Below are 56,990 nucleotides of genomic sequence, written 5' to 3'. Positions count from 1 at the left end.
GCGAATGCCCATCAGGTTGCGCAGTTCCGGGTCGGCAATCACCGAGCCATAGACCGAGCCACCGCTCTGCACCCGGGCAGCTACGCGAGGGTCCAACAATGTCAGGTGTTCGACAATCATGCTGGAGTGGAACTTCTCCCGCACGATCTGGAACGTGCCGAGCAACGCCGCCCCCATCAGCCCGCCAAGGTTCTGGCAAATACCGAACAACACCGAGAAACTCACGAGGTTGCGCGGGTTGGTCAGCACATTGCGCATGCCCAGCACCATGGTCGGGCCGAGGAAGAAGGTACCGCCAAACCCCAGCAAAAACTGGCTCAGGTACATGTTGTGCGGGCGAGTCAGGTTGCTGGAGAAGCTGTCCATCACCGAACCTGTGGCCATCAGGGCCAGGGATATCACCAGCGGCATCAGCAGGTGTGCCGAGTTGATGGTCAACGCGCTGATCACCAGGCCACTGATCGCCCCCAGCAGCATCACCAGGTACAAGGTGCGCATCTGCTCGCTGCTCATGTTCAGCGCCTGCAAAAAGCCGACGGCGCCGGTGGACTGCTCGGACAGCACCATGCGGATCAGGATCACCGCCAGGGCCAGGCGAATCATCACCCCGCCGCCCAGCCAGCGGGTCATCAGCAACGGGTTGGCGCGGTTATGTTCGATGGCCAGGCCGGCCATGATCAGCACCAGTGAACAGGCAGAAGCGACGCCAATCCACGGTGCTTCCAGCCACCAGTCGATACGCCCCAGGGACAGTACCGCGCAGAGCAACGCCACCCCCGAGGCGAGCAAGGCGAAGGTCAGGAAGTCGAGCTTTTCAAAGGTCTTGAAGCGGTCGCCCGGTGGCAACTTGAGCAGGAATACACAGCCCAGGCAGGTCAGCGCCATGCCCAGTTCAAACAGGTAGAGGCCGCGCCACTCGGCAATTTGCAGCAAGTCCTCGGAAAACAGCCGTGCCATCGGCAGGGCCAGTTGCGCGGTGCCCAGGCCCAAGACCAGGGCCTTGAGCCGCCACTTTGCGGGAAACGCCTGGACCATGTAGTACAAACCCAGGGAACTGAGGGCCGCACCCACCATGCCGTGGGCCGCACGCACGGCAATCGCCGAGCTGAGATCATTGACGAACAGATGGCCAAAGGTGACCAGGGCGTAGAGCACCAGGAACACTTCGGTAAACGCGCGCAAGCCGAACTGCTGGCGGAACTTCACCAGCAGCAGGTTCATCGACACGTTGGTCATCACATAGGCCGCGGGCAGCCAGGCCATTTCGGCGGTGGTCGCGCCCAATGCCCCTTGCAGATACGGCAGGTTGGCGATCACCAGTGCATTGCCCAGGCCGCCGGTGATTGCTACCAGCACGCCAACCAGGGCAAAGGCCCAGCGTTTGAGCGTGGGGTGATGGGGCGTCGACGGCGACCCCGGCAAGCTCGGACGCTCGTGGGGTTGCCAGGTATGCGGGGTGTATTTATCCATTCGTGACCTTGATGACCGACGCACGAGGCCGGTAAAACCATGACTCAGAGCGTAGTAGACCTGAGCGGGGTTCATCTTGTCATCTTTGTGGGAGCTGGCTTGCCAGCTCCCACATTTGATTTGCGATGTGACGCAACTTATATGCCCAGCCCAGCCCCCCTGTGGGAGCGGGCTTGCCCGCGATAGCGGCGGTTCAGGCGATATTTCCAGTGGCTGACACACCGCCATCGCAGGCAAGCCAGCTCCCACATTCGATTTGCGATGTGACACAAACTATATGCCCAGCCCAGCCCTCCTGTGGGAGCGGGCTTGCCCGCGATAGCGGCAGTTCAGGCGCTATTTCCAGTGGCTGACACACCGCCATCGCAGGCAAGCCAGCTCCCACATTTGATTTGCGATGTGGCACAAACTATATGCCCAGCCCAGCCCCCCCCGTGGGAGCGGGCTTGCCCGCGATAGCGGCGGTTCAGGCGCTATTTCCAGTGGCTGACACACCGCCATCGCAGGCAAGCCAGCTCCCACATTTGATTTGCGATGTGGCACAAACTATATGCCCAGCCCAGCCCCCCCGTGGGAGCGGGCTTGCCCGCGATAGCGGCGGTTCAGGCGCTATTTCCAGTGGCTGACACACCGCCATCGCAGGCAAGCCAGCTCCCACATTTGATTTGCGATGTGGCACAAACTATATGCCCAACCCAGCCCCCCCTTTGGGAGCGGGCTCACACTGGGGCTTTTAGATCCAGCCCAGCCAGCTCCAATAGGTGGCGGCAAACACCAGCATCAACAGGTAGCCAATCAAGGTCACCAACAAGCCCACCTTGGCAAACTGCCTCGCGGTAAAGGTGCCGGTGCCCAGGCACACCATGTTCTGCGGGGCGTTGATCGGCAGGATAAAGCCATAGCTGACCACAAACCCGAGCAACATGGTCATGCCCAGCCGGCTGAAGTCCCCCGGCAGGGTTTGCAGCACCGCGATCAGGATCGGCAGCAAGGCCGAGGTCAACGCAGTGGCGCTGGCAAAGCCCAGGTGGATCACAATCAGGAATGCCCCAAGGATCGCAAACACCCCCAGTGGACCCAGTTGATCCAGGCCGGTATGCCCCACCACCTGCGCGCCCAGCCATTGCCCGGCCTGGGTGGTCAACAGCGCCGTACCGAGGCTGATGCCCACGCCAAACACAATCACCGTGCCCCAGGGGATGCGCGACTGCACGTCTTTCCAGGTCATCACCCCAATCCCCGGCAGCAGCAGGAACACCAGGCCGGCGTAGGTGGTGGAGGTGGTATCGAAGCTGTGCAGGCGCCCTTCCGTGGCCCAGGCCAGCAGCAGCAATAGCGAGACCGTCAGCAGGCGCTTCTGCGGCCCGGTCATCGGGCCGATATCGGCCAGAGATTGCGCCACGGCCTCCTTGCCACCGGGGATGCTGTTGGTTTCCGGAGGCAGCAACTTGAGCACCAGCAACAGCAATACCGCCGACATGATCAACGCCCACGGGGCCCCGGCGATCAGCCAGTCGATCCACGACACGCGCTGGCCGAGCATCTTGTCCATAAAGCCCACGGTCAACAGGTTCTGCGCCGCCGCGGTCTGGATCCCGACGTTCCAGATGCTGGTGCCCTGGGCGACGACGATCATGATCCCGGCGGCGATATTGGAGCGTTTGTCCACGCCAAACGCGGCGATCACCCCCATCATGATCGGCACTACGCAAGCACTGCGCGCCGTGGCGCTGGGCACTACCAGGCTGAGCAGGATGGTCACCGCAATCGCCCCCACCAGAATCCCGCGGGTGCTGGTGCCAACCCGGGTCAGGGTGACCAGGGCGATACGCCGGTCGAGGCCTGTGTGGGTCATGGCGGCGGCGATAAACAACGCACCGGCCACCAGGGCCAGGGCCGGGTTGGCAAACCCGGTAAGCGCCATGCTGATGGCGGGGCTGGAACCGATCAGGTGCGTCGGGTCCTGCAGGGACGGCGCGGTGCCCAGCAGAAAGGCCATCAACGAGGTGATCATGATCGCACTGGCTTCATAGGACACCGCCTCGGTGATCCACACCACCACGGCAAAGGCCAGGATCGCCAACATCCGGTGGCCGGCTACCGGCAAGTCGGCGGGCAACGGCAACAACAGCACGCCGATCATCACCAGCACGGCGATCACCAGGCCCATGGGCAGCTTGAAAGAAACAGCAGGTGTTGCGGGGGCACTCATGGAAATCTCCGTCGGCCATGACAATCAAGGCCTGCAGCATGAGGCAAAGCGTCGCGGCGGGTTTTGACAGGTATCAAGGCACACGCGATTTAAGCCTGTGGGAGCAGCTTGCCTGCTCCCACATTCAGGCCGTCGTGTCAGGCGCGGCACCCAGTAGCTGGCTCAACACCGCCCGCAGCTTGCCCGGCTTCACCGGTTTATTGAGCAACGGCGCCTCCAGGCGCTGCAACGAACGCCGGCACTGGTCCGTGCGGTCGGCCGTGATGATCACCGCAGGGATCCTGCGGTCGAAATGCTCGCGCAACTGCTTGACCACCTCGCAGCCGACCACACCATGATCGAGGTGGTAATCGGCCAGGATCAGCTCCGGCGCCCTACCCTGCAACGCCACCAACGCGCCCGCCTGATCAGTGGCGGTCACCACTTCGCAGCCCCACTGCCCAAGCAACGCGCGCATGCTCTCCAGGATGCTGGTTTCGTTATCCAGCACCAGCAGGCGCCGCCCCGGCAATGGGTTGCCGGCGCCGGCCTGGGGTGGCGCGAGGCTGATGGGCAGCGGTATTTCCTCGGACAGCGGCACCTCGATACTGAACATCGAGCCGCGCCCCGGCCATGAGCGCACCCTCACCTGGCAGCCGAGGATCTTCGCGATACGCTCGACAATCGCCAGGCCCAGGCCTACGCCCTTGCGATCCGCCGCCCGGCCGACGTCCAGTTGGTTGAACTCGAGGAAAATCGACTCCAGGCTGTCGGCGGCAATCCCACGGCCGGTGTCCCACACCTCCAGGCGCAGGCGATCACCGCGCCGCCGCGCCCCCAGCAGGATGCAACCCTGCTCGGTATAGCGGCAGGCATTGCTGAGGAAATTGCGCAGGATGCGTGTCAACAGGCGCAAGTCGGTGCGCAGCGCATAGCGGCCCATGTGCACACGCAGGTTCAACCCGGCCGCCGCCGCCACCGACTGGAACTCCGAAACCAGCGGCGCCAGCAGTTCGTCGAGGCGATACAGGGCAATGTCCGGCTTGACCGCCGCCTGGTCGAGGCGGGAAATATCCAGCAAGTCCGCCAGCAGGTCTTCCGCCCCTTCCAGCGCCTGGTGCGTACGCTCCACCAGGACTTTTTCCACGCTGGGCAGCTCTCGCTCGCGCAAGGTGGAGATCAACAAGCGCGCGGCATTGAGCGGCTGCAACAGGTCGTGGCTGGCGGCGGCGAGGTATTTGTCCTTGCTGCGGTTGGCGGCCTGGGCAGCGTCGCGGGCGTCGCGCAGGTCCTGTTCGATGCGCTCGCGCCGGGCGATCTGCTGTTGCAGGTTGTGGTTGGCGTCGAGCAGTTCATCGGTGCGTGCCGCGACCCTTTGCTCCAGCTCATCGTTAAGGCGGATATAGCGTTTGCGCTCGGCCTCCAGCTCATCCAACCGCGCCGTCAGCTCGGGGTAGTGGCTCTTGCGTGCCGAATGATCACCCAGCCCCAGCAGCCCGGCCAGGGCCCGCTGTTGATCGTCAGAGAGCTTCGCCATAGACGACCTCGACGTCACGCTGGCTCGACTCGCGCGGGTTGGTCAGGATGCACGGGTCGTGCATGGCGTGTTGCGACAAGAACGGAATATCCGCCACCCGCACCCCGTGCAGGCCCAGGGTTTCATGGAAGCCAATGGCATGCTTGAGCGCAATCAGGTGCTCCACCAACCGCCCGCAGATCTGCCGGTGGTTGAGCCCCCGGCAGTCGATGCCAAAAGTCTCGGCAATCACCTTGAAACGCTCCGGCGCCGAGTTGTAGTTGAACGCCACCACATGCTCGACCAGCACCGCGTTGCACAGGCCATGGGGCAAATCGAGAAAACCGCCCAGGCTGTGGGACATGGCATGCACCGCACCCAGGATCGCATTGGAAAACGCCAGGCCCGCCTGCATGCTGCCGAGCATGATTTTCTCGCGCAGGGCGATATCGCTGGGGTTGGCGATCATCTGCACCAGGTTGCCATTGATCAGGCGCATAGCCTCCAGCGCATGGGGGTCGGTCAGCGGGCCGTGGCCGGTGGACACAAAGGCCTCGATGGCATGCACCAGCGCGTCGATCCCGGTACAGGCCGAGAGAAACGGGTCCATGCTGGCGGTGGTTTCCGGATCGATCAGCGACACATCCGGCACCACCGCCTTGCTGACGATGGAAAATTTCATGCGTTCCTGCTGATTGGAAATGATCACGAACTGCGACACGTCGGCGGAGGTGCCGGCGGTGGTCGGGATCAGGATCAGCGGCGGGCTGGGCACGCGGATGGTGTCCACCCCTTCGAACTCAAGGATGCTGCGCCCATGGGCAACCACAATGCCAATGGCCTTGCCGCAATCCATCGGGCTGCCGCCGCCGACGGCGACGATCACATCGCAATGGTGCTCGCGGTAGACCTCGGCGCCCTGCATCACTTCTTCGACACGCGGGTTGGGTGACACGGCGGTGTACAGGCAGTACTCAATACCCAGGGCCTGCAGGCTGGCCTCCACATCTGCGACCCAACCGGCAGCCACTACGCCGGGGTCGCTGACCACCAGGACCTTGCGCGCACCAAAGGTCTTGGCGTAATTGCCGACATTGTGCCGGGAACCGGCGCCGAAGATGATTTCTGGGGAAACGAATTTACGCAGTTGGCTGAGACTCTGGCTCATTGGTAAGCCTGTTTTTATTGTTTTTGGAAGATACGGGCCACACTAACGCATCCGCTGGCGAATGCAATCAGACCAATGGGTGGCCCACATCCCCGTTGAAATTTCAGCGATTGGCGAAATACATCGTCACTTCAAAGCCGATACGCAGGTCGGTGTAGGCGGGTTTGGTCCACATGGGGCGTTCCTCTTGTTATGCCGGGAAAGTCCGGTACAGGCATTAATGCATGGGTGGGCTGGCGGGCGAATGCTACTTTCGAACGAGCCGGTCGCAGACGTTAGTCTCGGATGGACATCGATCAAACTGGGGAGTTGGCTTGCCTGCGATGGCCATGGGTAACTACATATCTCTTTCGTGGCTCTTAGGTTTGTGTACATATCCGTTGCTGCGGTCACGGCCACTTAGGGTTCCGCCCTTACGGCGGGTCACTTTTGGAAAAGAGCCCCAAAAGTAACCAAAAGGGCTCCTGCCCCACCACTCGGTGCCTCGCCTAGGCTCGGCATGCCCGCAGTCAGGCATTGCTCCGTGGGCCCGCCGCGATCGGCCATCCATGGCCGTGTCGCGGCTACCCCGGCATCCATGCCGGGGTGCCCACTGCGCAATACCTGCCTGCGGCCAGCGTGGTTTAACGGGGCGCCTGAGATCAAGATCAAAAGCCAGATCAAAAGCAGAGCAACAGCAAAGCCAGAGCGCGAAGCTGCATTCCCCTGTAGGAGCTGGCTTGCCTGCGATGGCGGTGTATCAGCCAATACATTTATCGACTGATACACCGCTATCGCAGCGATCCGACAAGCCAGCTCCCACACTTGATTGCATTTCAAGCAGGGAGGCTGATGTCTGCCCATCAAAGGGTGGAAGCTGGCAGTTCAATCAGGCGATCAGAAGAACCCCAACGGGTTGATGTCATAGCTCACCAGCAGGTTCTTGGTCTGCTGGTAATGGTCGAGCATCATCTTGTGGTTCTCACGCCCCACCCCGGACTTCTTGTAGCCGCCAAACGCGGCGTGCGCCGGGTACAGGTGGTAGCAGTTGGTCCACACGCGCCCGGCCTTGATCGCCCGGCCCATGCGGTAGGCGCGGTTGATGTCGCGGGTCCACAGCCCGGCACCGAGGCCAAATTCGCTGTCGTTGGCAATCGCCAGGGCTTCGGCTTCGTCCTTGAAGGTGGTCACGCCCACCACCGGGCCGAAGATTTCTTCCTGGAACACGCGCATTTTATTGTGGCCCTTGAGCAGGGTCGGCTGGATGTAATAGCCGCTGGACAGGTCGCCCTCCAGGTGTTCGGCGGCGCCACCGGCCAGTAGTTCGGCGCCCTCTTCCTGGGCAATGGTCAGGTACGAGAGGATCTTGTCGTACTGCTGCTCGGACGCCTGGGCGCCGACCATGGTTTCGGTGTCCAGCGGGTTGCCGCGCTTGATCTTGACGATCTTCTTCATGACCTCGGCCATGAACGGCTCGTAGATCGACTCCTGCACCAGCGCCCGCGACGGGCAGGTGCAGACCTCGCCCTGGTTGAAGAACGCCAGCACCAGGCCCTCGGCGGCTTTCTCGATAAAGGCCGGTTCCGCCTGCATGATGTCTTCAAAGAAGATATTGGGCGACTTGCCGCCCAGCTCGACGGTAGACGGAATAATGTTCTCGGCCGCCGCATGCATGATGTGCGCGCCCACCGGGGTGGAGCCGGTAAAGGCGATCTTGGCGATGCGCTTGCTGGTGGCCAGGGCCTCGCCGGCTTCGCGGCCAAAACCCTGGACGATGTTCAGCACGCCGGCCGGCAACAGGTCGGCGATCAGCTCGGCAAACACCATGATCGACAGCGGCGTCTGCTCGGCCGGCTTGAGCACGATGCAGTTGCCGGCGGCCAGGGCCGGGGCGAGTTTCCAGGCGGCCATCAACAACGGGAAGTTCCACGGGATGATCTGCCCGACCACACCCAGGGGTTCGTGGAAGTGATAAGCGGTGGTCAGTTCGTTGATCTCGGCAGCGCCGCCCTCCTGGGCGCGGATGCAGCCAGCGAAATAACGGAAGTGGTCGGCGGCCAATGGCACGTCGGCATTCAGGGTCTCGCGCACGGCCTTGCCGTTGTCCCAGGTCTCGGTCACGGCCAACACTTCCAGGTGCTGCTCGATACGGTCGGCAATTTTCAGCAGCACCAGGGAACGATCCTGGGCCGAAGTCTTGCCCCAGGCATCGGCGGCGGCATGCGCGGCGTCCAGCGCCTTGTCGATATCGGCGGCGCTGGAGCGCGGGAACTGGGCAATCACTTCACCGGTGACCGGCGAGGTGTTGGTGAAGTATTCACCGTTGACCGGGGCCACAAACTCGCCACCGATAAAGTTGCCGTAGCGCGGCTTGAAGGTGACGATGGCGCCGGGGGTGCCAGGTTGTGCGTAGATCATGATGAGGCCTCTTTCGGGGGGATGTTGTTATTGATCTATCCGTTGCATCTGGGCGCGTTCATAGCGCGGATACAGGTGGCTGACACTGCGGATCAGTTCGTAGCGGCTCAGGCTGATGGCCGCAAAACGTTCGGGGATGGGGCTGCGGATCATCTCGCCCATGGCACTGCCGTTGGCGGCACCGGTAGCCATGAGCTGGTCGAGCCAGCCCAGGTAGTCACGCATTTGTGCAAAGGGCTGGGCGTCGCTGGCCACGGGGCCGTGGCCGGGCACGATGAGCTTGCAGGGCAGGCCTTGCAGGGTGGCGATATCCGCCAGCCATACTGCAAGGCCGGGGGTATTGGGGGTGGTCAGGGCGCGCTGGTAAAACACCAGGTCGCCGGCAAACAGCACGCCGCTGGTCTCGTCGAAAATCGCCAGGTCGGCGCCTGTATGGCCGCTCAGGCTCAGCAGGCGCAAGGAGTGCCCGCCAAAGGTCTGCACGCCGGGGCTCAGCGTCTGGCTGGGCAGCAGCACTTCAGTGCCACGCATCCAGTCGCCGACCATGCGGTACATATTTTCCGCCATGCCATCGCCCTGCTCGCGCAGCAGCGTGGTGGTGCCTGCCAGCGCGCCGATGGGCACATCCTTGAACGCCTGGTTGCCCAGTACATGGTCGGGGTGGTGATGGGTCAGCAAGACCTGGATCACCGGTTTGTCGGTGACCGTGGCAATTGCCTGGCGCATCGCCTCGCCGTAGCGCCGGGACGGCCCGGTGTCGATAACCACTACCCCGGCCTGGGTCACGATAAAGGCGGTATTGACGATATTGCCGCCGTTGGCCCTGGCGAAATTGTCGGTGCTGCCTTCCAGCAGCCAGGTGTCGGCAGCGATCTGCCGGGGGTTGAGGGCGTAGTCGAGGTCGGCCAGCGCGGGCAGGCTCAGGCCGAACAACAGCAGCCATAGCCACTTCATGGGATGGCTCCGGAAAATTCGCTGCCGCTGGTGTCGCGCAACAGTAGGCGCACCGGCCCCGCTCCTTGCAGGTCAAACGCCAGGTCGGGGTTCTCGCTGACCGCCGCGAACAGCTCCAGGCGCGCCAACACCCGGTCCTGGGCGTCGCGCAGCTCGGCGTGGTTGATGTAGAACTCAGGGATGCCGCTGACCATGCCATTGTCCATCGGGTGCGCCACTTGCAGGCGCAGCCGGCTGAAATCCGCGCGGGGGTAGCGACCGCCCAACACTTCTCCCAGGTGCTCTTCCCAACCCGGCTGGCTGCGCACCACGCTGGGCGCGGTGCAGCCACCGCCGGCGGCGTCGATCAGGGTCGAGCCCACATGCCACAGGCCATCTTTGGTCAACACGGCCGCGCGCAACGGCGTGGCCTGTTCGATGCGGATACGAATCGCCAGCCAGGGCAGCACGCCCTCGCCCGGCTGGAAGTCGACGATTTTCGGCAGTGGATTGAGTTCGGCCCAGGCGATGATCTTCACTACCTCGCCCTTGAAGGCGCGGGCATCGATTTCCAGCGGCACCTGCCGCGCATCTTCGGCAAAGGGCGGCGCCAGCAGTTGGACCCGCTCATCAAAGACAAACGACGCATTGCCGAGCAACTGCTGGTGGAAATAGCTCCACATCACCGATGGCACCGGGTCTTTGCCGGGGTCCATCCCGTAGGCGGCCACTGGCAACCAACAAGCCAACAGCCAACGTGCGCGCCAGCCCATGGCTTACTCCTCGACGTGCACGCTATCAAGATAAGTGCGTACCGCCCATAAGGCTTCCTGGCTCAGGTAGTCGGCCATTTTCGGCATGTACACCCGGCCATCGCGCACGGCACCGTGGCGCACCCGTTCGACGAACCACTCGTCCCCGGCATCGCCCTCGTCAAGCATGCGCAGGTCCGGCGCGATCCCGCCGGACTTGGCTTCCAGGCCATGGCACGCGGCGCAGTTCTGGTTATAGGCCGAGGCGCCGACTTCCACGGCCTTGTCATGTTCCGGCGACTGGCGATATGGGTTCACCGCCGCCCAGCCGTCCGCATCCAGCGTCACGCCGGCATCCTTGACCGGCGTCAGTCCCTTGGTTTCCACGGCAGTGGGTGTGACGTTGCCATGGGCCCAGGCGGAGCCTGCGCCGATCACCCCGGCCAACAGGCCGGCAACCAGCAAGGCGTTGCGTTTTGTTGTCATTATTGTCCCCTCAGGATTGCACGCAAAACCTCTCTACAGAGGCTATGGCAACCATCATAGGAACGCCTCGCCAGGGTCCGTATGCTGCTTTGGTGGCCGGGCTCTACTCCCTTCGTAGTAAGGCTTGCGGGCCCCTGCTAAATCAGATGCGGTTCGGGAAATTGTCCCGGCTACACCGGGATATTTTCCGTATCCCTGCGCCCCATCCAGCCAGCAACCTGTGCAGGCCAAAACCTCCACTGGGAACTGCAACCATGACAATAAGATCGCTACCCGCCCTCTCGCCGCTGAGCCTTGCCGTGCAGGCTTTCCTGCTGGTCGGCAGCCTGTCCTTGAGTGCGGCGAGCTTCGCCGCTGCCGAACCTGCCAAGCAGACGCGCAACGTCACCTGGGAAGACATTGCCAACGACCACCTGACCACCAAGGACGTGCTGCAATACGGCATGGGCACCAACGCCCAGCGCTGGAGCCCCCTGGCCCAGGTCAACGACAAGAACGTTTTCAAGCTCACACCGGCCTGGTCCTACTCGTTCGGTGACGAGAAGCAACGCGGCCAGGAATCCCAGGCCATCGTCAACGACGGCGTGGTGTATGTCACCGGCTCCTACTCCCGGGTATTCGCCCTCGACGCCAAGACCGGCAAGCGCCTGTGGACCTACAACCACCGCCTGCCCGACAACATTCGCCCGTGCTGTGACGTGGTCAACCGCGGGGCGGCGATCTTTGGCGACAAGATCTACTTCGGCACCCTCGATGCACGCCTGATCGCCCTCGATAAAAACACCGGCAAAGTGGTGTGGAACAAGAAATTCGGCGACCACGCCGCCGGCTACACCATGACCGGCGCCCCGGTGCTGATCAAAGACAAGGTCACTGGCAAGGTCCTGCTGATCCACGGCAGCTCCGGTGATGAATTCGGCGTGGTCGGCCAGCTGTTTGCCCGCGACCCGGACACCGGCGAAGAAGTGTGGATGCGCCCGTTTGTCGAAGGCCACATGGGCCGCCTCAATGGCAAGGACAGCACCACCACCGGCGATGTGAAAGCACCGTCCTGGCCGGATGATCCAACCACCGAAACCGGCAAGGTCGAGGCCTGGAGCCACGGCGGCGGCGCCCCTTGGCAGAGCGCCAGTTTCGATGCCGAAACCAACACCATCATCGTCGGCGCCGGCAACCCAGGGCCGTGGAACACCTGGGCGCGCACCTCCAAGGACGGCAACCCCCACGACTTCGACAGCCTCTACACCTCCGGCCAAGTGGGTGTCGACCCAAGCACCGGCGAAGTGAAGTGGTTCTACCAGCACACGCCAAACGATGCCTGGGACTTCTCCGGCAACAACGAGCTGGTGCTGTTCGACTACAAGGACAAGGACGGCAAAGTGGTCAAGGCCACCGGCCACGCCGACCGCAACGGCTTCTTCTACGTGGTCGACCGCAACAACGGCAAGCTGCAGAACGCCTTCCCGTTTGTCGACAACATCACCTGGGCCAGCCATATCGACCTGAAGACCGGCCGCCCCGTGGAAAACGAAGGCCAGCGTCCGGCCAAGCCGCTGCCGGGTGAAACCAAGGGCAAATCGGTGGAAGTCTCGCCGCCGTTCCTCGGTGGCAAGAACTGGAACCCCATGGCCTACAGCCAGGACACCGGCCTGTTCTACATTCCGGGCAACCAGTGGAAAGAGGAATACTGGACCGAAGAGGTCAACTACAAGAAGGGCTCGGCGTACCTGGGCATGGGGTTCCGCATCAAGCGCATGTATGACGACCACGTCGGCACCCTGCGCGCGATGAACCCGACCACCGGCAAGGTGGTATGGGAACACAAGGAAGCCCTGCCATTGTGGGCCGGCGTGCTGGCGACCAAGGGCAACCTGGTGTTCACCGGCACTGGCGATGGCTTCTTCAAGGCCTTCGACGCGAAAACCGGCAAGGAGCTGTGGAAGTTCCAGACCGGCAGCGGCATCGTCTCCCCGCCGATCACCTGGGAACAGGACGGCGAGCAGTACATCGGCGTGACGGTTGGCTACGGCGGCGCGGTGCCGTTGTGGGGCGGCGACATGGCCGAGCTGACCAAGCCGGTGGCGCAAGGCGGGTCATTCTGGGTGTTCAAGATCCCGAGCTGGGATAACAAGACCGCGCAAAAATAACCCCCGTTGATGATCGTTCCCACGCTCTGCGTGGGAACGCTTCCCAGGGTGCTCCGCGCCCCAACGGCCACCACGAGATCCCCGCCATGAACTACCTGCCCCTCTTACTTCTGCTGTCCCTCCCCCTGGCCTACGCCGACGATGGCGACGACCAACCCCTGGTCATCAACGGCTGCACCATCGCCCCCCACAGCCAATGCCCCGGCGCCAACCTCAAGGGCGCCAACCTGCGTAACGAGGATTTGAGCAAAATGAACCTGGCCGGTGCCGACCTGCGCGAGGCCGATCTGCGCCACGCCAACCTCGACCTGGCCAACCTGGAAAAAGCCCAACTGCAAGGTGCCAACCTGACCCGCGCCAGCCTGCAACAAGCCAACCTGCGCCTGGCGGATTTCAGCGGTGCCACCTTGATGGCCGTGCAAGGCTGGGGCATGTTCGCCCAGGGTGCACAGTTCGAAAACGCCAACCTCAGCGCCGCCTACCTGCAATTCGCGCGGCTGTCGGGGGCCAAGCTGCACAAGGCCAACCTGCGTGCCGCGGACCTGGAAATGACCTGGTTGAGCAAGGCCGACCTCAAAGGCGCCGACCTCAGCGATGCCAACCTGCAAGAAGCCAAGTTCGGTGAAAGCAACCTGGAACAGGCCACCCTCACCGGCACCCGCCAGCACTATGCAAACTTCCAGGATGCGAATATGGAGGGCTGCAAGGACTGCCCCACCACTTGGGACCGTTAACCTCTGTAGGCGCCGGCTCGTCGGTGCTTACCGAGGTGCGATTTATCCCGCCGCCCGCACCACGCCCATATCAATCCCCACATGCACCAACTCCGCATGGGAGCTGACCTGCAATTTGCTCTTGAGCAAGGTCAGGTGATTGGACACGGTCTTGCTGCTGATACTCAGTTGATCAGCAATGGCCCGGGTGGGCGTGCCCTTGGCGAGCATCAGGAAGATCTCCAACTCGCGGGCGGTCATGCCCTGCAGGCGGTGATCGACCGGGTGATAGGCCAGCTCGGTGGCCAGGGCCTGTTCAATGTAAGTGTGGCCGTCGAGAATGCGCTGCACCGCCTCGTTCATCACCGCAGGCGTCGCGCCCTTGGTGATATAACCCGCAGCGCCGACCTCCAGGGCCTGGCGTACCAGGGGCAGTTCCTGATGCTGGCTGAAAAACAGCACGCGCAATTGCGGCAGGCGCTGGCGCAGGCGGCGGGTGGTCTCCAGGCCACTGATGCCCGGCAGGCCAAAACCGGTGATCACCAGGTTCGGCACCGCCTCCTGCACCCGCGCCAGCGCCTCTTCGCCACTGCCCGCCTCGCGCACTTCCACGCTCGGTAGCAGCGCCCGCAGCAGGCTGCTGTAGCCCAGGCGCACCACGGCGTGTTTGTCGACCAACAGGATATTCATGAGGCATGTGCCGGCATCACCAGCAGCGGCGCCGGTCGCGGGCCGTGGAGCTTGTCCACGCCGATCAGGCTGACAATCAGCAAAAACGGCAAGAGCAGCGCCTTGAGGATTCGCATGATCGTACAACTCCCGGGGATGATCGTTGCCTTGCATGCTAGAGCCCCCGGGCACGCGGTGAATTACTACTTTGGTACTGGTTTTGCTGTCTATCGTCGCATTCCCAAGGCAGCGCGACTGGCATGTAATGGGCGCATAACTATAAGGATCGTACCTGCCATGCTGCCCGCCCGACTGACCCTGGTTGCCGTGCTGTCGCTGACCCCGCTGCTGGCGGCTGCCCAGCCGCCCACTGCGCTATTTTCCAGCGACGGCTACCGCATCAACCTCTATCGCAGCCCCACGCCTGCGCACCTGCCGGGCGCGACCATCGTCGACACCCCTGCCCTGCAAGCGCTGCTGGCGCAACAACCGCGCCCGGTGCTGATCGACGTCTACCGCCGACAATGGCTGCACGGCCAGTTCATCGAAGACCAGCCCCACGCCAACCTGGCCGGCAGCCATTGGCTGGCCAATACCGGCGATGGGGAGCTGACGCCAGAATGGCAAAGCTACTTTGCCCGCCACCTGTATACCTACAGCGGCGGTAACCTTGCACACCCGTTGGTGTTCTACTGCCGCTCAGATTGCTGGTTGAGTTGGAACGCGGTAAAACGGGCCAATGCCTTGGGCTATAGCGCTGTGTATTGGTATCGCGATGGCCTGGACGCGTGGGAGGCAGCCAAGCTGCCAGTCGCCGCGGCACACCCTGAGCCCTTTGAGCTTGCCCCCTGAACAACCACAATAAAAAGGTGAACGGCCATGTATAAAATTCTGATTGCCGACGATCACCCGCTGTTTCGCGAAGCGATCCATAACGTCATCAGCGACGGTTTTGCCGGTAGCGAAGTGATGGAAACCGCCGACCTGGACAGCGCCCTGGCCCTGACCCAGGAGCATGACGACCTCGACCTGATCCTGCTGGACCTGAACATGCCCGGCATGCACGGCCTCAATGGCCTGATCAACCTGCGCAACGAAGCGCCGACGATTCCGGTGGTGATCGTCTCGGCCGAGCAGGACAAGCAGATCGTGCTGCAGGCCATTACCTACGGGGCGGTCGGCTTTATCACCAAGTCCTCGCCACGGGCGCAGATGACCGAGGCGATCCAGCAGATCCTCAATGGCAACGTGTACCTGCCGCCAGACATCATCCGCACCCAGAAAAACCCCGGCCAGCGGCGCATGCACGACAACCCGGCCTTCGCCCCGGAACTGCTCCAGGCCCTCACGCGCAAACAGCTGCTGGTGCTGGAACGCATGACCAAGGGCGAGTCGAACAAGCAGATTGCCTACACCCTGGAAATTGCCGAGACCACGGTGAAGGCCCATGTGTCGGCGATTCTGCGCAAGTTGAATGTGCACAATCGGGTGCAGGCGATCTTGAGCGCCGGGGACATCGACTTCGGTTCCTATCTGCGACGCTGATTATCCTGACGACTGAGATCAAAATGTGGGAGCGGGCTTGCTCGCGAATGCGGTGGATCAGTAATGAATGTATTGACTGACCCACCGCATTCGCGAGCAAGCCCGCTCCCACAGGGGATCTGCGCTTAACTGACTGACATTAGGGCAAGCCCGCTCCCACATTTTTGATCGAGATTGTGTCAGGGGCGGCCCAAGAGGTGGCTCATGGCAGTCTTGAGTTTCATCGGCCGCACCGGCTTGTGCATCAAGGTGTGCCCCAGCTCGCGGATCTGCAGTTTCAGCTCGTTGCTGTAGTTGGCGGTGATCATCATCGCCGGAATCGCACTGGCCCGCCGCGCATTGATCCTGGCCACCGCGTCCACGCCGTTCTGTTCGTCATCCAGGTGATAGTCGGCAATCAGCAGATCCGCCTGGGCATGGTAGTTGTCCACCTGGCGTGCCAGGTCCTGCTCGGACAAGGCCGTCACCACCTGGCAGCCCCAACCCTCCAGCAAAGTGCGCATGCCGGCGCAGATCGCCGCGTCGTTATCCAGCACCCACACCCGCGCGCCCTGCAAGCGCTCGAGCATCGGCTCGCTCATCACCGGCATAGGCAAGACCCTGGGTGCGGTGCTGCTCAACGGCACCTCCACACTGAACATCGAACCCCGGCCCGGCCATGAGCGCACGCTGATCCGGTGCCCGAGAATCCTGGCGATCTTCTCCACAATCGCCAGGCCCAGGCCCAGCCCGCGATCCTGGTCGGGACGTTGCACATCGCCGCGCTTGAACTCCTGGAAAATCTCCTCCAGGCGCTCCTCGGCGATGCCCATACCAGTGTCCCAGACCTGGATCGACAAACGCTGATGCTCACGCCGGCAACCTAGCACCACGCGCCCGCCGTAGGTGTAGCGAATGGCATTGCTCAACAGGTTGCGCAAGATCCGCGCAAGCAACTGGATATCGCTGCGCACCAGGGCCGAGCAGCCAATAAAGTGCAGCTGCAAGCCTTCGCTGCGCGCCACTTGGGTGTATTCGGCGGCGAGGTTGTCCAGCAGTTCGCTCAAGGCAAATGGCGCGATATCGGCCTTGATCACCCCAGCATCGAGCTTGGAAATATCCACCAGGGTGCCCAGCAGGTTTTCCACATCTTCCAGGGAATTGCTGACGTTGCGCACCAACGTTTCGTTGGCCACCGGGTCACGGCGTTCCAGCAAGGCCCCGGTAAACAGGCGGGCGGCATTCAGCGGTTGCAGCAGGTCATGGCTGACCGCCGCCAGAAACTTGGTTTTCGACAGGTTGGCCTGCTCGGCCTCCAGCTTGGCTTCGCGCAGGCGCGACTCCACGCGGCGGCGCTCGTCGATTTCCTGCAACAGTTGGTCGTTGAGCGAGGTCAGCTCGGCCGTGCGCTCGCGCACTCGCAGCTCCAGGTTCTGATACGCCTGGTGCAGGGCCTCGGCGGTGCGCCGGCGTTCGGTGATGTCGCGGATCAGCACAAAGATCCCCACCACCTCGCCACTGGCCAGGCGATTGGGCACATAGGAGCGCAGCATGTAGCGCTCCTGGTGGTTGATGTTGGTTTCGGCGAACTCAAAGGTCACGCTCTCCCCCGCCAGCGCCTGCGCCACGTAGGCTTCCAGGCGCTGGTAATGCTGTTCGCTGTGGGCCTGGCGCAGGCTTTTGCCGAGCATCGCGCCCTGCGCCCAGCAATACCATTGCTCGTAGACCTTGTTGGTGAACTCGTAGACCAGGTCGGCATTGAGGTAGGCAATCAACGCCGGCACATGGTCGGTGATCAGGCGGATCCAGCGTTCGCTTTCCTGGGATTTCTGCGCGACGGCCTGTTCACGGCGCAGGGTTTCCGCCAGTTTGACGTCGGTGATATCGGTAAACAGAATCACCCGCCCGCCGTCCTGGGTCGGCCGTTCGCTGACTTGCAGCCAACGGCCGTTATCCAGGCGGTAAAACAGGGTTTCATCGGCATGCCCATGGGCTTCTTCGGTGAACAGGCCGTTGACCGTCATCAACCGCTTGACCTCGCGCAGGCCCATGCCCGCGACAATCTGCACCGGGCTATTGCTCCAAAATCCCTGGAAGCGGCTGTTGAACAACACGATGTGCTGGTGTTGGTCGAACAGCACAAAGGCATCGGAAATGCTCTCGATGGCATCGATCAAATGCTGGTGCGCGGTTTCCGCCCGCAGCCGCGCCTCGCGCAGCAGATGGTTGCTGGCCTTGAGTTCGGCCATCGCCTGGTTGAGCGCATCGGTACGTTCGCGCACCTGCTCGGCCAGCACCACCGAATGCTGGAACGCCGCATAGGGGTCGTTGCCACGGGTCGCGCCGGACTCGACGCGCTCGATCAGCGCGGCGTTGATCCGCGCCAGCTTGCGATTGTCCTGCTGCAGGGCGCGGATCTGCGCGTGCAGTTCAGCGCTGTCCAGGGGTTCGACCACGGGCAATGGCGACCCCGGTAAAGGTCTGGTTGATGTGCATGCCATTGAACTGTTCTCCGTAGGTGTTGAACCCCATCACCCGTTGCTCGCGCAAAAAGGCGCCGATCGGCTCCAGGGCGCCGTGCTCTTCGAGCTCCAGGCGCCGCAGGAAACAGTCGCAGCCAATGGTCAGCAGCAAGTCGCCAAGGCGCGCTTGCAGGCCGTCGAACAGGGTCTGCAGGTTGGGCAGGATCGGCCCCGGGGTCATGGCGGTGAGGACGATGCCGTTTTCCACCGCGCAGTAGAAACTCAAGCTCAAGTCGTCGTGGACCTGCTGGATCGCCCGCACGTAGTACTGATCATTGACGCGCACCGCCAACGGGTGGGCGGCGAAGATCCGGTGATCAAGTTGCGCCACGGCCACGCCGATATGCCGCGCGTATTCCTCGGCGGCAGGTTCGGCGTTCAATTCAAAGACCCGTCGCGAGGCGCTGTCCGCCCCTGTCACCACCAGCTTCTGTGCCAAGGGCAGGATGTGGTGGGTGGTGAACACCTCGAAATCCAGCCAGGTATTGACCAGTACCACCACCGCCGCGCCGCTGTGAAAGGCGCCGTCGAAATACACGTGGGTGTGGGTCAGGTGGTTGTCATCGCCGGCCGAACCGCCGAAATGGGGGATATCACCAAGCGCCGCGCTCAGGGCGGCGAGGACCATTTCTTCACGGCTGGACAGGCCATCGAGCAGGGTCAGGGCAAAGCTGTTGCCCTTGATCGGCGCCAGGGTGTTGCTGCGACAGCCGCCCACCAGGCGTTCGACCATTTGTTGCGCGTCGATCAGGCTGAAGTGCTCGACCTGGTCGATCAGCTCGGTGGCGATGGAAAAGTGCGCGTGGTCAAACCCCACCGCCGTCACGCAATTGCGCCCGTACCCCTGGGGTGTGATCTCGCCGGCACTGGTGCAACCCACCACACGAACACCACCGAAACTGTGTTGCAGGGCCTGGCCGAGGGCTTGCAGGTCGTAGGTGGCAGAGCAGAAAAACAGCACGAAACCCAGGTACGGGTGCAGCAACTGGCACGCTAGCTCATCGGCCACCTGCCGCGCCTCGCTGGCCTGGGACATGGCTGTGACTACGCCTTCGCTGTGCACCTGCTGCATGGTCATCTCCCCGTTGAAGCTCAAGTGTACGAACGCGCGGGGTGGCGACCTATGCTACTTGGGTACTGGGTCGGGGCTTCGATGGAATGAGAGCCACCGAGCAACAGATGAATCTCTGTGGGAACAGGCTTTGTGTGGGAGCTGGCTTGCCTGCGATTGCATCACCGCGGTGTAACTGATCCACCGAGTCGCAAGCATCGCAGGCAAGCCAGCTCCCACACGTTTGACCGTGTTCCAGGTCATTACCAGGTCAGCACCGCCCCCACCGCAAAGGTATCGGTATCTTCATTCTGCGCACTGGTGTCGTGGCCGGTGATTTCGAACTGGTTGTACTCGGCCACCAGCTTCAGGTTGTCGTTGATGTCATGGAACAGGGCAATGCCACGGGTTTGGTAGTCGGCACCGCTGCCGACCACGCCGTTGCCGTCGTCCTTGGTCTTGCCGTAGGACAGCGCCAGGCGGTTCTTGCCCAGTTTGTAGGAGCCCTGCAACAGGTAGCCGTTGCTGTCGACATTACGCAAGGTGGCTTCCCCGGCGTTGTTGGTAAAGAAGGGGTTGATGCCCTTGGCCTGGAAGCCGGAACCGGTGAGCGACAAGCCGCCCATCTTCGCCTGCACGCCATAGCCCAGGCCCTTGGAGGTCACCGACTCGACGCTGGAGTCGGTGTTGTCCGAGGTCTGGTAGCTGCCGTTGAGCCAGCTGTAGATCTTCGCCCCGCCCACGTCGAACTGGTAGGTGATCTCGCTCTCGGTGCGCGGGTTCTTCTGGTAGGCCTTGCCCAGCGCGCTGCTGTCGTTGGTGTCGACCGGGTCCATGATGCCCACGGCCACCCGCAGGCCTTCCATTACCGGGGTGCGGTAGGTGATCTGCGAGGTGGGGAACGGGTACGGGTAGCCGCTACCGATGTTGCCGAACGAGACCCCGCCGCCGTCCACCAGGCCCAGGCTGTCGCTGACTTGGCCGTAACCTGCGAGCAGTTCGTCGAGCAGGATATTGGAGCGGGCGAACAGACCGAAGTCCTTGCCGATCAGCACTTCGCCCCACTCGGGGTTGGCCACGGTGCCGTAGAACTGGCGCACGTCGATGGCGGTGTCGGTGCCATTGGTTTCACTGTCGTTGATGGTCACCCAGAACGAAGCACGGGCGCCGAGCTTGAGGTCATCGACCTGCTTGCCCATGTTGAAGCCCAGGTAGTTGGGCAAAAAGCCCATCTTCACCCGCGACTGGCGCCGGTCGTACTGCTCGCCGGCACGGTCCACGTCGCTGTTGACGTAGAAGGCGTTGATATAGCCGTCGGTGGAGAAGGTGGTCTCGTCCTTGTCGTACAGCACGATTTCGGCCTGGGCCAGCGAGCTCAAGCCGAGGCTGGCGATAAAGGCTGGCAACAAACGACGGGGGAAGTTCTTATTGTTATGCATGGCGCGCTCCGCGACGGGGGTCTGGGTGTCGGAGGCGATTATCGAAAGTCGGGCAGCGCGGTTAAACGCTGCCTTGGAGGGGGATGCGCGGTGCTTTGGAGGGCGCCGAGGGCCCGCCACTTAAGGCTTACACCAGTAGGCGCGGGGTTGGGGTCAAAGGGCGTTGAACAACATCCCGCCTGCCACCACGACACACAGGCTGGCAAAACCGATTTGCAGGGCCCGCGCCGGGACCCGCGAGCCCAGGCGCCGGCCAGCAAGCATGCCGACGATGCTGGCGCCAATAAATACCCAGCCGAGGGTGTCGATCACCACCCCGGCATGGAACGCACCGACCACGCCAATCAGCGAGATCAGGCTGATCACCATCAACGAGGTGGCGACAATCCCGCGCATCTGCACGTCGGTCAGTTGCTTGAACGCCGGCACGATCAGAAAACCGCCGCCAACCCCCAGCAGGCCCGATACTGCGCCGGTTACAGCGCCCAGGGCGGCCAGGGTCGCGGTGCATTTGGCGGTCCAGGAAAAACGCCCGGTCTGCTGATCGAGCATGCAGTTTTTTTGCCCCCAGGACGCGGCGCCATGGTCGCTGGGGCCGGCCTCGACTTTCTCGCGCCGCAGCATGCGCCATGCCACCAGCACCATCAGCGCGCTGAACAGGCCCATCAGGATCTTGTCCGGCAACTGATGGGCAAAAAACACCCCCAACGGCGAAAACAGCGCGCCGAGCAACGCGATCAACAGCGCCGCGCGGTAACGCACCAGGCCATGGCGCAAGCCATCAAGCGCTCCAACTGCCGCTGCCGCGCCGACCGCAAACAACGACACCGGCGCCGCTTCGGTCATGGTCAAGCCCAGCCCCAGGACCAACGCCGGCACACCGAGAATCCCGCCCCCGGCCCCGGTCAACCCCATGACCAGGCCCATCAACACACCCAAAAAACTTGCCAGCAGCATAGGGTTCTCTCACTCCACCTTGGCCAGACGGGTCAGCCATTCGCGGCCCTTGAGCATGCCGTTCCAGTAGAACCACGGCAGCAGCGTCGCCTTCAAGAACCACGCCGAACGCCGCGCCACGGTAGGGTCGAGGGCAAAGGTCGGCAGCAATCGGCCGCCATAACCGAACTCGGCCAGCACCACCTTGCCCTTCTCCACCGTCAGTGGGCAGGAGCCATAACCGTCGTACTTGAGCGGCAACGGCGCCTGTTTGCGCAGGGCCAGCAGGTTCTCGGCCACCACCACGATTTGCTTGCGCACCGCGGCGGCCGTCTTGGCATTGCTGGTGGAGCACACGTCGCCCAGGGCGAAGATGTGCGGGTAACGTACCTGTTGCAGGCTGTGGGGGTCGACCTCGCACCAGCCAACGGCGTCGGCCAGTGGGCTGTGGCGGATAAAATCCGGGGCCACTTGTGGCGGCACGACGTGCAGCATGTCGAAGGATTTCTCCTCGATGCTGATGTTGCCTGCGCCGTCCTTGACCTCGAACCAGGCCTTGCGCGCCGGGCCATCAACCTTGATCAGGTTGGAGTTGAAGGCCAACTGCGCGCCGTATTTCTCGACATAGTTCATCAACGGCGGCACAAAGGTCGCCACACCAAACAGCGCGGCACCGGCCAGGTTGAATTCGACGTCGATGTTGTTCAGGTCACCCTGCTTGAGCCAATGATCGCAAGACAGGTACATGGCCTTTTGCGGCGCGCCGGCGCATTTGATCGGCATGGCCGGCTGGGTAAAGATCGCCTTGCCACCCTTGAGCTGCTGCACCAGTTGCCTGGTGTAGGGCGCGTGCTGGTAGCTGTAGTTGGAGGTAACGCCGTTGTGGCCCAGGGTCTGCTCCAGGCCTTCGATTTTCTCCCAGGCCAGGCGCAGGCCGGGGCAGACGACGAGGTTGTTCCACGTCACGCGCTGGCCGCTGTCGAGCACCAGGGCCTGTTCGTCGGGCAGCAACTGGCTGACCGCCGCCTGCACCCAGGTCACGCCATCGGGCAATACCCGGGCCATGGGGCGCATGGTCTTGCGGATGTCATGGGCGCCGCCGCCCACCAGGGTCCAGGCGGGCTGGTAGTAATGTTCGGCGCTGGGTTCGATCAGGATGATATTGAGTTGCGGGTCGCGCTTGAGCAGGCTGGCCAGCAGGCCGATGCCTGCCGAGCCGCCGCCGATGACCACGATGTCGCCACTGATGGTCGGTCCCCAGTGTTGGTCGTTCATAGTCCTGGCCTTTCTTATTTCAACAATGCACACAAGGGTCGTTGCCGTTTGGCGTCACGCCCCGTTCAGAATCGATCCTTTGCTTCGGGTCGTTTGTTTCACTAAGCTCGCAAGCCTATGTGGAAATCACCTCGAATGTAAGCTGCTATCAGCTACCCAGGACACCGTCATGCCCGCGTTGATTCAATCCTTTCTGGACGAGGCATCGTCAACCTACACCTACGTCGTCTATGAAACGCCCGGCAGCCCCTGTGCCATCGTCGATTCAGTGCTCAACTACGACCCGGCCTCGGGGCGTACCGACACGACCCAGGCCGACCAGGTGATCGCCTTCGTCCGTGAGCACCGCCTGCAGGTGCAATGGCTGCTGGAGACCCACGCCCACGCCGATCACCTGTCCGCCGCGCCCTACCTGCGCCGGCAATTGGGCGGCAAGATTGCAATTGGCCAGTCCATCAGCAAAGTCCAGGATGTGTTCAAGAACCTGTTCAACCTGGAGCCGGAGTTCCGGGCCGACGGGTCGCAGTTCGACCATCTGTTTGCTCCCGACGAGATCTTCCACATCGGCAACCTCAAGGCCCAGGCCCTGCACGTGCCTGGGCACACTCCGGCGGACATGGCCTACCTGATCGACGACCAGATGATCCTGGTGGGCGACACCCTGTTCATGCCTGACGTCGGCACCGCCCGCTGCGACTTCCCCGGCGGCGATGCACGCCAGTTATATGCCTCGATGCGCACGTTGCTGGCCTTTCCCGGCGAGACGCGCCTGTATGTGTGCCACGACTATCCGCCTGAAGGCCGCGCGGCCAAATGCCTGACCACCGTGGCCGAACAGCGCGCGGGCAATATTCATGTGCATGACGGGGTGGACGAGGCGGCGTTTGTGCAGATGCGCACCCAGCGCGACGCCGGGCTTGGAATGCCGACCCTGTTGCTGCCGGCGATCCAGGTGAATGTGCGGGCGGGCAATATGCCGCCGGCGGAAGACAATGGCGTGACCTACCTGAAGATCCCCCTCAACCAGCTTTGATGCAGGAGCTGGCTTGCCGGCGATGGTGGCCTGCCTGATCCACCGTCATCGCCGGCAAGCCGGCTCCTACAACGGTTTGCGTCAGGAGCCCAGGTTGATGCCATTGGCCGGCAGAGGCAGCGCCGTCTTGTAGCGCACCTGCTTGAGCGCAAAGCTGGAGCGGATGTTCGCCACCCCCGGCACCTTGGTCAGGAAATCCATCATAAAGCGCTCCAGCGACTGGATGGTCGGCACCAGCACCCGGATCAGGTAGTCCGGGTCGCCGGCCATCAGGTAGCACTCCATCACCTCCGGCCGGTCGGAAATCGCGCCCTCGAACTGCTGCAGGGCTTCCTCGTTCTGTTTCTCGAGGCTGACGTGGATAAACACGTTGACGTGCAGCCCCAGCAAATCGGCATCCAGCAGCGTGACCTGGTCACGGATCAAGCCCAATTCCTCCATCGCCTTGACCCGGTTGAAACACGGCGTAGGCGACAGGTTGACCGAGCGTGCGAGGTCGGCGTTGGTGATGCGGGCGTTCTCCTGGAGGCTGTTGAGAATCCCGATATCGATACGGTCCAGCTTGCGCATGAGACAAAACCACCTGTTTATTATGTTTATGCAGATTTTTTATCCTCAAATGATCTCAGGCGCAACCAAACAGAGATAAATATTCTCCGCGGCCCGGCCTATGATTGTTGTAGGACAAGATTTCTCCTACCCGGGGAATGACTGTCAGCTAAGCGCGCCCACTACAAGAAATTCACAAGATCGAGCGTAGAAAGCCATGACCCAGCATTACGAACCGCTGCGCCTGCACGTTCCCGAACCCTCGGGCCGTCCTGGTTGCAAGACCGACTTTACCTACCTGCGCCTGACCGACGCCGGTACGGTGCGCAAACCCGCCGTAGACGTAGAACCCGCCGACACCGCCGACCTGGCCAAGGGCCTGATCCGCGTGCTCGACGACCAGGGCCAGGCCCTGGGCCCATGGGCTGAAGGTGTGCCGGTAGAGATTTTGCGCCGTGGCATGCGTGCCATGCTCAAGACGCGGATCTTCGACAACCGCATGGTGGTCGCCCAGCGTCAGAAAAAGATGTCGTTCTACATGCAAAGCCTTGGCGAAGAAGCCATCGGCAGCGCCCAGGCCCTGGCCTTGAACATCGACGACATGTGCTTCCCCACCTACCGCCAGCAAAGCATCCTGATGGCCCGCGAAGTGCCGCTGGTCGACCTGATCTGCCAACTGCTGTCCAACGAGCGCGACCCGCTCAAGGGCCGCCAGTTGCCGATCATGTATTCGGTCAAGGACTATGGCTTCTTCACCATTTCCGGCAACCTCGCCACCCAATTCGTACAGGGCGTGGGCTGGGGCATGGCCTCGGCGATCAAGGGCGATACCAAGATCGCCTCGGCGTGGATTGGCGATGGCGCCACCGCTGAATCAGACTTCCACACCGCCCTGACCTTCGCCCACGTGTACCGCGCGCCGGTGATCCTCAACGTGGTCAACAACCAGTGGGCGATCTCCACCTTCCAGGCCATCGCCGGTGGTGAAGCCACCACCTTCGCCGGACGCGGCGTGGGCTGCGGCATCGCCTCCCTGCGGGTCGACGGCAACGACTTCATCGCGGTGTACGCCGCCTCTGCCTGGGCTGCCGAACGCGCCCGCCGCAACCTCGGCCCGACCCTGATCGAATGGGTCACCTACCGCGCCGGCCCGCACTCCACCTCCGATGACCCGTCCAAATACCGGCCTGCCGATGACTGGAGTCACTTCCCCCTGGGCGACCCGATTGCCCGCCTCAAGCAGCACCTGATCAAGATTGGCCAGTGGTCCGAAGAGGAACACGCCACGGTCAGTGCACAGCTTGAAGCCGAAGTGCTCAGCGCGCAAAAAGAAGCCGAACAGTACGGCACCCTGGCCGGTGGCCAGATTCCAAGCGCCGCGAGCATGTTCGAAGACGTTTATAAAGAGATGCCGGAGCACTTGAAGCGCCAGCGTCAAGAGTTGGGGATCTGACATGAACGATCACAACAATAAAATCGAGCTGGAAACCGCCATGACCACGACCACCATGACCATGATCCAGGCCCTGCGCTCGGCCATGGATGTGATGCTTGAGCGCGACGACAATGTGGTGGTGTTCGGCCAGGACGTCGGTTACTTCGGCGGCGTGTTCCGTTGCACCGAAGGCTTGCAGACCAAGTACGGCACCTCGCGGGTGTTTGACGCACCGATCTCCGAAAGCGGCATCGTCGGCGTGGCCGTGGGCATGGGCGCCTATGGCCTGCGCCCGGTGGCCGAGATTCAGTTCGCCGACTACGTGTACCCGGCCACCGACCAGATCATCTCGGAAGCGGCGCGCCTGCGTTACCGCTCGGCTGGCCAGTTCACCGCGCCATTGACCATGCGCATGCCTTGCGGCGGCGGCATCTACGGTGGGCAGACTCACAGCCAGAGTATCGAAGCGGTGTTCACCCAGGTCTGCGGCCTGCGCACGGTGATGCCGTCCAACCCCTATGACGCCAAGGGCCTGCTGATCGCCTCCATCGAGAACGATGACCCGGTGATCTTCCTCGAGCCCAAGCGCCTGTACAACGGCCCGTTCGACGGCCACCACGACCGCCCGGTGACCCCGTGGTCCAAGCACCCGCAAGCCCAGGTGCCGGACGGTTACTACACCGTACCGCTGGATGTAGCCGCCATCGTGCGCCCAGGCTCGGCCGTCACGGTGCTGACCTACGGCACCACTGTTTATGTGTCACAAGTGGCCGCCGAAGAAACCGGGATCGATGCCGAAGTCATCGACCTGCGCAGCCTGTGGCCGCTGGACCTGGAAACCATCGTCAAGTCGGTGAAAAAAACCGGCCGTTGCGTGGTGGTGCATGAAGCCACCCGTACCTGCGGTTTTGGTGCCGAGCTGGTGTCTTTGGTGCAAGAGCACTGCTTCCATTACCTGGAAGCGCCTATCGAGCGTGTGACCGGTTGGGACACCCCCTACCCCCACGCACAAGAGTGGGCGTATTTCCCTGGCCCGACCCGTGTGGGCGCGGCTTTGCAACGGGTCATGGAGGTCTGAATGGGCACGCACGTTATCAAGATGCCGGACATTGGCGAAGGCATCGCAGAAGTGGAATTGTCGGTCTGGCACGTCAAGGTCGGCGACATGGTCGTGGAAGACCAGGTGCTGGCGGATGTGATGACCGACAAGGCGATGGTGGATATTCCCTCGCCGGTCCACGGCAAGGTGATATCACTGGGCGGTGAGCCGGGTGAAGTCATGGCGGTGGGCAGTATCCTGATCAGCATTGAAGTCGAAGGCGCGGGCAATACCCGGGAGTCGGCGTTGTCGGCCGTGGTTGAAGAAGCCGCGCCGGCCCCCAAAGCCGAAATCAAGGCCCCTGCGGTTGAAAGCAAACCGGCCGCCAAGCCGGTGGTAGCGGCCCAGGCTCCGGTGGCCCGGGACGCCAATGAGCGCCCGCTGGCCTCCCCCGCCGTGCGCAAGCACGCGCTGGACGCCGGGATCCAGCTGCGTCTGGTGCAGGGCTCGGGCCCGGCCGGGCGCATTCTGCATGAAGACCTCGATGCCTATCTGCAACAGGGCAACACCCGCGCCTCGGTCGGCGCCAACCCGTATGCCGAGCGCAACGACGAAGAGCAGATCCCGGTGATCGGCATGCGCCGCAAGATCGCCCAGCGCATGCAGGATGCCACGCGCCGCGCTGCGCATTTCAGCTACGTCGAAGAGATCGACGTGACGGCCCTGGACGACTTGCGCGTACACCTCAATGAAAAACATGGCGCCAGCCGCGGCAAGCTGACGTTGTTGCCGTTCCTGGTGCGCGCGATGGTCGTGGCCTTGCGCGATTTCCCGCAGATCAACGCGCGTTATGACGACGAAGCCCAAGTCATCACCCGCCTTGGCGCGGTGCATGTGGGCGTTGCCACCCAGAGCGATGTCGGCCTGATGGTGCCGGTGGTGCGTCACGCCGAGGCCCGCAGCCTGTGGGGCACCGCCGAAGAAATCACTCGCCTGGCCACTGCCGCGCGCAATGGCAAGGCCAGTCGTGACGAGCTCTCGGGCTCGACCATCACCCTGACCAGCCTCGGCGCGTTGGGCGGGATTGTCAGCACTCCGGTGCTGAACCTGCCGGAAGTGGCGATTGTGGGTGTCAACCGCATCGTCGAGCGGCCAATGGTGATCAAGGGGCAGATCGTGATCCGCAAGATGATGAACCTCTCCAGCTCCTTCGATCACCGGGTGGTCGATGGCATGGACGCGGCGCAATTCATCCAGGCCATCCGTGGCCTGCTCGAACAACCCGCCAGCCTGTTCCTGGAGTAAGGGCATGACTCAGACATTACAGACCACCCTGCTGATTATCGGCGGCGGCCCCGGCGGTTATGTGGCGGCGATTCGCGCCGGCCAACTGGGCATCCCGACCATCCTGGTAGAAGGCCAGGCGTTGGGCGGCACCTGCCTGAATATCGGCTGCATTCCGTCCAAGGCGCTGATCCATGTCGCCGAACAGTTCCAGCAAACCGTGCACCTGAGCCAGGGTTCGGCCCTGGGTATCGACGTGGATGTGCCAACCCTGGACATCCGCAAGAGCGTCGAGTGGAAAGACGGGATCGTCGACCGCCTGACCACCGGGGTTGCCGCCCTGCTGAAAAAGCACAAAGTGCAGGTGATCCATGGCTGGGCCAAGATCGTCGACGGCAAGACCGTGGACGTGGGTGACCAACGTATCCAGTGCGAGCACCTGCTGCTGGCCACTGGCTCGAAAAGCGTCAACCTGCCGATGCTGCCGATTGGCGGGCCGATCATCTCGTCCACCGAAGCCCTGGCGCCGAGCCGTGTGCCAAAACGCTTGATCGTGGTCGGTGGCGGTTACATCGGCCTGGAACTGGGGATTGCCTATCGCAAGCTCGGTGCCGAGGTCAGCGTGGTGGAAGCCCAGGACCGCATCCTGCCAGCCTACGACGCCGAGCTGACGCAACCGGTGGCCGAATCCCTCAAGCAATTGGGGGTCAAGTTGTACCTCAAGCACAGCGTGACTGGCTTTGAAGGCGGCAGCCTGCAAGTACGCGATCCGGAGGGCGGCACCCTGGCCCTGGAGACCGATCAGGTACTGGTCGCCGTTGGTCGCAAACCCAACACCCAGGGCTGGAACCTGGAAGCCTTGAACCTGGCGATGAACGGCGCGGCGATCAAGATCGACAGCCGCTGCCAGACCAGCATGCGCAATGTGTGGGCCATCGGCGACCTGAGCGGCGAGCCGATGCTGGCACACCGGGCCATGACCCAGGGCGAGATGGTGGCCGAGCTGATCAGCGGTAAATCCCGCGAATTCAACCCGGCGGCGATCCCGGCGGTGTGCTTTACCGACCCGGAACTGGTGGTGGTCGGCAAGACCCCGGACGAAGCCAAGGCCGCAGGCCTGGACTGCATCGTCTCGAGCTTCCCGTTTGCGGCCAATGGCCGGGCCATGACCCTGGAGTCCAAGACCGGCTTCGTGCGGGTGGTGGCACGTCGCGACAATCACCTGATTGTCGGCTGGCAGGCGGTGGGGGTTGGCGTGTCCGAGCTGTCCACGGCCTTTGGCCTGAGCCTGGAAATGGGTGCACGCCTGGAGGATGTGGCGGGCACCATTCATGCCCACCCGACCCTGGGTGAAGCGGTGCAGGAAGCGGCGCTGCGGGCGTTGGGGCATGCCCTGCACCTGTAAAACCGTGGTGATGCTATCGCCGGCAAGCCGGCTCCTACAATCGAGCGCGTTACGCCGACCAAATGTAGGAGCCGGCTTGCAGGCGATAGCGGTGGATCAGCCAAAACAGATGCTCAATGGTCCCCCCACCCGCTCCCACACAGGCCAAGAATGAAGTATTGTTGCGCCCATCCAGAAATAAACCGAAAGCCTGCCTTCGACCAGGCGGTTGAAAAAAGATAGAGGGTGTCATGGGTAACGAAAGCATCAATTGGGACAAATTGGGTTTTGACTACATCAAGACCGACAAGCGTTTCCTCCAGACCTGGAAAGACGGCGCCTGGCAAGAAGGCACCCTGACCGGAGACAACGTGCTGCACATCAGCGAGGGCTCCACCGCCCTGCACTATGGCCAGCAGTGTTTTGAAGGCCTGAAGGCCTATCGCTGCAAGGACGGTTCGATCAACCTGTTCCGCCCGGACCAGAACGCCGCCCGCATGCAACGCAGCTGCGCCCGCCTGCTGATGCCGCAAGTGCCGACCGAAGCCTTCATCGAGGCGTGCAAGGAAGTGGTCCGCGCCAACGAGCGTTTCATCCCGCCGTACGGCACCGGCGGCGCGCTGTACCTGCGCCCGTTCGTGATCGGCACCGGTGACAACATCGGCGTGCGTACCGCGCCCGAGTTCATCTTCTCGATCTTCTGCATCCCGGTCGGCGCCTACTTCAAGGGCGGCCTGACCCCGCACAACTTCCTGATCTCCGGCTACGACCGCGCCGCGCCGAACGGCACCGGTGCCGCCAAGGTCGGTGGCAACTATGCGGCCAGCCTGATGCCCGGCTCCCTGGCGAAAAAAGCCAACTTTGCCGACTGCATCTACCTGGACCCGGCCACCCACTCGAAAATCGAAGAAGTCGGTTCGGCCAACTTCTTCGGGATCACCCACGACAACAAGTTCGTCACCCCGAACTCGCCATCGGTGCTGCCGGGCATCACCCGCCTGTCGCTGATCGAACTGGCCAAGACCCGCCTGGGCCTGGAAGTGGTCGAAGGCGACGTGCTGATCGACAAACTGGCAGACTTCAAGGAAGCCGGCGCCTGCGGTACCGCAGCGGTGATCACGCCGATCGGCGGGATCGAGTACAAAGACAAGCTGCACGTGTTCTACAGCGAAAAAGACGTCGGCCCGGTGACCCAGAAGCTCTACAAAGAGCTGACTGGCGTGCAGTCCGGCGACGTTGAAGCGCCGGCCGGCTGGATCGTCAAGGTCTAAGCTCCGCTGCGCAACAAAATGTGGGAGCAGGTTTGTGTGGGAGCGGGCTTGCTCGCGAAAGCGGTGGGTCAGTCACTGATGACATTGACTGACCCACCGCTTTCGCGAGCAAGCCCGCTCCCACATTTGCTTATAGGTGGTTTCAGGACTTGGGCAGGTTCTGCGCAATCTTCTTGCCCATGCTGATCCTCGGCTCCACGCCATACCCCAGCGCCTCGTAGAACCCCACCACTGTCTCGTTGCCCAGATTGATCTGCAGGTTGATCTTCAGGCAGCCCAGGGCGATCAACGCCTGTTCCCCATGGCGCACCAGCGACGCGCCCAGGCCTTGCCGGCGATAGTCCGGATGCACGGCCACCGAATACAACCAACCACGATGCCCGTCGTAGCCTGCCATCAAGGTGCCGATCACGGTCTTGCCGTGGGTGGCGACAAAAAACAGCCCGTCCTCCACCGCAAGCTTTCTATCAATCGCCAGTTCCGGCCGGTTATGCGGGGTGTCGTAGCCAAACGCCAACTGCCAGAGCGCCGCTACCTGGGCACGATGCAGGCGGTCGCGGTAAATCCCGATGGGGTGGCGGGACGACAATACCTTCTCCATCACCAGGGTGCGCTCGTTGCCGTGGTACACATCGCGCACGGTCTGGAACCCCAGCTTGGTATAAAACGGCTCGGCGGTGAGGGACGACGGTACGCTCAATACCGTGACCCCAGCCTCACGGGCCCGCTGTTCGATATCGACCATCAGTTGGCGGCCGATGCCCTGCCCTTGCAGCGCCGGGTTGACGAACACCGAACGCACCACATTGGCGTCCAAGGCGGCGGTAGCGACGATTGCCTGATCCTGGAGGGCAACCAGCACGGTACGCCGCGTGAGCAATTGCAGCACCGCCTCTGGCGTGAAGTTGCTCGCCACCCGCGCAATCACGTCCGCCGGGTAGTCGCCGGCGTTGCTGCTGTGCAGGGCCGCCAGGATGACTTGGCTGATGCCTTCGGCATCGGTGGGTTGGGCGAGGCGGACGGCGGTAGACATGACTCCTCCTGACGGGCAGCGTTATGACAGCCACCACAATACCCATGTGTGGGCTTGTGTGGGAGCCGGGCTTGCCCGCGATGCAGGCACCTCGGTGTGTCCGCCACACCGCGGTGATGCTATCGCAGGCAAGCCAGCTCCTACAGGTTTGAGCGCCTCCTGACAGCCGATTCGGCTGCCACACCCCTCTTTTCAGCTTTCCCGGCTGGGCCGCTCCCCTGTTTCAGCCGGGATTCTGCGGCCAGAGCGCACAAAATAGCCGCAATGCCCAACCCCATGGACCCGTGCCCCCATGCAAACCACCAATACCGTCCTGATGATCCGCCCGGCGCACTTTGCCTTTAACCCGGACACCGCGATCAACAACCGCTTCCAGCGCGCGCCCGTCGACCCGGTGGCCGCACAGCACAAAGCGCTGCAAGAGTTCGACGGTTACGTCGCCACCCTGCGCGAGCATGGCGTGGAAGTGTTGGTGGTGCAGGACACGCCCGCACCCCATACCCCGGATTCGATCTTCCCCAACAACTGGTGGAGCAGCCACGCCGACGGCAGCCTGGTGCTGTACCCGATGGAAGGCCAGAACCGTCGCCTGGAACGCAACAAAGGTGTGCTGCAAGTGCTGGAACAGCGCTTCGCGATCAAGCACACCATCGATTTCAGCCACCTGGAACAACAGAACATGTTCCTCGAAGGCACCGGCAGCATGGTCCTCGACCGCCAGCACCGCATCAGCTACGCCTGTCACTCCGGGCGCACCCATCGCGATGCGCTGCGCCAGTTCGCCGAGCGCCTGGACTATCAGGTCTGCGCCTTCCACGCCGTCGACCGCCATCACGCACCGATCTACCACAGCAACGTGATGATGAGCGTCGGCCGCGACCTGTCGGTGGTGTGCCTGGACGCGCTGCCCGAAGCCCACGAACGCCAAGGCCTGGAACGCTCCCTGCGCGACACCGGCAAAGACATCCTGGCCCTGGACTTCGACCAGTTGGAAGCCTTCGCCGGCAACATGCTGGAACTCCACGACCGCGACGGCCAGCCGCTGCTGGTGATGTCCGCCAGCGCCTGGCACTCGCTCAAGCCGGCGCAGCGCCAGCATGTGGAGCGCCACACCCACCCAGTCGTGGTGAACATCGACAACATCGAACGCATCGGTGGCGGCAGTGCCCGCTGCATGTTGGCCGAAGTGCATCTTCCGGCCCGCGCCTCATTCCAATAAGGAGTTTTTCCATGACCCGTTATATCGACGTCAACGACCTCAGCTACCTGGTATCGCAAAAAGGCCTGCAAACCTGCATCACGGAGATGGCCGAGTACATCCGCGCCGACTACCTGCGCTGGAATGACTTCGAAAAATGCGCGCGCCTGGCCAACCACTCGCCCGAGGGTGTGATCGAGCTGATGCCGGTCTCGGATGCTTCGCTGTATGCCTTCAAATACGTCAACGGCCACCCGAAAAATACCCAGAGCGGCATGCTCACGGTCATGGCGTTCGGCGCCCTGGGGGATGTGGACACCGGCAAGCCGGTGCTGCTCAGCGAGATGACCCTGACCACCGCGATCCGCACTGCCGCCACTTCGGCCCTGGTCGCGCGCTACCTGGCACGGGACAACAGCCGCAGCATGGCGTTGATCGGCAATGGCTCGCAAAGTGAATTCCAGGCCCTGGCGTTCCATGCCTTGCTGGGCATCAATGAGATCCGCCTGTTCGATATCGATTCCAAGGCCATGCACAAGCTGGCGAACAACCTCAAGGCTTTCCCGGCGATCAAAGTGACCCTGGCCGCAAGCGTTGCCGAGGCGGTGAAAGGTGCCGATATCGTCACCACCGTCACTGCCGACAAGGCCTACGCCACCATCCTTACCGACAACATGATCGAGCCCGGCATGCACCTCAATGCCGTCGGCGGCGACTGCCCCGGCAAGACCGAGCTGGACCGGCGCATTGTCGAGCGCGCGCGGGTGATCGTCGAGTACGAACCACAAAGCCGTATCGAAGGCGAAATCCAGCATATGCCCGAGGACTCGCCGGTCACCGAGCTGTGGCAAGTGATCAACGGCCAGAAGCCGGGCCGGGAAAACGCGCGCCAGGTCACCCTGTTCGACTCGGTGGGTTTTGCCCTCGAAGACTACTCGGCCCTGCGTTATGTGCTGGATGTGGCCAAGGCCCTGGACGTGGGCAGCGAGCTGGAACTGGTGCCGGACCTGGCCGACCCCAAGGACCTGTTCGCACGCCTGGCCCAGCAACCGGTCGCACAGCACAAAAAGCGCGCCTGAAACCGCTCTGGCCTGCCGCTTTGCGCGAGCGGCGGGCCGTAAATCCTGATTTGAAAAGCCGATATACAGGGTGTTGCAGCCGATTCTGCTGCAACCGGTGTTTTAACAGCGTATTCCGCGTGCCAACGCCTAGGTAAACGACACAAAAAACGCACCATCATGAAGCATTCTGAGCGCGACCAAAGAGTCAGCAAATGAATGCATGCCGCACCCTTTCTACTGCCCTGACATCAATTACAAAATATAGGGAAAACACCATGACTCCGCTCCGATCACTCGTCGCCGCGCTGCTCCTGCCTTTGTGCGCCACCGCCGTCCAGGCCCAGGAATGGAAAGAAATCCGTTTCGGCGTGTTCCCCGAGTACCCACCCTTTGAATCCGTGGCCGCCGACGGCAGCCTGCAAGGTTTCGACATTGAGTTGGGCAACGCCATCTGCGCCAAGCTTGAAGTCAAATGCACCTGGGTCCACAACGAATTCGACGGCATGATCCCGGCACTGCGTGCGCGCAAGTTCGACGCCATTATGTCCTCGATGGCCGTGACCCCGGCCCGGCAAAAACAGATCGACTTCAGTGACCGCCTGTTCCTCAGCCCCACCTCAGTGATCACCCGCAAGGGTGCAGGCTTCGGCGACACCCCAGAATCCCTCAAGGGCAAACAGGTGGGTGTGCTCCAGGGCTCGCTGCAAGAAGCCTACGCCCGTGCTCACCTGGCCAAGCTCGGTGCCCAGGTCAAGGCGTATCAGTCCCAGGACCAGAACTACGCCGACCTGCAAAACGGCCGCCTCGACGCGACGCTGACCGACAAGCTCGAAGCCCAGCTCAACTTCTTGTCCAAGCCTGAAGGCGCCGACTACCAGTCCGGCCCGGCCTTCAAGGACCCGACCTTGCCGCTGGACATCGCCATGGGCCTGCGCAAGAACGACCAGGAGTTGCTGGCGCTGATCAACAAGGGCATCGCGGCCATCCAGGCTGATGGCACTTACTCGCTGATCCAGAAGAAATACTTCGGTGACGAAGATATCTATCACGAATAACGTCAGCAGATAGCCTCTCCCCCTGTAGGAGCGAGCTTGCTCGCGAAAAACTCAAGATTGCCACCGGGTACCCGTTTTACCCGGTCATCGTTGACGATTTTCGCGAGCAAGCTTGCTCCTACAAAGGGAAACCGTGCCCATCGAGATCTCCCTTCATGAATGAACTCCTCAACCTGCAAGGCTTCGGCCCGCTGTTGGCCCAGGGTGCCTGGATGACCATCAAGCTGGCGTTCCTCGCGCTGGTCCTGAGCCTGACCCTGGGCTTGATCGCCGCAGGTGCCAAGCTGTCCAGCCACAAGCTGTTGCGCATCCCGGCCACGCTCTACACCACCTTGATCCGCAGCGTGCCGGACCTGGTGCTGATCCTGCTGATCTTCTACAGCCTGCAACTGTGGCTCAATGACCTGACCGAGATGCTCGGCTGGAATTACTTCGAAATCGATCCATTCACCGCAGGCGTGATCACCCTGGGCTTTATCTACGGTGCGTATTTCACCGAGAATTTTCGCGGCGCCATGCTCAGTGTGCCGGTGGGCCAACTGGAGGCGGCAACCGCCTACGGCTTGAGCCGCTGGCAGCGCTTTCGGCTGGTAATGTTCCCGCAGTTGATGCGGTTTGCGTTGCCGGGGCTGGGCAATAACTGGCTGGTGCTGCTCAAGTCCACGGCGCTGGTGTCGATCATCGGCCTGGCAGACCTGGTCAAGGCCGCGCAGAACGCCGGCAAGACCACCAATGACCCGCTGTACTTCCTGATCCTCGCGGGCCTGGTGTACCTGGTGATCACCACCCTTTCCAACCGCATCTTCAAGCGCCTGGAACGGCGCTACAACGTTGGCATCAAAGGGGTGGCGCGATGATTGAACTGATCCAGCAATACGGCCTGGCGTATCTGTGGACCGATGGCTCGGGGTTTTCCGGGGTGGCCATGACCTTGTGGCTGTTTATTGTGTCGGTGATCCTAGGGTTTTTCCTGTCGATCCCGTTGGCAATTGCCCGCGTCAGCGAGCACTTCTGGCTACGCTGGCCGGTGGAGGTCTACACCTACCTGTTTCGCGGCACGCCGCTATATATCCAGTTGCTGATTTGCTACACCGGCCTGTACAGCCTGGAGGTGGTGCAGGACAACGCCCTGCTCAACCAGTTTTTCCGCAATGCGTTGAACTGCACCCTGCTGGCATTTGTGCTCAACACCTGCGCCTACACCGTGGAGATCTTCGCCGGGGCCATTCGCAATATTCCCCACGGCGAGATTGAAGCAGCACGGGCCTACGGCTTGCACGGCTGGCGGATGAACCTGTTCGTGGTAATTCCCGCCGCGCTGCGCCGCGCGTTGCCGGCCTACAGCAACGAAATGATCCTGATGCTGCACGCCACGTCCCTGGCGTTTACCGCAACCATCGCCGACATCCTCAAGGTAGCCCGCGACGCCAACGCCGAAACGTTCCTCACGTTCCAGGCCTTCGGCATTGCCGCGCTGCTGTACATGCTGCTGTCCTTTGCATTGGTGGGCCTGTTCCGACTGGCCGAACGACGCTGGATGCGCTTTCTTGTCCCGACCCGAGGCTAACCCATGAATCAGTCCGCACAGGCCCTGGCCGCTCATCCCACCCACGTTGCCGCGCCCCGCCCGAGCGTGGTGGCGGCCGGCGCCAACGTCAAACTCAAGGTCGAAGACCTGCATAAAAGCTATGGCGACCATGAAGTGCTCAAGGGTGTTTCGCTCAACGCCAGCAAGGGCGATGTGATCAGCCTGATCGGCGCCAGCGGCTCGGGCAAAAGCACCATGCTGCGCTGCATCAACTTCCTCGAACAACCCGACGCCGGGGTGATCACCCTGGACGGCATCAGCATTGAAATGCGCCCGGGCCGCGCAGGCGTGCAGGCGCCGCACCAGGCGCAACTGCAGAACCTGCGCACGCGCCTGGCCATGGTGTTCCAGCACTTCAACCTGTGGAGCCACATGACCGTGCTGGAAAACATCTGCATGGCGCCGCGCCGGGTGTTGGGCGTGAGTGGCGCCGAGGCAGAAAAACGCGCGCGGATGTACCTGGATAAAGTGGGCCTGCCGGGCCGGGTCGCCGACCAATACCCGGCATTTCTCTCCGGTGGCCAGCAACAGCGCGTGGCCATCGCCCGGGCCCTGGCCATGGAGCCGGAGATTATCCTGTTCGACGAACCGACCTCGGCACTCGACCCAGAGCTTGTAGGGGAAGTCCTAAAAGTCATACAGACGTTGGCAGAGGAAGGTCGTACCATGCTCATGGTCACCCACGAAATGGGCTTTGCCCGGCAAGTGTCCAGCCAGGTGCTGTTCCTGCATCAGGGCCGCGTCGAAGAACAAGGCAGCGCCGAGATCCTCGACCATCCCAACAGCGAACGCTTGCAGCAATTTCTCTCCAACCGCTTGAAGTGAACACAGAATCGACCATGGATACCAAGGCCAACGGACCCCATTCCTCCCCTGCGCTGGATCGCATCGATGAAGCCATCATCGATGTACTGCGCCATCAGGGGCGAATCACCTACGAGAAGCTGTCTTCGCTGGTGCACCTGACGCCCAGGCCCTGCCTGGAACGGGTGCGCAAGCTGGAACGGCGCGGGGTGATCCGCGGCTATGGCGCGATCATCGATGTGCAGATGGTCTCGCCGGGGTTGTCGTTGCTAGTGCTGGTGGCCCTGTCCAACCAGAGTGGGCGCTCGGCGCAAAAAGCCTTCGAGGCTTGCGTCAAGGCCTGCCCGCAGGTGTTCGAATGCCAACTGATCAGCGGCCCCTTCGACTACAGCCTGCGCATGCGCTGCCGGGACATGGAGCACTACCGCGTGCTGACGGAAACCTGGTTGAACAACGACGAGCTGCACATCGACAAACTGGTGGCCCATCCAGAGCTGGCGGTGGTGAAAAACACCGCGACTGAGCTGGCCTGAACCCCATCGCCTCACACGATGCAGATCAGATGTGGGGGGTGGGCTGGTGTGGGGGCTGGCCTGTGTGGGAGCTGGCTTGCCTGGGAGCTGGCCTGTGTGGGAGCTGGCTTGCCTGCGATGCAGACGCCTCGGTCTATCAGCTATACCGAGGTGACGCTATCGCAGGCAAGCCAGCTCCCACACAAGCCAGCCCGCCATATGCTTCCCATATGTTTCCCACACGTTTTAACCCTGCCCGCTTGAAATCCGCTTGCCAGGGCGCTCACCAATCAGCTTCGCCTGCCCATCCCGCTGCTTGCCCGTCCGCGCCTCGCTGATCAACCCCGGTATCAACTTGCCCTCCGGCAAATTTTTCCAGAACCGGCTCGGCAGGTGACCTTCCATGACCTTGGGATTCAACCGCGCCGGGTTGAAGATATGGCTGTAATAGGTCAGCCACATGGCACTGTGCGGGTCTTCGACATTCTGCGCCAACTGCTGCCATTGCTCCGGGCACTGGCGTTGATGGATCAACTGCTCACCGTCGTAATACACCCCATCCAGGGGCGTCGCGATCATCCAGCGATGGCGGCCCATGCGCCCGACAAAGTGCTGGCTGGCACTGTGCAGAATGTCGTGGGCCGGCTCGTGCCACGCCACATACTCCGGCAGTTGCGGTCCCGCGGCTTGCGGCAGGGCAATAAAACGTACAAACGCATGCAGGTGATGGGCCTCACGCCGTACCTGCTTGATCCGTCGCTGCAGCTCGCTGCCCAGTTGATCCCCCGCCATCATCGCCGTGCGGTCACCATGGCTGACGCGCCACAGCACTTCATACAACAGGCTCCAGCGCTGTTCGCCGTGGTAACAGGCGGCGCTTTCCAGCAGCTCCAGCAGGGCCTTGGGAATGCGCGCCTGGAACGGGCCATTGTGCGGGGGGTAGTGCTCATCGGTGGCGAACAGGTCCGCCACTTCCGCTTCGCCCCAACACACATGGCTGGGGTCGATCTGATGACTGAGCAGCCAGCGCGCCTGCTCGCGCCAGGTGCTGAACAGGTTGTCGCATTCCAGGCTGATCATCCCCACAACCCCATCTGTTGCGGTTGCGGGCGGTCGCGCAGTTGCTCGCGCAGCAGCACGCTGGTGCTTTCTGCTTGCTGGGGGTGGTAGTCGCTGGTGATGAAAAACGGCTTGGCCTTGCTCAACACACAGCGCATGCGTGCCAGGTCTTCAAAACGGATCTTGCGTTGCCGGCGCAGCTCCACCAGGCGCTCGGTGGTGCGCAGGCCAATCCCCGGGATACGTGCGATCAACGTCGCCTCGGCGCGGTTCAGGTCCAGCGGGAACACCTCGCGATGTTCCAGGGCCCAGGCCAGCTTGGGATCGATGTCCAGCGCCAGATCCCCCGGCCCCGCGAACAACTCATTGGCGCGAAACCCGTAACTGCGCAGCAGGAAATCCGCCTGGTACAACCGGTGCTCGCGCATCAATGGCGGCGCCGCCAGAGGCACGCTTTTCGGGCTATTGGGAATCGGGCTGAAGGCCGAGTAATACACCCGGCGCAGCTTGAAGTTGCCATACAACGCCTCGGCCCCGTGGAGGATGGTGCTGTCGTCCGTGTCATCGGCGCCGACAATCATCTGGGTGCTTTGCCCGGCCGGGGCAAAACGCGGTGCCCGTGGCTCGTTGAGCACGGTTTGCTCACCGGTGAAAATCGTCTGCATCGCCTGCTTGATCGAACCGATCTGCTTCTCCGGCGCGAGAATCTGCAGGCTTTTATCAGTGGGCAACTCGATGTTCACGCTCAAGCGATCGGCATACCGCCCGGCCTCGGCAATCAACGCAGGATCGGCTTCGGGGATGGTCTTGAGGTGGATATAACCGCGAAAGTCATGCTCCTCACGCAGCAACTTGGCGACCCGCACCAATTGCTCCATGGTGTAGTCCGCCGAACGGATGATCCCCGAGCTGAGAAACAGCCCGCTGACGCAATTGCGCCGGTAGAAGTCCAGGGTCAGGCTCACCACCTCCTCCGGGCTGAACCGTGCACGGGGCACGTCGCTGGAGCGGCGGTTGACACAGTATTGGCAGTCGTAGAGGCAGAAATTGGTCAGCAGCACCTTGAGCAACGACACACAGCGCCCGTCGGGCGTGTAGCTGTGGCAGATGCCCATGCCATCGCTCGACCCCAGCCCGGCCTTGCCCTCGGAGGTGCGCTTGGGCGCCCCGCTGCTGGCGCAGGACGCGTCGTACTTGGCGGCATCGGCGAGGATGCTGAGTTTTTCGATCAACTGCATGGCGGGCCACCCAATACTGTATTTTTGTACAGTATCAGCAGCAGCACCCGCCATTCAAGGGGAGACAGGCGAACGGTAGAACAAATCACCGTAGGAGCAAGCAAGCCGGCTCCTACGATTGCATGGTGTCAGGCCGTCAATCGTCGCGCGTCAGCACTTCCAGCAACTCAATCTCGAAATGCAGATTGCTATGGGGCTTTATATGCGCGCCCATCGTCCGCTCGCCATAAGCCAGATGCGCCGGCACAAACAGCTTGCGCACGCCACCGACCTTCATCCCCATCAGGCCCTGGTCCCAGCCTTTAATAACGCGACCGCTACCGATCACACACTGAAACGGTTTGCCCCGCTCCCAGGACGAATCAAACACCGTGCCGTCTTCCAGGGTGCCGATGTATTGGGTGGTGATCAGCGCACCCTTGACCACGGTTTTGCCGTCGCCTTGGCGGATGTCGGTGATTTGCAGTTCTTCGGTGCTCATGGGGGTCTCGTTGGGTTCACACTGGCGGGCTTTTTCCCAGAATCCAGCGTCTTTGGCAAGTGCCCTCTAAAGGATCCAGACTACACCCCAGCCAGAAGCGCCTGACTTAACCCTGTCCATTTTTTCCCCTCTTATAAAAAACCAACCACCCCGGTTGTATAAAAATAAGAGGTCACCCCCAATGAACGAATCAACAAGCCCCGTCCGTGTCGCTGTGGTGCAGTTCGATCCCCAGGTCGGTCTGGACAACCGCGAAGACAATCTTCAGCGCAGCCTGGCCTTGGCCGCGGAGGCGGTCGGTGGTGGGGCTAATCTGATCGTGCTGCCGGAGTTGTCGAACTGCGGTTACTTCTTCCGCAGCCGCCAGGACGCATTCGAGCATGCCGAGGCCATTCCCGGCGGGAGCAGTGTGCAGGCCTGGATGGCGTTTGCCGCCACCCATCAGGTGTATCTGGTGGCGGGCCTGAATGAGATCGATGGCCGGCAGTTGTTCAATACCGCAGTACTGCTGGGCCCGGATGGGTTGATCGGTAAGTATCGCAAGGCCCATTTGTGGAACCTGGAAAAGTTGTGGTTCACCCCCGGCAACCTGGGTTTTCCGGTATTTGAAACGCCTATCGGGCGCATTGGCCTGTTGATCTGCTGGGATATCTGGTTCCCGGAAGTGCCACGGATCCTTAGCCAGCAAGGCGCCGACATCATTTGCAGCCTCAACAATTGGGTGTGGACGCCGCCGCCGCTGTTCGACGAGGCCGGCAAATGCATGGCGTCGTACCTGACCATGACCGCCGCCCATGTCAATAACGTGTTTATCGCCGCTGCCAGCCGTATCGGTGAGGAGCGCGATGCGCGCTACCTGGGGTGTTCGCTGATCGCCGGGACCAATGGCTGGCCTATCGGCAAGGTGGCGTCGGCCAACCGCCAGGAAATCCTGTTCGCCGATATCGACCTGACCAGCGCCCGCAGTGCGCCGATCTGGAACAGCCTCAACGACCTGCACCGTGACCGGCGCCATGATCTGTACGATCAGATGCTCGGCTATTCCCATCACCCTGCCCTGCCACGCTGAAGGGAGGGTGGGTCATGGAAAATCTATTCATCAAGCCCGGGACCGCGCGATCTCAAGTCGATAAGGCGATCATCGCATTGGTGTTCATCAGTGCCTTGCTGATCCTCTGGACGGCCCTCACACATCAGGGTTCCTGGCCCGGCTACGGCGATATGGTGGCAGGCTTACCCGAGCCAATCGCCTGGCTGCGCTGGGTATTGGGGGATATCAGCGAGGTAGCCTTCTACAAGCATGAACTGGCCTCCCTTGGGTTGCTGGCGGGCGCGTACCTGGCCTGGTGGGCCAGCCGCACCGGCAGGCGCTGGCAGGGTTTTGCGATTTGCTACGGCAGTGGGCTGTGGCCGTGGCTGGTGACCAGTTCCCTGCTGGGCCTGCTGTTGAGCAATCTGTTATGGGGGTGGACGCTCACTGCGGACACCTGGCAGCCCACCTTCGCCGCGTTTGTTTCCCTGCCGGCGGCGAAGGTGCTGATGTTTGGTGGCGGCTGGAAGGTCACCCTCAACGGCGCGTTGCTGGGTGCGCTGTTGGTCACGCCGATGTGCTTGCTGATCGTCAATTTTGTCTGTGTACCGCTGGAGTTACCGGTGGTGATTGGCAACGTACTGGGCATGGCGGCGGGCAGTGTGATGGCCTTTGTCGTTTGTCGTCGCGTTCCGATTCTGGTGCGTTCGGACTTTATCGCCGCGGACAAACCGTTGCCGCTCAAGCCGCCAACCTATGGCCTGGGCTGGAGTTTGCGCAGGGTCTTGGCGGACTTTTCCGAAGCGCCGTTCTTCGGCAATGAGTGGGCCAGCCTTGGCCTGCTGGCGGGGGTCCTGCTGGCGTATGCCTTGAACCCATTGAGCGCTGCCTATGGTTCGGGACTGGTGCTGCAACTGATCGGTGCCCAGGCGCTGACATCGGCATTGGGCGTGCTGATCTGGCGCAGTCAGTGGATCAAGCGCGGTTGGTATCCCACCTATGTGCCGCTGGTGTCGGTCGTACCGGCGGCGGTGTTGACCCATGGCGGAAGTTGGATGGTGGTCGGTTCGAGCGCGTTGCTCGGCGCGCTGATTGCACCACCGCTGGCCTGTGCCATTGCAGGCCGGCTGCCGGCACACGTTCATCCGTATATCGGCAATGTGATCTCGATGGCGTTGAGCACCTTATTGATTGTGCCCATCGTTGGCAGGCTGATCGCGTAAACACGCGGGTCAGGCTCATGAGCCTGACGCGCTGGCCTCACAACCAGCGCCAGAACCGCCCCCAGAACCCCCGCTCCAGATCCGCCTTGCACCCCGCATACTGGCGCGCATACAGATCGGAGCGGGCCTTGACCTTGCCGGCTACCGGCAACAGCCACGCCTTGCTGGCGTAGGTGCGGTTACGGTAGCCGCCCCAGCCTTCGTGGTAGTTGAGGTATTGGCCATAGGCGTCGTATTTGTATACGCCGTTGATGCTGGCGGTCTTGTCCATGTACCAGCCGACAAAGTCGATGGCATCGTCGAAGTCCTGGCGGCTGGCCCAGTTGCGGCCGGTGCTTTTCTGGTAGTCGCCCCACACTTCATCCTTGGCCTGGGCGTAGCCGGCTGCGGTGCTGACGCGGCCCCAGGGAATGATCCATAGCAGGTACTTGCGCGGGGTCTTGGCGTTCTGCCGGAAGCCCGATTCCTGATACATGATGGCGAACGGCACCTGGATCGGCACACCCCAGCGCTTCTGGGTGACTTTGGCCGCGTCGTACCAGTCGTCCTTTTCGCGGAAGATGCCGCAGATGTCGTCAGGGGTGCGTGGCGGTGAAGTGCCGCACGCCGCCAACAGGGTGGTGAATAGCAGGAGGGCTGTGGTTTTTAGCGGGGTCAAAAGCGTACCTTTGCATGAGCGCGTAAAAAAGCCGACAGTTTACGCGCTCACGCAAGGTGTTGTGGTTACGGCATCAATGAGCCTTGATCAAACCACGGGTACTTTGCGGGTCGAAATGGCCAGGCGACCGATGCCAAAGCTCAATGCAGCGCCCAGTACCAACATCAGCAAAGTGCTCCATGCCGCGCGGGACAGTTGCTTGGCCGCCACTTCGCCAGCTTCACGGGCCTTTTGTTCGGCTTGGGCTTTCAGTTCTTCGACTTTCTGCACGGCCTGCTGATACGCCTGGGCATAGTTCTCGACGATCTGGCTAGCCTCGGCCTGGCTCTTGCCGGTGCGCGCAGCGACGATGTTGACCAGCGCCTCTTTGTCCGCGGCATTCAACGCAGGCTCACCCGAAGCTTTGACGCGTTCGAACCATTGCTTGAGCTCAGTCGCAGCCTGGGCCGGGTTGGTGGCGGCATCAGTAGCCGCTTGCTGGCCGTCTGCCGCTGCCTGGTCGGCTTTTTGTTCGACATTGGCCGGATCCAGTTCAGCCTTGCCGCTTTGCTTGAGCAAGGTGTCGAGTTCGCCCTGCAAGCTGTCCCAATCCAGGCTGATGCCCTTCTCGTTCAACTGCTGCTTGACGCTGTCTCTGATGCCGGGGGCTACCGCAGCAATTCCGCTGCCGGCCGCCGACAGGCCTTTGCCGACCACATTGCCCGCTGCGCCGACCACGCTGGTGGCCAATGCCGCCAGCAGCCAGGTGGTGAGCAAGGTGGTGATGGTCCAGCTCAGGACGCCGTGCAGGCCGCCGCGATCCGGGGCGGTGCGGCCGGCGACGAAGGCGCCCACGCCAATCGCCAATAGTGTGGAGACAAACAGCCAGATCCCGGCACCGGTGCCAAAACCGCTCAGCGGGTTACCCGCCGCCATGGGGTCGACTGCACTGGCGCCGATGGCGGTACCCAGCACGCTCAGCACCAGGTAGGTCACCAGGGCAATTGCACTACCGGCCAGTACCGAGCCCCAGGACACTCGAAAAGGCGAGCGGTTGGTTTCATACAAAGTGGTCATGATCGTTCCTTGGACAAGTGAGTAGGCCGTCAGTGTGTCGAGGCCGGAGGTTGTGGTCTCGGCACAATTGCACTAGGGCAACTGGTGCATTCGCACCCCGCCAAGCTGAATCGGTCTGCACTATGCTCAAGGCCAGTTGTCGTACTCCACACACACCACCTGTAGGAGCCGGCTTGCCGGCGAAGACGGCCGTAAGGCGTGCGATGAGGCTTGGGGCCTCATCGCCGGCAAGCCGGCTCCTACGCGGATTTTTTTGGAGAAACCATGAGCCAGGCCGTCCTCGCCCAAGAAACCAATCGCCGCCAATTGCAGCAGATCATTTCCGGCCTGTCCGATGGGGTGATTCTCGCCGAGATCGACCAGAGCATTCTGTGGGCCAACGAAGCCGCGCTGGCCATGCATGGCCTGGATGACATCGCCGGGCTGGGGGCCAACACCGCCGAATACGCCGAGCGCTTTGCCCTGCGCTACCGCAACAATCACCCGCTGCCCCTGGAGGCCTATCCCCTGAGCCGGGTGGCCAACGGCGAAGAGTTCAGCGATGTGGTGGTCGAAGTCACGCCCATCGCCGACACCGACCGTACCTGGGTCCATCGTCTGCGCAGCCTGGCGCTCACCGACAGCGCCGGCAAGCCGGAATTGCTGGTGCTGATCTTGAGCGATGCCACCGAATGGGCCAGCGCCGAGCAGCGCTTTGAAAAGACCTTCAACGCCAACCCGGCGCCGGCAGTGATCTGCCGCCTGAGTGACTTGCGCTATATCAAGGTCAACCAGGGCTTCCTCGAAATGACCGGCTACAACCGCGACCAGGTGATCGGCCGTTCGGTGTACGAACTGGACGTGCTGGAACAGGCCGAGCGCAAGGAGCTGGCAATCCAGCGCCTGGGCGAAGGTGCGACCATCCCGCAGATGCAAGCCGAGCTGAAGCTCCCCGAAGGCGGCAGCAAGCTGGTGATTGTCGCCGGCCAGCCGCTGGATATGAACGATGAGGAATGCATGCTGTTTTCCTTCACTGACCTTGAGCCCCGGCGCAAGGCCGAAACCGCCCTGCGCCAGAGCGAGGAGCGGTTTGCCAAGTCGTTCCGCCTGACGCCGGTGCCAACCCTGGTGTGCGACGCGGGCAATCAGCAGGTGGTGGACGTCAACGATGCGTTCATGACCATCACCGGCTACACCAGCGAAGAGTTGATCGGCAAATCCATCAGCGATATCAACTTTATCGACAGCAGCGAGGCCTGCACGCAGTTGTTCGCCACCCTGGAAAAGGCCGGCAGCCTCGAAGGCCAGGACCTGAAGATCCGCAAAAAAGGCAATGAGGTGATTGACTGCGTGGTGTCGGCCGACACCGTAACCATCCAGGACACCGCCTGTTACCTGCTGGTGATGATGAACATCACCGAGCGCAAACGCTCGGAGCTGGAGTTGGTGTCGGCCATCGAGGAAGTGATGAAGGACGCCTCCTGGTTCAGCCAGACCCTGATCGAAAAACTGGCCAACGCCAAGAGCGTCAACAGCCCCAACCAGCCGAACATCGCCTTCACCGACCTGACCGCCCGTGAGCGCGATGTACTGGGGTTGATCTGTGAAGGCCTGGCCGACAAGGAAATCGCCTCGCGCCTGAAGCTGGCGCCCAACACCGTGCGCAATCATGTGGCAACGGTGTACTCCAAGCTCAACGTACACAGCCGCAGCGCCGCGATTGTATGGGCGCGGGAACGAGGGCTGTTTGCCGGCGAGCGACGGGTAAAAAAACCATGAAGCAAGTGCAAATGCACTAGCCCTACCAGTGCAAATTCGCCTTATTGCGAGGGGATGGGCTGCTTAACCTTGAAGGGTAGCCACAGGGTTTGACGCTCTGTGCCATGGCGATTGTTGCCCTTGAAGGAGACATCATGAAAAGTGAACAAATCAAAGGCCGCGTGGAAAAGGCCGTCGGCAAGGCCCAGGACTTTCTTGGCGACATGACCGATGACGAACAACTCCAGGCCCAGGGCGTAGCGCGCCAGGCGGCCGGCCAACTGCAACAGACCTATGGCGATGTGCTGGACAATGTCGGTGACTTTGCCCAACGCAAGCCGCTGGCCACCGTGGCAATCGTCGCGGGCTTGGGTCTGGTCCTGGGCCTGTTGCTGCGTCGTCGTTAATGGGGGCCGGCATGTTTACCTTGTCCCAACTGCGTAATTGCATCGAAGAAGCCTTGTTGCCACTGACTTGCGAGTTCACCCTGTGCCGCGATTCGTCACTGACGTTGAAGGTGTTTGATGCCGAGAGTGGGCGCGTGGACCTGGTGGTCACCGGGATCAGCGTGAACAAGCTCAAGACCCCGCAGGACGTCGCGACGATGGTCGAAGAATTGCGCTACGAATTGCACAGCAACACCGTGGGCGGTGCCATCTCCATCTGACCCCACCCCCTTGTAGGCACTATCCCCTGTGGGAGCGGGCTTGCCCGCTCCCACAGGGACGCAGACGTTTACCCAGGTGGTGGTATGTCAGGGCGCGGCTTCAACGACGCCCCGATAAAGTAGAACAGCCCTCCGGCCACGATAAACCCCGCCAGCATGTAGAACATGTAGTGCGCCGGCAGGCTGGCCAGCACCAACCCGCACAACACCGGCCCCAGCGCGGCGCCGAGGTTCGAGAGGTTTTGCGCGCCGTAGTACATGCCCCGCAGGTGGTCCGGGGCGATGCGGTCGATAAACATGTACTCGGCGGGGAATACGATGATTTCCCCCACGGTAAAGATCGCCATCGACACCACCCACCACCACACGCTGGTGGACAGCGCAAAGCCGATCACCCCCACCATGAACATCGCCAGCCCCAGGAGCAGCCAGCGGCTCAGGTGACGGTGGCTGATCTGCCGGCCAATCATGTATTGCAGGGCGATCACCAGCAGTGCGTTGGTGGTCAGGATGGCGCTGATCACGGTGTAGGTGTATTCGGCGTCCGAGGTGGTCACCAGGTACTGCGACAGGTAGGCCGTGAACTGCCCGAACACTACGGCGCTGAGCAGGCCACCGAGGGTGAAGCACACCAGGCGATGATCGCGCAGCAACACCCGGCCCACCGCGATGAAGGGCACCGGCTTTTGCGCGGCGTCGACCGTGGCCAGGCTGCGGTCGCCCCAACGCCAGTACAGCAGGAAGAAACCCAGCCCCAGCAGCACCGACAAGACAAATGGCAGGCTCATATCGACCTTGGCCACCATCGCCCCTAAAAACGGCCCTACCGCGTAGCCGATATTGGTCAGGGTGTACTTGATGGAAAACACTTCGCTGCGCGCGTCGACGGGCAACAGGCTGGCAAAACCGGCCTTGACCGCGACGTCGATCACCGCATACGCCAGGTTGATCAGGATCAGGCAGCTATAGAACAGCCACAGCTCGCGTGCCAGCAGCGTGCCGACAAACCCGAGGACGAACAACAGGCTCAGGCCCAGCAACAGCCGGTAGCTGTTGACCCGGTCCACAAGGAACCCGCCATACACACTCAGCAGGGATCCGACGATCAGCGAACTGCCGATCACCAGGCCCACCTGGCTGATGCCCAGGGCAAAGTGGCTGGACAGGTAGATCACCATGTAGGGAAAGGTGATCGCCTTGGCCAGGGTCAGCACCAGCGTGGCCGACAGCAGCAGGTTCACACTGCGGGGGTAGTTTTTTATTGTGTTCAGCATCCTGCTCTCGTTTCCTGAAAAGGAGTCGTTGCACACGCCATGACGGGCGCGAAGCGCAGCTACCTTAACTCAGGATGAGCGGCAAAAAAGACTGTTTTTATGCATTCGTGCATGCAATTTTTAAATGCGCAGCGCAAAGGGGGAAGAAGGGCGCGGGCCCCTTCCCCCAACCCGGTTACTTGGCAGGGGTGATATCGAGAATGGTGCCATTGGTGATTTTCACCAGCACATAACGGTCATTGACCCGCGCCCACTGGCTGTCGTCATGGGGCGCTTTGAGCCCGCGCTTTTTCCAGTCTGCAAGGGCCGATTCCTTGCGCACCAGGATATCCGGCGCACGGTCTCCCACTTTCAAGTCTCGGGTATTGATGTTTGAAGGCTCCACGGTTTTCTGCGGATTGTCCTCGGCCTGCACGGTAAGGCTGGTGGCGGACAGGCTGGCGGCAACCAGCAGGCTGGCAATCAGGGACGTTGCTTTCATGGGCATTCCTTCAATAAATGATGTGTACCCAGGTTCCGACAGCAGGGCTGGGCAATCATTCACCGGCAATCCAGGCACCGATTGCCTGCCGGAAAATCCCGCGGTGGATGGCAAGCCGGCTCCTACACTGGACCGCCTATTGCGCTGGTGAAATTAATCCTGTAATTTTTCATGAAATTTTTAGATAAGAATTTCACGAAATCCCCATGGACAAACAAGAAGAACTGGACGCCCTGGCGATCCTGATTCACGACCTGCGCAAATACAAAAAGCTCACCCTGGCCCAACTGGCACAGAAGATCGAGCGTTCCGTGGGGTTCCTGTCCCAGGTCGAGCGGGGGTTATCGCGCCCCACCGTGGCGGACCTGACTGCCATCAGCCATGCCCTCGATGTGCCCACTACTTATTTCTACAGCCTGTCCAAGCCCAAGGCGGTGGACTGGGTCACGCGCCCCAACGAGCGGCGCACGGTGTATTACGCCAATGGCATCACCGACATCCTCGTCTCGCCGAGCATGCAAGGGGCGTTTTCGATCCTCGACAGCCTGCTCGAACCCGGCGCCAACAGTGGCGAACAGACCATGAGCGACCGCGCCGAACAGGCCGGTTACGTACTTGAAGGCCACCTGACGCTGTGGGTCGAGGGCGAAGCCGAGGCGGTCACCCTCGGCCCCGGCGACAGCTTTCACCTGGCCAGTTTCGCCCACTGCCGCTATGGCAACCTGACCGACCTGCCGGCCCGCGTGCTGTGGGTCTATAACTGAGGCACACCAAGGAGCGTCACCCGTGAAAAGCCATTCCTCCACGTTACTGGCCGAAGTGCGGACCTTTCGCCAGAACCATCCGGATGTACGTTATGTCGACCTGATTTGCCTGGACATCCCAGGGCGGTTCTACGGCAAGCGCTACCCGGTTGAAATGTTGGAAAAAGTCGCCGCCGGCAGCCCCCTGAAGCTGCCACAGAACGCGGTACTGCTGGGCGCCCAGGGCGGTTTGTTCAAGATCGGCGACTATTGCTTCCACGACGGCGATCCCGACGCCAACCGCCGCCTGGTGCCCGGCACGCTCAAGCCGGTGAGCTGGGAAGCGCAGCCCCTGGGGCAGATGCTGATCACCTCCGACGGCACCGAGGCACCCATTGAGTTCGAGCCCCGCGAAGTCCTGGCCAAAGTCCTGGAGCGCCTGCACGGCAAGGGCATTCACCCGGTGGTGGCGTTCGAGCTGGAGTTCTACCTGTTCGACCGGAAACTGGCCGACGGCCTGCCGCAATTTGCCCGCGACCCGTTGAGCGACGACCCCGATGACCAACCGACCCTGCACATCGAGCGGCTGTCGCGTTTCGCCCCGGTACTCGATGACATGGTGCAGACCGCCCAGGCCCAAGGGATCGACATTACGGTGATCACCGCCGAGTTGGGCCCCGGCCAGTTTGAAATCAACTTCGGCCACCTCGACGACGGCCTCCGCGCCGCGGACTGGGCCGCGCTGTTCTGCCGCAGCACCCGTGGCGTGGCGCTCAAGCATGGCTATCGCGCCAGTTTCATGGCCAAGCCCTACCTGCAACATCCCGGCAGTGGCATGCATGTGCATGTCAGCCTGTACGACGCCGCCGGCAACAACCTGCTGGCGGCGCACCAGCAGCAACCCTTGCGCCATGCGATAGCGGGTTGCCTGGCACTGCTGCCGCACTGCATGCCGATTTTCTCGCCCAACCACAACGCCTTCCGCCGCCTGGGCGGTACGGTCAATGCCGCCACCAAAGCCTGCTGGGGTTATGAAGACCGCGATGCCTGCGTGCGCATTCCCGAGTCCGACCCGCGCAACCTGCGGATCGAACATCGGCTGGCCAGTGCCGACGCCAATCCATACCTGGTGCTGGCGGCAATCCTGGTCGGGCTTGAACATGGCCTGGAGGCGGCGCGCGAACCTATCGCACCGCTGAACGAAGACCGCGACAGCGGCCACGACTTCCCCCTGGAAATGCTCGAGGCCGTGCGCGCCATGCAACAGCAACCTGCGCTGCGCGAGGGCTTGGGCGCGGAGTTTGTCGACGTCTACTGCGAAAACAAACGCCAGGATCACCTGGCTTTCCAGCAGGAGATCAATGCGCGGGAATATCGCTGGTATCTGTAAATACCGAGCACCCTGCCCCACCTTGTGGGAACAGCTTGCCTGCTCCCACATTTTGAGCTTCGCGGCCTTGAGCAAGGTGTTACCTTGAAAAAGCCCGACGAACGCCCTCTCCAGCGGACTCCCCATGACCGAGCAAAGCACCCCTGCCCTCAAGGAAATCTTCAACCTCGAACGCCTGCAGCACATCGCCGATGAGATGAGCGCGGTGTACCCGTCATTCGATGCCAAGGGGTTTCTCAAGCACGCCACACGCGACCTGGACGGGTTGTCGGTGATGCAGCGCATGGCCCGCGTCAGTGAAAGCCTGCACGCGGTGATCCCCCTGGACTATGCGCACACCCTCAAGCACCTGTATGCCCTGGCCCCGCGCCTGAACAGCGGTTTTGTCAGCCTGTTCCTCGGGCACTATGTGGCCAGCTATGGCCTGGATAACTTCCAGCGCTCGATGGCGGCACTCAAGTACTTCACCACCTTTGGCTCTGCCGAATTTGCCGTGCGGGCTTTTCTGCTCAAGGACTTCGAGCGCACTCTGGCGGTGATGCAGCAGTGGTCGCTGGATGACAATGAACACGTACGCCGCCTCGCCAGCGAGGGCTCGCGGCCGAGGTTGCCGTGGTCGTTTCGCCTGGCCCAGGTGCAGGCCGACCCGCGCCTGTGCGCATCGATCCTGGAGAACCTCAAGGCCGACAGCAGCCTGTATGTGCGCAAATCCGTGGCCAACCACCTCAACGACATCACCAAGGATCATCCCGACTGGGTGCTGCAGGTGATCGAGAGCTGGTCCCTGGACAACCCCCACACCGCCTGGATCGCCCGCCACGCCCTGCGCAGCCTGATCAAGCAAGGCAACACCCGCGCGCTGACGATCATCGGCGCAGGCGCGCGGGCCGAGGTGAAGATCCACCAGTTCAAGATCGAGCCGGCGGTGATTCGCCTGGGTGAGCGGATCAATCTGTCGTTCACCCTCGAATCCCTGGCCAGTGCCCCACAAAAACTGGTGGTGGACTACGCCATCGACTACGTAAAAAGCGCCGGCCATAGCGCCGCCAAAGTGTTCAAGCTCAAGGCGTTTACCCTCGGCGCGGGTGAGCGGCATACCGTGCTGCGTGGCCAACACATCCGCGACATGACTACGCGCAAGCACTACCCCGGCCAGCACACCGTGCATGTACTGGTGAACGGCGAACGCTTGGGCAGCACCGGCTTTGAGCTGATCGACTGACCCTTCCTACTCACCCGAAGGCTCTATCTCGGGCCTTTCGGCGATATTTATTGTCCTACAATGCTAGCCTTTGGTGTTGCGATCCATTATCATCTGCTGCCTTCTCGGTACCCGCCAGGGTATCTGTGTCAACGTTCCACCTGAGGCGCCCATGCACCGTTTCTCGTTTTACCGCCCTTTGATCTGCGCCAGTCTGGGGCTTGTTTCGCACACCGCCCATGCCGCGTTGCAACCCATGGCCGAAGCTGCACTTGCCAACGAATCCGAGCTGCACTGCCACTTCAACCGTGACGCCAGCACCGATTGCACCACCACCTATCACTACACCATTCTCCAGCCCAGTGGCCGGGAGATATTGTCGCGAATCGACTTCAACTACGCCGAAGGCGATGGTTTTGAAGTGCTGCACGCCGAGTCCACTCAGCCCGGCGGCAAGCCCCAGGCGCTGGACGAGGCGCAGATCGATACGCGCACCGCGCCCAACCCCGACCAGGGGTTTTCCCGCCTCAAGCAAACGTCCCTGGCCTTCCCCAACCTGCGGGTCGGCACACAGATCCGCTACACCGTGCGCGAACATCACCCGGCCAAGCCGCTGATGACCGAATTCCACTACGCCCTGCAGTTTGGCCCCAGCAACGCCCGCCGCGATCGGCTCAAGGCGCGCTTCACCGCCGAACGGCCCATCGAGTGGCGCGCCGAGTCGATGGATGGCTTCACCATCACCCCTTCGGTCAATCGCAAGACCCTGGACATCGAGCAAAAAGCGCCGAGCTATCTCAACTACATCAACGAATCGGGCCACGCCTATATGCGGGTGATCCCCCGGATCGAAGTGGGCAGCAGCCTCGATGTACAAAAGCACTTTGGCGGCTTTGCCCAGCGCTACAACCAGATCCTCGCGGCCAACCTGCCGGCCGCAAGTGCCGCTGCCGTGGCGGCGGTGAAGGGCCTGGCCCCGGCCCAACAAGTGGCCGGGCTGATGCAGCACATCAACGATCACTACCGCTACCTGGGTGACTGGCGCGCCACGGATCGCGGCTATGTGCCGTTTAACCTGGCAGAGATCGAACAGCACGGTTACGGCGACTGCAAGGACCTGGCGATTCTCCTGACCGCCATGCTCAAGGCCAGCGGGATCAAGGCCGAGACCGCCTGGGTCAGCCGTGGGGATGTGGTGGATTCACTGCTGGTGCCGGGCACTGGCGCGCCCAACCATGCGATCGTGCGCGCCGAAGTGGCCGGCCAGGTGTGGTGGCTGGACCCGACCAACCCGGTGTTCGCCCCGGGCCAGACCATGCCCGACATCCAGGATCGCTGGGTGCTGGTCAACGATGCACAGGGCCAGGTACGCGAGGAACACATCCCCCTGGCGCGCCCTGACACCAGCATCCGCCTGGACAAGCAGGTGCATTACGACAAGCAGGGCAACGGCACGACCCGCGCCAGCGTCACCTTCAGCCGCCTGACGCTGATGCAATTGAGCATGGCTGACCGCGAACAGGGCGCCACCGCCACCGACCAGAATATCTGCGACAACTTTGGCCGCGAGATCAGCGATTGCCAGGTCACCCGCCAACCCACCGGGTTTGTGCAGCCCGATAGCTACACGGTCAAGGCCAGCATGACCGACCTGCGCGCCCTGGAAAAACTCGACGAAGGCTACGTCTACACCGACCAGTCGCTCAAGGAGAAGTGGGACGGCCTGCTCAACTACCGCCGCAACGGGCAACGGGGCGACCTGTACCTGGGCAATCCGGACACCGTCGACTACACCTTTACCTTGACCGGCGGGAAGATGGACAAGCCGGTTCAGGGCTGCAAGATCAGCTCGCCCTGGTATGACCTGGAACTCGATGGCGAACCGCTCAAGGATGGGTTGCGCTACCACTACCGACTGACCCAGAAAGTGCGCTGGTTGAGCCATGATGAAATCGTCAGTGCGCCGTTTGAAAAGATGATCAACGATGCCCGTGCGTGTGGTGAACAGGTGCACCAGACGGTGAAACTCTAAGCCTGTGTGGGAGCTGTCTCGCCCTGCGAGGCTGCGATGACGGCGGTACTGCCAGCATTGATGTTGACTGACCTGCCGCCATCGCAGCCTCCCAGGGGCCCGACAGCTCCCACATTTGATCTCTGTAAAGCCCCCCTTGCCCTTCGCTACTCGCCCAACAGCAGCCCCTGCTCCTTGGCGCACAACTCCACCACGTAATCCCACAACACCCGCAACCGTACCGACTTGTGCAGTTCGCGCCGGGAGCTGATCCAGTAGCTGCGCTGGATGCCCTCCTCCGGCAACAGCGGCACCAGGTCCGGGTCGCCGGCGGCCATAAAGCATGGCAACACCGCAATCCCCAGCCCTGAGCGCGCCGCCTGGTGCTGGGCGATCACGCTGGTGCTGTGGAATACCACCCTGGGGTTGCGGCAAAAGCTGCTGAGGAATTTCAATTCCTGGCTGAACAACAGGTCGTCGACATAATCGATCCAGGCATGGGCGGCCAGGTCTTCGCGTTTCTCGATGGCTGGCGTGCGCGCCAGGTAGCTGCGGCTGGCGTAGAGGGCCAGGCGGTAGTCGGTGAGTTTGCGCGTGACCAGTTGATCGACGCTGGGCCGCTCCAGGTGGATGCTGATCTCGGCCTCACGGTTGAGGATGCTGACAAAGCGCGGCACCGCCACCAGTTCCACTTCCAGCCCCGGATAACGCTCGAACAGGCCACCCATGCGGCTGGCGAGAAACATCACGCCCAAGCCTTCGGCCACCCCCAGGCGAATCTTGCCCAGGGGCGCGGCGGAATGGGTCAGTTCTTCTTCGGCCAGCAGCGCCACGTTCTCCATGGCTTCGGCATGCTTGAGCAGCGCTTCGCCCGACGGCGTCAGTTCATAACCCTGGGCGTGCTGCACAAACAGCGCGGTGCCGAGGCTTTTCTCGATGGCCTCGATGTGCCGGGCCACGGTCGCATGCGTGGTTTTCAGGCGCTGGGCGGCGGTGAGCAAGCGCCCGCTGCGCTGCAACTCCAGGAAGTACCGCAGGTCATTCCAGTCGAACATGCCACCTCCCCTCTCGGCCATGAGCACAGCGCTGTTTAAAAACGCACAGCAGCTGGGTAAAAACTAACATTTTTAAGACGAAAACTAACAACTAGGATGGAGCCAATAAGAAAAACAAGCGAGACCCCAGATGACTATTGCACCTGCGCAATACGATTACGTGGTGGTAGGCGCCGGCCCTGCGGGCTGCCTGCTGGCCAACCGACTGTCCGCCAACCCTGCCCATCGCGTGTTGCTGCTTGAAGCGGGCGGGCGCGACAACTACCCCTGGATCCATATCCCCGTCGGCTACCTGTTCTGCATCGGCAACCCGCGCACCGACTGGTGCTTCAAGACCGAAGCCCAGCCTGGCCTGCAAGGCCGTGCGTTGAGCTATCCGCGGGGCAAGGTGTTGGGCGGTTGCTCGTCGATCAACGGCATGATCTACATGCGCGGCCAGGCCAATGACTACGACGGTTGGGCCGCCGAAGGCAATCCCGGCTGGGCTTGGGACGATGTATTGCCGCTGTTCAAACAAAGCGAAAACCATTTTGCCGGTACCTCGCCGCTGCATGGCGACAGCGGCGAATGGCGCGTGGAACAACAGCGCCTGCACTGGCCGATCCTCGACGCCTTCCGCGAAGCCGCCAAGCAGAGCGGCATCGCCAGCATCGACGACTTCAACCAGGGCGATAACGAGGGGTGTGGCTACTTCCAGGTCAACCAGAAAGGCGGCGTGCGCTGGAATGCGGCCAAGGCGTTTCTCAAGCCCATCCGCCAGCGCGCCAACCTCACGGTGCTCACTGGCGTGGAAGTCGACCGCGTACTCCTGGAAAACGGCCGCGCCAGTGCGGTGGTGGGCCGCCAGCAAGGGCAAGCGGTGACGTGGCAAGCGCGCAAGGAAATCATCCTTTGCGCCGGTGCCGTGGGTTCGTCCGGCATCCTGCAGCGCTCCGGGATCGGCCCTTCGAGCATCCTCAAGCCCTTGGGCATCGAGGTACGGCACGAACTGCCAGGGGTCGGCGGCAACCTGCAAGATCACCTGCAACTGCGGCTGATCTACAAGCTGGAAAACGCCCGCACCCTGAACCAGATCGCCGGCTCCGTGTGGGGCAAGATGGGCATGGGCCTGCAATACCTGTATGACCGCAGCGGCCCGCTGTCCATGGCCCCCAGCCAACTCGGCGCCTTCGCCCGCTCGGGGCCGGAACAGACTTCGGCCAACCTCGAATACCACGTGCAGCCGCTGTCGCTGGAGCGCTTTGGCGAACC

The 56,990-nt window shown here is 62.2% G+C and carries 52 protein-coding genes (2 of these 52 running past the window's edge); 27 read left to right on the top strand and 25 right to left on the bottom strand.

The window, feature by feature from the left end:
* The 9 genes from ACO77H_RS11125 to pedF all read right to left on the bottom strand — a co-directional run.
* On the bottom strand, positions 1-1,470 hold the 5' portion of the coding sequence (locus tag ACO77H_RS11125) for an MFS transporter (RefSeq protein ID WP_432755452.1). Its footprint begins 192 nt before the window's first position; the window shows 1,470 of its 1,662 coding nt (coding positions 1-1,470); the start codon lies at positions 1,468-1,470; its stop codon lies beyond the left edge, outside the window.
* 733 nt (positions 1,471-2,203) lie between these two features.
* On the bottom strand, positions 2,204-3,682 hold the full coding sequence (locus ACO77H_RS11120) for a DASS family sodium-coupled anion symporter (protein WP_169954415.1): 1,479 nt from the start codon (positions 3,680-3,682) through the stop codon (positions 2,204-2,206).
* Between the two features lie 124 nt (positions 3,683-3,806).
* The gene (locus tag ACO77H_RS11115; RefSeq protein ID WP_169954416.1) at positions 3,807-5,198 is read right to left on the bottom strand and encodes an ATP-binding response regulator; all 1,392 of its coding nucleotides are present in this window, start codon (positions 5,196-5,198) and stop codon (positions 3,807-3,809) included.
* A complete protein-coding gene (gene ercA, locus ACO77H_RS11110; RefSeq protein ID WP_169954417.1) occupies positions 5,182-6,345 on the bottom strand; it encodes an alcohol dehydrogenase-like regulatory protein ErcA in 1,164 nt (387 codons plus the stop codon). The genes ACO77H_RS11115 and ercA overlap by 17 nt, the downstream gene beginning before the upstream one ends.
* 103 nt (positions 6,346-6,448) lie before the next feature.
* Positions 6,449-6,520 (bottom strand): pyrroloquinoline quinone precursor peptide PqqA, encoded by a 72-nt coding sequence (pqqA, locus tag ACO77H_RS11105; protein WP_003243383.1) that lies wholly within the window; start codon positions 6,518-6,520, stop codon positions 6,449-6,451.
* A 701-nt stretch (positions 6,521-7,221) separates the two neighbouring features.
* A complete protein-coding gene (gene exaC, locus ACO77H_RS11100; protein ID WP_169954418.1) occupies positions 7,222-8,742 on the bottom strand; it encodes an acetaldehyde dehydrogenase ExaC in 1,521 nt (506 codons plus the stop codon).
* Positions 8,743-8,769: 27 nt separating this feature from the next.
* A complete protein-coding gene (locus ACO77H_RS11095; RefSeq protein WP_169954419.1) occupies positions 8,770-9,696 on the bottom strand; it encodes a quinoprotein relay system zinc metallohydrolase 1 in 927 nt (308 codons plus the stop codon).
* Positions 9,693-10,448, bottom strand: a complete 756-nt coding sequence (locus ACO77H_RS11090; RefSeq protein ID WP_432755451.1) for a quinoprotein dehydrogenase-associated SoxYZ-like carrier — start codon at positions 10,446-10,448, stop codon at positions 9,693-9,695. The genes ACO77H_RS11095 and ACO77H_RS11090 overlap by 4 nt, the downstream gene beginning before the upstream one ends.
* Before the next feature lie 3 nt (positions 10,449-10,451).
* Positions 10,452-10,913, bottom strand: coding sequence for a cytochrome c-550 PedF (gene pedF / locus ACO77H_RS11085; protein WP_169954421.1), 462 nt, complete (start codon positions 10,911-10,913; stop codon positions 10,452-10,454).
* A 254-nt stretch (positions 10,914-11,167) separates the two neighbouring features.
* On the opposite strand from pedF, the gene exaA reads away from it, so the two are divergent.
* Entirely contained in the window at positions 11,168-13,060 is a 1,893-nt protein-coding gene (exaA, locus tag ACO77H_RS11080) for a quinoprotein ethanol dehydrogenase (protein ID WP_169954422.1), read from the top strand.
* A gap of 86 nt (positions 13,061-13,146) precedes the next feature.
* Positions 13,147-13,794, top strand: coding sequence for a pentapeptide repeat-containing protein (locus tag ACO77H_RS11075; protein ID WP_170043148.1), 648 nt, complete (start codon positions 13,147-13,149; stop codon positions 13,792-13,794).
* Positions 13,795-13,836: 42 nt separating this feature from the next.
* Here the strand turns inward: ACO77H_RS11075 and ACO77H_RS11070 are convergent, their stop codons facing one another.
* Entirely contained in the window at positions 13,837-14,463 is a 627-nt protein-coding gene (locus ACO77H_RS11070; RefSeq protein ID WP_432755450.1) for a response regulator, read from the bottom strand.
* 276 nt (positions 14,464-14,739) lie between these two features.
* Here ACO77H_RS11070 and ACO77H_RS11065 point away from each other — a divergent pair, with 276 nt between their 5' ends.
* Both ACO77H_RS11065 and ACO77H_RS11060 read left to right on the top strand, forming a co-directional pair.
* Complete coding sequence (locus ACO77H_RS11065; protein WP_432755449.1) at positions 14,740-15,294, top strand: PQQ-dependent catabolism-associated CXXCW motif protein; 555 nt, start codon at positions 14,740-14,742, stop codon at positions 15,292-15,294.
* Between the two features lie 27 nt (positions 15,295-15,321).
* Positions 15,322-15,987, top strand: a complete 666-nt coding sequence (locus ACO77H_RS11060; RefSeq protein WP_029296512.1) for a response regulator transcription factor — start codon at positions 15,322-15,324, stop codon at positions 15,985-15,987.
* Positions 15,988-16,166: 179 nt separating this feature from the next.
* Here the strand turns inward: ACO77H_RS11060 and ACO77H_RS11055 are convergent, their stop codons facing one another.
* From ACO77H_RS11055 to ACO77H_RS11035, 5 genes are all read right to left on the bottom strand, one after another.
* On the bottom strand, positions 16,167-18,428 hold the full coding sequence (locus ACO77H_RS11055) for a hybrid sensor histidine kinase/response regulator (RefSeq protein ID WP_169954426.1): 2,262 nt from the start codon (positions 18,426-18,428) through the stop codon (positions 16,167-16,169).
* Positions 18,397-19,560 (bottom strand): nitric oxide-sensing protein NosP, encoded by a 1,164-nt coding sequence (nosP, locus tag ACO77H_RS11050; protein ID WP_432755448.1) that lies wholly within the window; start codon positions 19,558-19,560, stop codon positions 18,397-18,399. The genes ACO77H_RS11055 and nosP overlap by 32 nt, the downstream gene beginning before the upstream one ends.
* A 242-nt stretch (positions 19,561-19,802) precedes the next feature.
* Positions 19,803-20,978 carry a porin gene (locus ACO77H_RS11045; RefSeq protein WP_169956121.1) on the bottom strand — a complete coding sequence of 392 codons (1,176 nt, stop codon included), beginning with the start codon at positions 20,976-20,978 and terminating at the stop codon, positions 19,803-19,805.
* Between the two features lie 153 nt (positions 20,979-21,131).
* The gene (locus ACO77H_RS11040; RefSeq protein WP_170043151.1) at positions 21,132-21,935 is read right to left on the bottom strand and encodes a sulfite exporter TauE/SafE family protein; all 804 of its coding nucleotides are present in this window, start codon (positions 21,933-21,935) and stop codon (positions 21,132-21,134) included.
* 9 nt (positions 21,936-21,944) lie between these two features.
* Positions 21,945-23,189 carry an FAD/NAD(P)-binding oxidoreductase gene (locus ACO77H_RS11035; RefSeq protein WP_432755447.1) on the bottom strand — a complete coding sequence of 415 codons (1,245 nt, stop codon included), beginning with the start codon at positions 23,187-23,189 and terminating at the stop codon, positions 21,945-21,947.
* Between the two features lie 169 nt (positions 23,190-23,358).
* On the opposite strand from ACO77H_RS11035, the gene ACO77H_RS11030 reads away from it, so the two are divergent.
* Positions 23,359-24,222: an MBL fold metallo-hydrolase gene (locus ACO77H_RS11030; RefSeq protein ID WP_432755446.1), complete on the top strand. Its 864-nt coding sequence runs from the start codon at positions 23,359-23,361 to the stop codon at positions 24,220-24,222.
* Between the two features lie 81 nt (positions 24,223-24,303).
* Here the strand turns inward: ACO77H_RS11030 and bkdR are convergent, their stop codons facing one another.
* Entirely contained in the window at positions 24,304-24,792 is a 489-nt protein-coding gene (gene bkdR / locus ACO77H_RS11025; RefSeq protein WP_169956129.1) for a Bkd operon transcriptional regulator BkdR, read from the bottom strand.
* Between the two features lie 196 nt (positions 24,793-24,988).
* On the opposite strand from bkdR, the gene ACO77H_RS11020 reads away from it, so the two are divergent.
* The 5 genes from ACO77H_RS11020 (at position 24,989) to ACO77H_RS11000 (ending at position 31,184) form a co-directional block, all read left to right on the top strand.
* On the top strand, positions 24,989-26,224 hold the full coding sequence (locus tag ACO77H_RS11020; RefSeq protein WP_169956131.1) for a 3-methyl-2-oxobutanoate dehydrogenase (2-methylpropanoyl-transferring) subunit alpha: 1,236 nt from the start codon (positions 24,989-24,991) through the stop codon (positions 26,222-26,224).
* Position 26,225: 1 nt separating this feature from the next.
* Positions 26,226-27,284, top strand: coding sequence for an alpha-ketoacid dehydrogenase subunit beta (locus tag ACO77H_RS11015; protein WP_029296529.1), 1,059 nt, complete (start codon positions 26,226-26,228; stop codon positions 27,282-27,284).
* The gene (locus tag ACO77H_RS11010) at positions 27,285-28,550 is read left to right on the top strand and encodes a dihydrolipoamide acetyltransferase family protein (protein ID WP_432755445.1); all 1,266 of its coding nucleotides are present in this window, start codon (positions 27,285-27,287) and stop codon (positions 28,548-28,550) included.
* 4 nt (positions 28,551-28,554) lie between these two features.
* Positions 28,555-29,934: a dihydrolipoyl dehydrogenase gene (gene lpdA / locus ACO77H_RS11005; protein WP_432755444.1), complete on the top strand. Its 1,380-nt coding sequence runs from the start codon at positions 28,555-28,557 to the stop codon at positions 29,932-29,934.
* Positions 29,935-30,164: 230 nt separating this feature from the next.
* Positions 30,165-31,184, top strand: a complete 1,020-nt coding sequence (locus ACO77H_RS11000) for a branched-chain amino acid aminotransferase (protein WP_432755443.1) — start codon at positions 30,165-30,167, stop codon at positions 31,182-31,184.
* 142 nt (positions 31,185-31,326) lie between these two features.
* On the opposite strand, the gene ACO77H_RS10995 is transcribed toward ACO77H_RS11000, so the two are convergent.
* Positions 31,327-32,217, bottom strand: coding sequence for a GNAT family acetyltransferase (locus ACO77H_RS10995; RefSeq protein WP_169956139.1), 891 nt, complete (start codon positions 32,215-32,217; stop codon positions 31,327-31,329).
* 292 nt (positions 32,218-32,509) lie between these two features.
* On the opposite strand from ACO77H_RS10995, the gene ctlX reads away from it, so the two are divergent.
* The 7 genes from ctlX (at position 32,510) to ACO77H_RS10960 (ending at position 38,456) form a co-directional block, all read left to right on the top strand.
* Complete coding sequence (gene ctlX, locus ACO77H_RS10990) at positions 32,510-33,436, top strand: citrulline utilization hydrolase CtlX (protein WP_169956141.1); 927 nt, start codon at positions 32,510-32,512, stop codon at positions 33,434-33,436.
* A gap of 11 nt (positions 33,437-33,447) precedes the next feature.
* A complete protein-coding gene (locus ACO77H_RS10985) occupies positions 33,448-34,494 on the top strand; it encodes an ornithine cyclodeaminase (protein ID WP_169956143.1) in 1,047 nt (348 codons plus the stop codon).
* Between the two features lie 257 nt (positions 34,495-34,751).
* On the top strand, positions 34,752-35,531 hold the full coding sequence (locus ACO77H_RS10980) for an ABC transporter substrate-binding protein (RefSeq protein ID WP_169956145.1): 780 nt from the start codon (positions 34,752-34,754) through the stop codon (positions 35,529-35,531).
* A gap of 155 nt (positions 35,532-35,686) precedes the next feature.
* Positions 35,687-36,388: an ABC transporter permease gene (locus ACO77H_RS10975; RefSeq protein WP_169956147.1), complete on the top strand. Its 702-nt coding sequence runs from the start codon at positions 35,687-35,689 to the stop codon at positions 36,386-36,388.
* On the top strand, positions 36,385-37,098 hold the full coding sequence (locus tag ACO77H_RS10970) for an ABC transporter permease (RefSeq protein ID WP_057439424.1): 714 nt from the start codon (positions 36,385-36,387) through the stop codon (positions 37,096-37,098). The genes ACO77H_RS10975 and ACO77H_RS10970 overlap by 4 nt, the downstream gene beginning before the upstream one ends.
* Before the next feature lie 3 nt (positions 37,099-37,101).
* Entirely contained in the window at positions 37,102-37,944 is an 843-nt protein-coding gene (locus ACO77H_RS10965) for an ABC transporter ATP-binding protein (protein WP_262380948.1), read from the top strand.
* 14 nt (positions 37,945-37,958) lie between these two features.
* Entirely contained in the window at positions 37,959-38,456 is a 498-nt protein-coding gene (locus ACO77H_RS10960; RefSeq protein WP_029296543.1) for an Lrp/AsnC family transcriptional regulator, read from the top strand.
* A gap of 225 nt (positions 38,457-38,681) precedes the next feature.
* Here the strand turns inward: ACO77H_RS10960 and ACO77H_RS10955 are convergent, their stop codons facing one another.
* The 3 genes from ACO77H_RS10955 to ACO77H_RS10945 form a co-directional block, all read right to left on the bottom strand.
* Positions 38,682-39,515: a TIGR03915 family putative DNA repair protein gene (locus ACO77H_RS10955; RefSeq protein ID WP_169956149.1), complete on the bottom strand. Its 834-nt coding sequence runs from the start codon at positions 39,513-39,515 to the stop codon at positions 38,682-38,684.
* On the bottom strand, positions 39,512-40,732 hold the full coding sequence (locus ACO77H_RS10950; RefSeq protein ID WP_169956151.1) for a putative DNA modification/repair radical SAM protein: 1,221 nt from the start codon (positions 40,730-40,732) through the stop codon (positions 39,512-39,514). Before ACO77H_RS10950 ends, ACO77H_RS10955 begins: the two co-directional genes overlap by 4 nt.
* A 136-nt stretch (positions 40,733-40,868) precedes the next feature.
* On the bottom strand, positions 40,869-41,213 hold the full coding sequence (locus ACO77H_RS10945) for an FKBP-type peptidyl-prolyl cis-trans isomerase (RefSeq protein WP_432755442.1): 345 nt from the start codon (positions 41,211-41,213) through the stop codon (positions 40,869-40,871).
* A gap of 181 nt (positions 41,214-41,394) precedes the next feature.
* On the opposite strand from ACO77H_RS10945, the gene ACO77H_RS10940 reads away from it, so the two are divergent.
* A complete protein-coding gene (locus tag ACO77H_RS10940; protein ID WP_170043162.1) occupies positions 41,395-42,282 on the top strand; it encodes a nitrilase family protein in 888 nt (295 codons plus the stop codon).
* A 14-nt stretch (positions 42,283-42,296) separates the two neighbouring features.
* Positions 42,297-43,466 (top strand): hypothetical protein, encoded by a 1,170-nt coding sequence (locus ACO77H_RS10935; protein ID WP_432755441.1) that lies wholly within the window; start codon positions 42,297-42,299, stop codon positions 43,464-43,466.
* A gap of 37 nt (positions 43,467-43,503) precedes the next feature.
* Here ACO77H_RS10935 and ACO77H_RS10930 read toward each other — a convergent pair whose 3' ends face one another.
* Both ACO77H_RS10930 and ACO77H_RS10925 read right to left on the bottom strand, forming a co-directional pair.
* Positions 43,504-44,124, bottom strand: coding sequence for a hypothetical protein (locus ACO77H_RS10930; protein WP_169956157.1), 621 nt, complete (start codon positions 44,122-44,124; stop codon positions 43,504-43,506).
* An 87-nt stretch (positions 44,125-44,211) separates the two neighbouring features.
* A complete protein-coding gene (locus tag ACO77H_RS10925; RefSeq protein WP_432755440.1) occupies positions 44,212-45,180 on the bottom strand; it encodes a hypothetical protein in 969 nt (322 codons plus the stop codon).
* Positions 45,181-45,444: 264 nt separating this feature from the next.
* Here ACO77H_RS10925 and ACO77H_RS10920 point away from each other — a divergent pair, with 264 nt between their 5' ends.
* From ACO77H_RS10920 to ACO77H_RS10910, 3 genes are all read left to right on the top strand, one after another.
* On the top strand, positions 45,445-46,938 hold the full coding sequence (locus ACO77H_RS10920) for a PAS domain S-box protein (protein WP_432755439.1): 1,494 nt from the start codon (positions 45,445-45,447) through the stop codon (positions 46,936-46,938).
* 134 nt (positions 46,939-47,072) lie between these two features.
* Positions 47,073-47,324, top strand: a complete 252-nt coding sequence (locus tag ACO77H_RS10915; protein WP_432755438.1) for a CsbD family protein — start codon at positions 47,073-47,075, stop codon at positions 47,322-47,324.
* A gap of 11 nt (positions 47,325-47,335) precedes the next feature.
* Positions 47,336-47,584 (top strand): DUF1652 domain-containing protein, encoded by a 249-nt coding sequence (locus ACO77H_RS10910; RefSeq protein WP_029296553.1) that lies wholly within the window; start codon positions 47,336-47,338, stop codon positions 47,582-47,584.
* Positions 47,585-47,652: 68 nt separating this feature from the next.
* On the opposite strand, the gene ACO77H_RS10905 is transcribed toward ACO77H_RS10910, so the two are convergent.
* Positions 47,653-48,858, bottom strand: a complete 1,206-nt coding sequence (locus ACO77H_RS10905; protein ID WP_169956163.1) for an MFS transporter — start codon at positions 48,856-48,858, stop codon at positions 47,653-47,655.
* 175 nt (positions 48,859-49,033) lie between these two features.
* On the bottom strand, positions 49,034-49,339 hold the full coding sequence (locus ACO77H_RS10900; protein ID WP_070995670.1) for an RcnB family protein: 306 nt from the start codon (positions 49,337-49,339) through the stop codon (positions 49,034-49,036).
* Positions 49,340-49,545: 206 nt separating this feature from the next.
* Between ACO77H_RS10900 and ACO77H_RS10895 the strand changes: the two genes are divergently transcribed.
* The 4 genes from ACO77H_RS10895 to ACO77H_RS10880 all read left to right on the top strand — a co-directional run bounded on the left by ACO77H_RS10895 (position 49,546) and on the right by ACO77H_RS10880 (position 54,705).
* A complete protein-coding gene (locus ACO77H_RS10895) occupies positions 49,546-50,103 on the top strand; it encodes a helix-turn-helix domain-containing protein (protein WP_432755437.1) in 558 nt (185 codons plus the stop codon).
* Between the two features lie 22 nt (positions 50,104-50,125).
* Complete coding sequence (locus ACO77H_RS10890) at positions 50,126-51,472, top strand: glutamine synthetase family protein (RefSeq protein ID WP_169956165.1); 1,347 nt, start codon at positions 50,126-50,128, stop codon at positions 51,470-51,472.
* A 124-nt stretch (positions 51,473-51,596) separates the two neighbouring features.
* Positions 51,597-52,694, top strand: a complete 1,098-nt coding sequence (locus ACO77H_RS10885; RefSeq protein ID WP_432755436.1) for a DNA alkylation repair protein — start codon at positions 51,597-51,599, stop codon at positions 52,692-52,694.
* Between the two features lie 151 nt (positions 52,695-52,845).
* The gene (locus tag ACO77H_RS10880) at positions 52,846-54,705 is read left to right on the top strand and encodes a DUF3857 domain-containing transglutaminase family protein (protein WP_170043169.1); all 1,860 of its coding nucleotides are present in this window, start codon (positions 52,846-52,848) and stop codon (positions 54,703-54,705) included.
* A gap of 146 nt (positions 54,706-54,851) precedes the next feature.
* Here ACO77H_RS10880 and ACO77H_RS10875 read toward each other — a convergent pair whose 3' ends face one another.
* The gene (locus ACO77H_RS10875; protein ID WP_169956169.1) at positions 54,852-55,739 is read right to left on the bottom strand and encodes a LysR family transcriptional regulator; all 888 of its coding nucleotides are present in this window, start codon (positions 55,737-55,739) and stop codon (positions 54,852-54,854) included.
* A 130-nt stretch (positions 55,740-55,869) separates the two neighbouring features.
* Here ACO77H_RS10875 and ACO77H_RS10870 point away from each other — a divergent pair, with 130 nt between their 5' ends.
* Positions 55,870-56,990 carry the 5' portion of a GMC family oxidoreductase gene (locus ACO77H_RS10870; protein WP_432755435.1) on the top strand. It continues 526 nt past the right edge of the window, so the window shows 1,121 of its 1,647 coding nt (coding positions 1-1,121); its start codon is at positions 55,870-55,872; the stop codon falls past the right edge of the window.

This window comes from Pseudomonas sp. WMBT8 (assembly GCF_050916005.1).
Classification (GTDB): domain Bacteria; phylum Pseudomonadota; class Gammaproteobacteria; order Pseudomonadales; family Pseudomonadaceae; genus Aquipseudomonas.
Note: the sequence above shows the minus strand (reverse complement) of the source record. Positions and strands in the feature narration are given on the sequence as shown.

Excerpts from the sequence above, each read along its gene's own strand:
- ACO77H_RS11120 (WP_169954415.1), bottom strand. The coding sequence starts at position 3,682 with ATGAGTGCCCCCGCAACACCTGCTGTTTCTTTCAAGCTGCCCATGGGC.
- ACO77H_RS11115 (WP_169954416.1), bottom strand. The coding sequence starts at position 5,198 with ATGGCGAAGCTCTCTGACGATCAACAGCGGGCCCTGGCCGGGCTGCTG.
- ercA (WP_169954417.1), bottom strand. The coding sequence starts at position 6,345 with ATGAGCCAGAGTCTCAGCCAACTGCGTAAATTCGTTTCCCCAGAAATC.
- exaC (WP_169954418.1), bottom strand. The coding sequence starts at position 8,742 with ATGATCTACGCACAACCTGGCACCCCCGGCGCCATCGTCACCTTCAAG.
- ACO77H_RS11095 (WP_169954419.1), bottom strand. The coding sequence starts at position 9,696 with ATGAAGTGGCTATGGCTGCTGTTGTTCGGCCTGAGCCTGCCCGCGCTG.
- ACO77H_RS11090 (WP_432755451.1), bottom strand. The coding sequence starts at position 10,448 with ATGGGCTGGCGCGCACGTTGGCTGTTGGCTTGTTGGTTGCCAGTGGCC.
- pedF (WP_169954421.1), bottom strand. The coding sequence starts at position 10,913 with ATGACAACAAAACGCAACGCCTTGCTGGTTGCCGGCCTGTTGGCCGGG.
- exaA (WP_169954422.1), top strand. The coding sequence starts at position 11,168 with ATGACAATAAGATCGCTACCCGCCCTCTCGCCGCTGAGCCTTGCCGTG.
- ACO77H_RS11075 (WP_170043148.1), top strand. The coding sequence starts at position 13,147 with ATGAACTACCTGCCCCTCTTACTTCTGCTGTCCCTCCCCCTGGCCTAC.
- ACO77H_RS11070 (WP_432755450.1), bottom strand. The coding sequence starts at position 14,463 with ATGAATATCCTGTTGGTCGACAAACACGCCGTGGTGCGCCTGGGCTAC.
- ACO77H_RS11065 (WP_432755449.1), top strand. The coding sequence starts at position 14,740 with ATGCTGCCCGCCCGACTGACCCTGGTTGCCGTGCTGTCGCTGACCCCG.
- ACO77H_RS11060 (WP_029296512.1), top strand. The coding sequence starts at position 15,322 with ATGTATAAAATTCTGATTGCCGACGATCACCCGCTGTTTCGCGAAGCG.
- nosP (WP_432755448.1), bottom strand. The coding sequence starts at position 19,560 with ATGCAGCAGGTGCACAGCGAAGGCGTAGTCACAGCCATGTCCCAGGCC.
- ACO77H_RS11045 (WP_169956121.1), bottom strand. The coding sequence starts at position 20,978 with ATGCATAACAATAAGAACTTCCCCCGTCGTTTGTTGCCAGCCTTTATC.
- ACO77H_RS11040 (WP_170043151.1), bottom strand. The coding sequence starts at position 21,935 with ATGCTGCTGGCAAGTTTTTTGGGTGTGTTGATGGGCCTGGTCATGGGG.
- ACO77H_RS11035 (WP_432755447.1), bottom strand. The coding sequence starts at position 23,189 with ATGAACGACCAACACTGGGGACCGACCATCAGTGGCGACATCGTGGTC.
- ACO77H_RS11030 (WP_432755446.1), top strand. The coding sequence starts at position 23,359 with ATGCCCGCGTTGATTCAATCCTTTCTGGACGAGGCATCGTCAACCTAC.
- bkdR (WP_169956129.1), bottom strand. The coding sequence starts at position 24,792 with ATGCGCAAGCTGGACCGTATCGATATCGGGATTCTCAACAGCCTCCAG.
- ACO77H_RS11020 (WP_169956131.1), top strand. The coding sequence starts at position 24,989 with ATGACCCAGCATTACGAACCGCTGCGCCTGCACGTTCCCGAACCCTCG.
- ACO77H_RS11015 (WP_029296529.1), top strand. The coding sequence starts at position 26,226 with ATGAACGATCACAACAATAAAATCGAGCTGGAAACCGCCATGACCACG.
- ACO77H_RS11010 (WP_432755445.1), top strand. The coding sequence starts at position 27,285 with ATGGGCACGCACGTTATCAAGATGCCGGACATTGGCGAAGGCATCGCA.
- lpdA (WP_432755444.1), top strand. The coding sequence starts at position 28,555 with ATGACTCAGACATTACAGACCACCCTGCTGATTATCGGCGGCGGCCCC.
- ACO77H_RS11000 (WP_432755443.1), top strand. The coding sequence starts at position 30,165 with ATGGGTAACGAAAGCATCAATTGGGACAAATTGGGTTTTGACTACATC.
- ACO77H_RS10995 (WP_169956139.1), bottom strand. The coding sequence starts at position 32,217 with ATGTCTACCGCCGTCCGCCTCGCCCAACCCACCGATGCCGAAGGCATC.
- ctlX (WP_169956141.1), top strand. The coding sequence starts at position 32,510 with ATGCAAACCACCAATACCGTCCTGATGATCCGCCCGGCGCACTTTGCC.
- ACO77H_RS10985 (WP_169956143.1), top strand. The coding sequence starts at position 33,448 with ATGACCCGTTATATCGACGTCAACGACCTCAGCTACCTGGTATCGCAA.
- ACO77H_RS10980 (WP_169956145.1), top strand. The coding sequence starts at position 34,752 with ATGACTCCGCTCCGATCACTCGTCGCCGCGCTGCTCCTGCCTTTGTGC.
- ACO77H_RS10975 (WP_169956147.1), top strand. The coding sequence starts at position 35,687 with ATGAATGAACTCCTCAACCTGCAAGGCTTCGGCCCGCTGTTGGCCCAG.
- ACO77H_RS10970 (WP_057439424.1), top strand. The coding sequence starts at position 36,385 with ATGATTGAACTGATCCAGCAATACGGCCTGGCGTATCTGTGGACCGAT.
- ACO77H_RS10965 (WP_262380948.1), top strand. The coding sequence starts at position 37,102 with ATGAATCAGTCCGCACAGGCCCTGGCCGCTCATCCCACCCACGTTGCC.
- ACO77H_RS10960 (WP_029296543.1), top strand. The coding sequence starts at position 37,959 with ATGGATACCAAGGCCAACGGACCCCATTCCTCCCCTGCGCTGGATCGC.
- ACO77H_RS10955 (WP_169956149.1), bottom strand. The coding sequence starts at position 39,515 with ATGATCAGCCTGGAATGCGACAACCTGTTCAGCACCTGGCGCGAGCAG.
- ACO77H_RS10950 (WP_169956151.1), bottom strand. The coding sequence starts at position 40,732 with ATGCAGTTGATCGAAAAACTCAGCATCCTCGCCGATGCCGCCAAGTAC.
- ACO77H_RS10945 (WP_432755442.1), bottom strand. The coding sequence starts at position 41,213 with ATGAGCACCGAAGAACTGCAAATCACCGACATCCGCCAAGGCGACGGC.
- ACO77H_RS10940 (WP_170043162.1), top strand. The coding sequence starts at position 41,395 with ATGAACGAATCAACAAGCCCCGTCCGTGTCGCTGTGGTGCAGTTCGAT.
- ACO77H_RS10935 (WP_432755441.1), top strand. The coding sequence starts at position 42,297 with ATGGAAAATCTATTCATCAAGCCCGGGACCGCGCGATCTCAAGTCGAT.
- ACO77H_RS10925 (WP_432755440.1), bottom strand. The coding sequence starts at position 45,180 with ATGACCACTTTGTATGAAACCAACCGCTCGCCTTTTCGAGTGTCCTGG.
- ACO77H_RS10920 (WP_432755439.1), top strand. The coding sequence starts at position 45,445 with ATGAGCCAGGCCGTCCTCGCCCAAGAAACCAATCGCCGCCAATTGCAG.
- ACO77H_RS10915 (WP_432755438.1), top strand. The coding sequence starts at position 47,073 with ATGAAAAGTGAACAAATCAAAGGCCGCGTGGAAAAGGCCGTCGGCAAG.
- ACO77H_RS10910 (WP_029296553.1), top strand. The coding sequence starts at position 47,336 with ATGTTTACCTTGTCCCAACTGCGTAATTGCATCGAAGAAGCCTTGTTG.
- ACO77H_RS10905 (WP_169956163.1), bottom strand. The coding sequence starts at position 48,858 with ATGCTGAACACAATAAAAAACTACCCCCGCAGTGTGAACCTGCTGCTG.
- ACO77H_RS10900 (WP_070995670.1), bottom strand. The coding sequence starts at position 49,339 with ATGAAAGCAACGTCCCTGATTGCCAGCCTGCTGGTTGCCGCCAGCCTG.
- ACO77H_RS10895 (WP_432755437.1), top strand. The coding sequence starts at position 49,546 with ATGGACAAACAAGAAGAACTGGACGCCCTGGCGATCCTGATTCACGAC.
- ACO77H_RS10885 (WP_432755436.1), top strand. The coding sequence starts at position 51,597 with ATGACCGAGCAAAGCACCCCTGCCCTCAAGGAAATCTTCAACCTCGAA.
- ACO77H_RS10880 (WP_170043169.1), top strand. The coding sequence starts at position 52,846 with ATGCACCGTTTCTCGTTTTACCGCCCTTTGATCTGCGCCAGTCTGGGG.
- ACO77H_RS10875 (WP_169956169.1), bottom strand. The coding sequence starts at position 55,739 with ATGTTCGACTGGAATGACCTGCGGTACTTCCTGGAGTTGCAGCGCAGC.